Below are 57,671 nucleotides of genomic sequence, written 5' to 3'. Positions count from 1 at the left end.
TTTATGACTGCATAGTCATACGTAGGGGTTTAGCACTGCTAAACCCTTACGATGGATGTGGTTTTGCCCGTACATATATTTTGTATTTTCTGTCAATGGGTAAGCCCTAAATTATTATAAATTTATAAAACACTACATCCTGATTATTTTGGTCACAGCTACGGCAATAAAGTGGGAAGAAAATCTACACCACTTTTTGCCTCCCCTATGAGTAAAATATGCCTTTTTACTAAGTCCTATTAGAAGAGAGTTGCTCAAATGTTGCTCCTCACGATCCCGCAAACGACAGCAGAGCGTTATATGTTCGCTTAAAAAAAAATTGTAAATTTATTTAACGAGAGAAAAAGTGGTTCCGATGTGAGATAATTAAGGATAGAAATTAAGCATTTTTCATAATGGGAATATGTGCAATTTTTTTAAAAGCTGTTGTATTTTCATTATAAAAAAATAATCTTTATATAAATAATGGTATCAGATAAAGGTTCCCAAAAAAATTTTTTTCGAGTAACATTTGAAAAAAATTTGAGCGATCGCCATCATCGTCTCATAATTACCATCCAAGCCACACCAATCAGTAAACCCGCAGCGTGAGCGAAATAACCCGTACCAATGGGATTCACACCACCAGGAATATTTAAACTACCAATACCGTAAAATAACTGTTGTATAAACCACCAAAAAACATAGAAAAAAGCCGGTAGTTCCACAGGTATATATATAATTACCAGCGGTAGAATTGAGTCAATTTTTACTTTAGGAAATTTATAAATATACGCCCCCAAAACAGACGCGATCGCACCATTTGCACCAATTAAAGGTACTGCTAATCCGGGTTGGGCAAAAACTTGGACTATCCCTGTTAAAAACCCGCAAAATAGATAAAATAATAAAAAACGTCCGCTACCAATAATTTTCTCTAAAGTATTGCCAAAAACCCACAAAAAGATTAAATTACCCGTAATTTGGCTGTAGCTACCATGAATAAACATTCCGGAAAAAACTGATAACAAACGCCAAAACACAATTAACCAAGCTGCTGGATTCCCCGCGATCGCACTACTAAATGCCTGACTAATTTGTTCAGGAATCAAACCCCAATTATTTACAAAATTAGCCAATTCACCACTAAATTCTAGCTTGATTTCCCATACAAACAAGGCAATATTTATCCCAATTAAAAACCAAACTACTAACGGCTTTTTATTAGTTAAAAGAAAAATTTTATCGCCAATAGGTATCATAAATAAGTGAATCGAATTTTGTATTTGAACAACGGATGTATTTGTTTTCGATTTTAGATTGAAATAGTTATAAGTTACGAATTAAAAGTTAATCAACCTTTAACTGATAACTGTTTCCTGATACTGATATGGCAAGATTGAAATCAGAACATACCGAATTAAACAAGATAAACCAAATGTTGGGAAATACACTTGTTGGAAGATATCAAATAATTAGTAATTTGGGAGGTGGAGGATTTGGCGAAACCTTTATAGCTTACGATACTCATTTACCTGGTTCTCCTAAATGTGTAGTCAAAAAACTCAAGCCTCAAGCAACTGACCCCGCTACATTACAAACGGCAAGACGTTTATTTGATACAGAAGCTAAAGTTTTATATAAGTTAGGTAGACACGAACATATTCCCCAGCTTTTGGCTTATTTTGAGGAAAACCAAGAATTTTATTTGGTACAGGAATATATTAACGGTCACGATTTAAGCGAAGAAATAAAACCTGGAGAACCGATAAGTCAAGAACAAGTTATTTCCCTTCTACAAGAAATACTAGAAATTTTAGAATTTGTCCATCAGCAAAAGGTAATTCATCGGGATATTAATCCACGAAATATTCTTAGACATGAGAATGGCAAGTTGGTTTTAATTGATTTTGGTGCAGTCAAACAAATTACTACTCAAATTGTTTCGAGTGGGAATCAAACTAAATTCACCGTAGCTATTGGTACTCCTGGATACATCCCCAGCGAACAAGCTCAAGGGGAACCAAGATTCAGTAGCGATATTTATGCTTTAGGGATAACAAGTATTAGCGCACTTACAGGGTTATCGATTGAAGAACTGGAAAAAGATGACGATACAAATGAAATTATTTGGCAAAAATACGCTCAAGTAAATCCGGAGTTTGCGGAAATTATTGATAAAATGGTGCGTTACGATTTTCGACAGCGCTATAGTTCAGCGACTCAAGCATTGCAGGCTTTAAAAAATCTAAATCAGCCATCCGGAACAATGGTGTTGAATATTGCACCATTACCTGCAAATCCTAACCCACGAAAAAAGATAAAAGTCAAGAAATTAGTTATTAAAGCTTTTATCGCGATGCTATTAACTGGTATTGGGGCAACTGTATCGATATTTATTATTAATAGTATTAATTCTGCTAACGCTGGTGACTTATACAAAAAAGCTAACACATTTTATGAATTACAGCGCTATCAAGATGCACTTACTAGCTATAAAAAAGCAATAGAAATTCAGCCGGAATACGCTAAAGCATGGAACGGACAAGCTAAAACACTGTATGAATTGAAGTCGTATCAAGAAGCACTATCAGCATACGATAAAGCAATTCAAATTCAGCCAAATTACCAAGAATCTTGGAGTGGTAGAGGTTTTGCTTTGAATAAATTGCAGCGATATCAAGAAGCAATTAACTCTTTTGACAAAGCTTTGAAATTACAGTCAGAAGCCCCCGAAGTTTGGAATGCGAAAGGAGAGGCTTTAAGTAATTTGAAAAGATATGATGAAGCAATAAAATCCTATGATAAATCAATAGAATTACAGCCAGAGTCCGAACCAGCTTGGAATAATAAAGCGTGGGCGCTATATAATTTAAAACGTTATCAAGATGCCCTTTCTACCTACGAAAAAGTTATCCAGTTAAAGCCTGATAACGAACGAGCTTGGTACAATAGCGGCAATGCTTTAGTTAATTTGAATCGGAATAACGATGCTTTTAAAGCTTATTCTAATGCAGTACAGTATAAACCAAATTTTTACCAAGCTTGGTTATCAAGAGGTAATATTCTGATCAATTTGCGGCGTTACCCTGAAGCTATTGAATCTTTTAAAGAAGTATTAAAATATCAATCTAACAACTTTGATGCGCTATATTCTCAAGGTTGGGCATTGCATCAAATTCAACGTTATGAAGAAGCTGTTGCAGCTTACGATAAAGCTATTGCGGTACGGCAAAATGATTTTAAAATTTGGTACAATCGCGGTAATTCGCTTTACAAATTACAAAAATATCAGGAAGCAATATTATCTTACAATCGCGCAATTCGCTACAAAAAAGACCATGCCGAAAGTTGGTATAGTAAAGGTAATGCCTTAGTTAATTTAGAGAAATATCCAGAAGCATTAATAGCTTATGACACTGCGATTAAATATAATCCAGATTATCGCGAAGCAATTGAAGCTAATAACAAGTTGCGGGAAATATTAGAAAACAAAGAAAAAGAGAAGAATCAAGAGAAACAGAAAGAGGAAAGTTCGGGATTTTGGAATTTTTGGAGGGGATAATTTTAATCAATTTTCAATTAAGTAAGCGACCTTAAAAAATCAAGTGACCCTGGTGAGTATAATTCGTAATTTATGGGGCATTAATTACGAATTACGAATTATACTCACGCTCCGCGAACGCAATACTTTGGGATTGCTGAGTCCCAAGGGGGGGACACGCTGCGCGTTCAGCTTACTGACCCGTTAGGGTAACGCCTCTCGTGAGCAATGACACAAATAATTTTGCATACCCACTTATATCTACCCCAACTATTGCCAGCATTATCCCCATGTCGTTCTAAAACTGCAAAAATTTAGATGATGCTTCGCAATCTAGAAATAAGTTTTATGTGGCAACTTTAAATTCTGTGATATCTCATTATTAACTCTTGCTATGGGTACCCACAGCTTTTTTGTCAAAGGGTAACTTCATTTTAATGGATAACTCAATTACAAACTCTGTCCCCTCTCCCGGAGTGGAAATGCAGCTTAATTTACCCCCATGTTTTTCTACCACAATAGAATAGCTAATTGATAATCCCAAGCCCGTACCTTTACCAACGGGTTTTGTAGTAAAAAATGGGTCGAATATTTGATTTAGCACGCCGGAATTTATACCAATACCATTATCAGTGATACTAATAAGAACATTCTGGTCATCCTTAAGTGAAGTGCTAATGCTTATCCTTGGTTTGTCAAAGTTTGAGTTATTTTCCTGCTTCTGGCGTAAAGCATCTATGGCATTACCGATAATGTTGACAAACACTTGATTTAATCCGGAAGCATAGCAGTCAATGAGTGGAAGCTTACTATATTCTTTTATGACTTCAACTTCCGTATATTCCGCCTTTGAGTTGAGTTTATGTTGCAAAATTAAAAGAGTGCTATCAATTCCAGAGTGAATATCTACGGGTTTGATTTCGGCTTCATCCAAGCGAGAGAAGTTCCGCAATGACAGAACAATTTCACGGATACGTTGTGTTCCTGTTTTCATTGAACCGAGCAGTTTTGGCAAATCGTAAATGAGAAAATCGAGTTCGATATCGGCAATTTTTTCTTCAATTTCGGGTATAGACTGAGGATATTTCTTTTGATATAAATTAATTAATTCAATTAATGATTCTACGTATTCGCTTGCTGGGATTAGATTACCGTAAATAAAGCTGATGGGATTATTGATTTCGTGGGCGATACCAGCTACAAGTTGTCCTAAGCCAGACATTTTTTCGGCTTGAATTAGTTGGGTTTGAGTGCGTTGTAGTTCTTGCAAGGTTGATTCTAGCTGAGTTGCTTTTTGGGTTACTTCTTGGGTGCGTTGTTCGACTTTTTGCTCCAAAGTATGGGAATGCTCTTCTAATTTGCTATATAGTTGAGCATTTTCCAAAGAAATAGCAGCTTGGGTTGTGAGCAAATTCAGGATGTTTACACGATTTTGTGTAAATGCACCAATCGTTAAGTTATTTTCTAGATACAGCAAGCCAATTAATTTTCCTTGATTTAAAATCGGCATACACAGCAAGCTTTTGGGTTGTTGGTGGATTAAATATGAGTCGGCGATGAAATCGTTTTGTGCTGTCGCATCATCTAATACAACTGTTTTGAAACTGCGTTTGACATAGTTAACTATTGTGGTGGGGATGTCTTTGCTGTCTTGATATGGTAAATTCAGCAGCGTTACATTTTCATTTACAGTCGCTACTGCTTTGAGCATAAGGTTATTATCTCTAAGCAACACCAAAGCTGCTTTTTTCGCCCCTGCGTTTTCCATCACTATTTGCATTAACTTTGAAATTAATTGTTCTAGTTGAATTTCATTTGATAAGGCTTGTGAGGCTCTAAAAATGCTGGCGAAATCGAGAGATTCGGTTTGAGTGGTGTGAGAACGAGTTGATTGGATAGTTTGATTGAGAACAGAAGATTTATCAACGCTTTGAAACTGGGTTCCACTAAATCCAAGGTGATTGTCCTTGTCTTTTAATATGGGTGCAAGTAATTGGGGATAGCGTTTTTCTAAGTCGTCGTTTTTGGCTTTGGCTCCCCAACGGGCGTAGCAATAGTATGCTTCTTGCATATGCAGGGCTGCAAATTTTTCTTTACTCCACTCAACAAAGAATTTAGCTGCAAGTTCGTTAGCCAAAGCTTCTTCTTGAATGTATTCGTTAGCTTTGGCTCCGGAGATAGCCTTGTCGTATAGCTCAATCGCTTCTGCTTTTTGCCCTAAAACTCGTGCTTTTTCTGCTTCTACCAAATCAACCTTATGTTGGTGATTCATGGGGGCATAATCCGCCCATTGTTGTTGTAACAACACTTGATTTTTTTCCACTCTTTGGAGTATCTCTGCTGTCTTGGGAGATTGCGAACTCAAAGTGGCTAGAGCAGTCAAAGAATCATAGAAATAAAACGCGGGTTCACAAACAGTTCCAGCAGCAGCCATTAAATAGTTTCTGAATTCAACTGCATGGTTTTGAGCAGATTCAATTTCTCCATTGAGGTAACAAAGCATCAACTTATATAAGTAGAAGAAAGATAAACCATACAAGTCATGGGTAGCTTTGAGCAGTGATAGAAGTTCTGACTCTTGGAGGGCTAAGGCTTCACCAGACAACCCAGTAAAATGCTCTACACCTCCGAGTAAATTTAAAATTGATTGCCAATAAATTCGACAGTAATTTGCTACTGTCAATTGATTCAATTGCATCAACCCATTACAATACTCTCTAGTGTCTCGTTCTAGAGTTGCAAGGGGCTGACCGCACCAAAAAGAACTGAAACAGAAATTTTGGGCACTATACCCAGCCATCTCCTGGTTTCCGACTTCCAGGGCATTTGTATAGTTCTCTTGCAGGAGAGGCAGCATTTTTTTGATGTGAGATTTGCGGTGCAAGATAAATAACCCCGCCGCGTTCATTACCTGTGGCTTGACAGTTTTAGCATTTAGTTGGGAGACAACCTGGAGCGCCAACTGACCAAACTGTACTCCTGTATTCACATCTTGCTTCATATTACAAGTAATGCTGCCATAGCAGGCATAAGCAAAGGCTGAAGCGGACGTGTTCCCATATTGAATAGACAGCTTGACTGATAAAGAAATCAGCAATGGAAACAGTAGAGGATCGCAAATGTAAGCGACTGGTATGATGCTATTGGCAATCTGAACAATGGCGATTTTTTCTCCATTCGTCATCTGAGACAGATGAACCAAATCTTCAATTTTTCTGTTTCCAATCAGTTGGCTAATCTCAGCAATTTCTTGTTGAATATCGTTCTGTGAGGGTGTTTTTGGAAAGGTGACACCCAACTGTTGTAAAAATTGTTGAGCAATGGTGATGGCTGAGGTCAGTTGATTTTGGGAGACATTAGATTGAATTCTAATTCGATATACATTTACCTGTTCTAGCTTTGAATGTGCCTGTTCGGTGACAATATTAATTAATTCCTCCATTTGCTCAAAGTCACCAATCAGCATTGCCAATTCAGCGGCTAATTCATACAGAGCAAGAGTAATTTCATATTGCCTTTGCCAAGCATTTTCTCTCAACAAAGATAATCCGATGCTGGCATAGGAGCGCCCCGCTTGATATGCATTGGTACTTTTTGCTTTGCGACAAGCAATGAGATTGAGTTGGGCTAATTCATCCCGTTCTTTTTGTTCGGTAATGAAAGTAGTTCCATGATTTAATTGGTTGACTAGTTCAAAAATGCTATCTTCTCTTGCTTCAGGAGAAATCTGTTGCAGCAGCAGTTGTCCAATGTAGTAATGAGTTGTTTGTTTTTGGTTGTCAGGAATCAATGAATGAGCCGCTTGTTGAACTCTGTCATGCAAAAATTTATAGTTTACAATTTTCTCACTCTGCAATTCCCGAACCTGTGTTTCCTTGTCAAGATAAAACTTGTAAACTTCACTAGTCGGTAGAATCAAGCCTTCTTGTAAAGAGTTCCACAAAGCCTGGGCAGTTTCAGTTTCCGACTTTTGACAAACTATCGCCAATGTTGTCAAATCAAATTGATTGCCAATACAAGCCGCTAGTTTCAAAACATCCTGCGTTTCTTTAGGGAATTTCTGTAACTGCAACGTCATAAATTCAACAACATCATCAGTAAGTGTTAATTCCCTTACCTTGGCAATATCGCATTCCCATACTCCTGCGCCCTCATGTCCCTCCTCACTAAGGCAGGATTGAGTTATGTTAAACTTTATCAACCCATCTTCATGCAGTGCTTTCAAAAATTGCGTACTAAAAAATGGATTACCCTTAGTTTTTTGATAAACCAATTGCGTCAGCGGTTTTGCTACGAGGAGCGAGGAATTAAGGGTATCGGCAATCAGTTGATTTAAGCTTTTTGTACTCAGTGATGCTAATGTAATTGTGTTAATTATAGTTTTTGCCTTGGCAATTTCTTCCAAAGTTAACATTAAAGGATGAGTCACAGAAACTTCGTTATTCCGGTAAGCACCAATTAATAACAAGTATGCGCTTTCTGACTCGCTCATCAAAAATTGCATCAATTTCAAAGATGCCGAATCAGCCCACTGTAAGTCATCTAAAAATATTACTAAAGGATGGTCTTTGGTAGTAAATACTTGAATAAATTTTTGAAATAATAAATTAAATCGATTTTTGGTAGCAATACCCGATAATTCTATTACAGGAGGCTGTTCGCCGATAATTTGTTCGAGTTCGGGAATAACTTCAACAATAACCTGTCCGTTATCACCTAAAGCTCGTAAAATTTTGTGTTTAAAATTTGATAATTGAATATCACTTTCACTCAACAATTGTCCCATTAAATCCCGAAATGCTTGCACAAAAGCATAATAGGGAATATTACGGTTAAACTGGTCAAATTTTCCTTTAATAAAATAACCGCGTTGCTTAACAATCGGTTTATGAATTTCGTTAACTACAGCAGTTTTACCGATACCAGAAAAACCAGCTACCAGTATTAATTCCGCTTTCGGAATGTTTTCCTCGTTACTAAGTGCCTGGTGATGTCTATAATCCGTCTCTGAACGATAATCAGTGCCAGCAACCCGCTCAAATGCTGTTAATAATGTTTGAACTTCTACTTCTCGTCCATAAAGTTTGTCAGGAATAACAAATCTGTCACATATATCTCTTTTAGCAATTTTAAAATATTCTATTTTACCCGTATCCTTGAGTTGTTTTAAACAAATTTCTAAATCATACTTTAATCCCAATGCGCTTTGATATCTATCTTCAGCATTCTTCGCCATTAATTTCATGACAATATCAGAAATGACCTGGCTATATGCACTATTAATTGAAGGAGGCGTTTTTGCAATATGACAATGCACCAACTCCATCGGGTCGTCAGAGATAAATGGTAATTGTCCGGTGAGCAATTCATAAAATGTTACTCCTAAAGAATAAAAATCGCTGCGGTAGTCAATTCCTCGATTCATTCTTCCAGTTTGTTCGGGGGAAATATAACCGAGGGTTCCTTCTAAAACATTAGGATTTTTGATTTCTTGGATTTCTTTGGAAAGTAATGAAGCGATACTAAGGTCAATAAGTTTAATTTGTTTTGTTTCTGGATTAATCAGGATATTCTCGGGTTTTATATCTTTGTGTATGATGCGGTTTTGGTAGAAATAATGAAGAATATCGGTAATTGGCAACACAATTGATAATAAATCTAGTAGAGAGGCAATATGCCCCGTCTTCATATATTCACGCAGCGAAATCCCCCCAAAATCTTCCATTATTAAAGCATAGCTATTACGGTAAGGTTCAAGAGCGTAAGGATGAACAATTCCAGAAAAATCTAAGTTTTTAGCAATGGTGTACTGATTGCGAAATTGCAAAAGTTCACTGAAACTGGGATAATCTTGCTGCAACAGTTTAACCACCACCGGACGTGGCTTTTCCCCGGACATCTCTTGAAAAGCTCGATATACCACCGTCCTGGAACCACGATAAAGTTGCTCTACTATACGGTACCCAGGAAGAGCAATGGTTAAATCTGCGACTGACATATTGATTAACCTTTATTTTAAAGTTGACCTCTATTAATCAATATGCCCAGTTTATAAGAGGAAATAACAATTTTAAAAATAATAAATATTTCAGTAATTACACTCCATTCATAGAAATATATATTTATAGGACTTACGTATTGACAAAAATAGATAAATATGAGTAGTAAGTAGTACAAGCACTGCTTAAATTATCTAAAACATATTCACGAATCACTTGTGTGAATAGGTTTCTTTGCAATTCATACCAATTAGAAATAATTTTTTCAGAACGCATCTTTTCTAAACGAACAAATGCGTGAAGCGAGCCTGCGGATATGTGTTTTGATTGCATTGTGCTGTCGAAGGTTTACTGATTTCTCTAATTGTCCGATACCTATTGATAAACGACATCTGTGTTTGTATACACTATTTTACCACTCTGTCAATGCGTAAGTCCTAATTTATTGATTCGTAGGGACTTTTAGCCGCACATCAGCATACGCTTGCTATAAATGCAGCAAACAAAAAAAGAATCAAGAATGATAAAATTTTAATTAGAAATGATAGAATTTTTGAAAATACTAAACAGAGTTATTGACAATATCCATTCAGCAGTTCTTTAGCAAGGATTTTAGAAAAGTAAGCTAATGGCATACATCTCGTTACCTGATTCTAACCCTGGAATACTTGGTCTTTTAAGTACATATCCTGAAACTGGGCAAATTTTGTTAGCTCTTACTCAGCAAATTTTACGCGGTAAGTCTTCTTTATCTTCCGCTGAGCGGGAACTGATCGCGGCGATCGTGTCTCGCGCTAATGAATGCATGTTTTGTGCCCAGGCTCATGCATCAGCTGCTTGCAATCTCTTACCCAAAGACCAAGATTCAATTGTCGAAGAAGTAATAACTAAGCAAAACTTATCTGTTTTGTCAGAAAAAATGCAAGCTTTTATCGAGTTAGCTTTAGCTGTACAAAAAGGTGGGCAATTCGTCGATCAATCCCATATAGATCGTGTGCGTGAACTTGGTGCAGACGATAAAACAATTCATGACATCGTACTGATTGCAGCTGCTTTTTGTATGTTTAATCGGTACGTTGATGGTCTTGGAACATGGACTCCAGAGAATGCGGACATATACAAAAGTATTGGTCAGAAAATCACTATTGATGATTACCTGACTGTCCCAACTCTTACAGAATAAGTAAATTTACTGAAAATCATAGGGTACAAACCCCTAGATTTTCTTTATTGACAGATCCTTATTTAAGGCTTGTCGCATCATTTTGATTGCTGGGAACTCTTCAACTTGATGAATATCTCCTCCTAGTAAATGAAGAATATCTTTTCTTAGCGTGCTTTTAGCCTGGTAGCCGAAGAAAGTTGGATATTGCCAAAAGTAGAGGACCAAATCTTGTGCTACATTCTGTCCCCGGTTACAAAATGTAGCATATTCTTGGAAATGGTGGGTATAGTTATGGTCGGATAATGCTTTTTTAATCGCTATACTAGCTTGTTTCGCCTCAACCATTCCTAAAGAAACCCCAAAACTAAAAATTGGGTCGCAAAAACGATGAGCATCTCCAACACAAAGCCAACCATTACCCACAAATGGATCGACAGAGTAGGAGTAATTAGAAATTGTCCGTACTGTTCCATAGGAAAGATTTTCAACCCGTCTTTTGAGATCCGGGTTAATATTTTCCAATCCCCACTCTAAAACTTCTTGTTTACCGCCATGTTCGGTCATTTTAGAGTCAGGAACAACAATACCAACGCTGACGGTATCTTCGGAAATGGGAATAAACCAAGCCCAATGATACAGTTGAGCATAAAACAAAAATGTATTATCTCCCATTGCACCCGGATCGCGGATGGCATCTTTAAATTGGGTAAAAACAGCTACTTGTTTTTTAAAGGTGTCGTAATTGCGACGTTCTCCTGCAACTTTTTGACGGGAAAAAAATGTTGATTGTCCGCTAGCATCGGCAACAACTTTAGCACGAATTTTGATTGTTTTTTCTTCACCTTTGGGGATATATTTAACTCCAACAACTTGATCTCCTTCTTTTAATACTTCCTTTACGGTGCCATAACGATGTTCAACACCGCATTCAATCGCTTTATTAAGAAGCATCTGATCGAATTCTTCTCTTCGTACCTGCCAAGTTGGACGTAAAACTGGAACAAAAAACTCGCTTTTGGCATCTCTACCGATAACTTTAACTCCTTCCTTTGGAATAAATTGGCGTTGAGACATTTCTGACTCTAATCCTAATTCAGCCAAAATTTTTCCTACCATACCAGTTAAAGACTCTCCAATATGATATCGAGGAAAGGATTCTTTTTCAATTGCCAATACAGACACACCTGAAGAAGCAAGATAAGCAGCTAGAGTAGAACCCGATACACCACATCCAACTATGACAACATCAAAACATTCTTCTGAGGTTGTACAGTCAACTCTATTTAACATAGTATTCGTATCCTTTTTTATGAATTTTTGGGATTTAATCTCTTTGCTTTTACAAGCAGATTATTTGTATGAGATGGTTTAATTGGAACCTGGTTAATTAGCTATGTTGAACAGAACATATGATTGAATATTGAGCGGGTAATTGCATAATTTTGTCATTAGATTTGGCATTAGTGGCAATGAATGTTTCTCCCGATTCCAGAAAAGAGAAATCTGATGAAGGAAATAAGCTTTGGAGGTTTTCTAAACTCACTGCACCCGGTTTTATGTTAGATTCTAATACCTTCGCTAATCCTAATGGTATTTCCTGATTTTGAATCTTTTGTTGGAGCAAATTATGAGCTTGAGAAGAAAGTTCGACTATATACAAAATTCCTTTATCTCCTAGTAAAACTTTTAGTTGTTCTGCTACGGTAGAGCGTTGCTGAGGTTCAATTTGATGCAAAACACCCCGCACATAAATATTTGCATCGCCAAAACGCTTGTGAATTTCCTGTATTTTTTCTAAATTATCTAAAACTTCGTAAGTAATAAGTAATCCTGCATCTTGTGCTTGTTTACGTGCTAATTCTACCGCTGTTTTACTAATTTCTAATCCAATTACTTGATTAAAATGCTGGGTAAAAAATTGAGTTTGCGTACCATCTCCGCAACCAAAATCAATTAACGGTAAATGAGAATCTTTCAAAAAAGGCTGGAAACGTTCATAATCAAGTTTCACACCCGATAGATATGGAACATTCCATAAAACTTCAGAAGAGTCATGAATATTGCTCCAATATTTATCCCAATTTGCATTATAATCTGTTCGCATATTAACTACTCCTTTTTCTGGTGTAAAATTACTAATTTTTTTGATCTGTCTTTACGTCAGTGTTAATGATAATTTCAGGACGATAAAAAGCAATCATGTTTAAGAAAATTCTCAATTAAAAAAAGCAATTCTTGAGGTTGTTCGCTAGGCGGAAAATGACCGCACCGTGCTAACCAATCCAACTTAACATTAGGCATTTTTTCTGATAGCTTGATTACGTCTACTTTAGGAATAATTTGGTCTTCTTCACCAGCAACAATCAACGTCGGTACTTTTATATCTTCAAAACAAGATTGCATAAATTCAAATCCTCCTTCATTTAAAAAACTTTGATATGCAGGACGAGAAAGAACTCCATCAATTAATAGGCGCAAAGATTTAGTAAGTTTAGGAGAACGATAATATGCAGCCTCCATAAATTTTTGAGGAGATTCGGACAAATCCATCAAATATTCCCACCATGTAGTTGGGTTTTGAATAAAACCAAATCCTGTAATTACCAAAGCCTTAACCAACTGTGGTTTTAAACGACTGATTTCTGCACCAATTATGGCTCCGGCTGAACTACCTACTAAAACCCACGGCTGGGGTATTTCTTGAGTTTCCAATAAAGTTAAAACAGCTTGAATATTGTCGGCATAATTTGGACTATCGTTATCTATAGATGACAAACCAAATCCTAATAAATCAATTGCGATCGCAGTTTGCTCGCCGTTTAAAATCTGTAGTATATTTCCCCAGCTACTAGAAGGGTTGCCTACTCCGGGTAAAAACACGTAGCTGTAATCAGTGTTGCCCGTTACCTGAAGATAATGTAACTCTCCTTGCTGTTGTGGTAAATCTAATTTGTGACGTGTAATCCCGGTGGATTCTAACATCTTTAGAGAGTCTGTCAAAGATTTGATGTAAGGGTCTTTTGGACTTTCTATTGATGATTCGGTATTTGTTTGTTGCCTTAAATCTACCATCTGAGCAATGGCAGCAACAGATTGAAAATTATCTGGAGTCACAGCATCATCAGGTACTCTTACACCAAAGGTATCTTCGATTTTTGCAATTAAAGAAACCATTGCTAAAGAATCTAAAATACCAATAGCTAGCAAAGGAGTATCTATATCTAAACCACTATCTTCACTTTCTAAAATTTCTTTATTGATAAAGGTAATCAATTCTGCTTGAACTTCGGTGTAATTAACTGTTGTGCTTGTCATGTTGTTTAACCAAAATAAAGGTGCTGATGATAATTGAATAAATAGAGTTAGGTAAGTCGGCGTGAATGAAACTAACTATGGAACGAAATGTAAAAATCCTAAAACAATTGGGATTGCGTCGTCGTGCCTCCTCGCAATGACAGAAGACAATTATATTTTATTCACGCCGAGCTACTTATCGCAAAAATAATGATTCTAGATTCTTCCTTTAAGCGAATTAAAAACAAATATGACATATAATTTTAGCTATTATATTTTCCTACTGATTCGAGCAATTTTCTTCTATCAATTTTTCCATTACGATTCATAGGTAAACATTCCAAAAAGTAAACTTGATCGACAATCATATAACGAGGTAATCTTGAAGAACAATATTGTTTAATGTTTATCAAAGATAAAGCATTGTTTTTGGCAACTAGAAATGCCAATAAACGGGCTGCCATTCCTTGATTTGCTACAACAACAGCAGCTTCAACGATATCGATATGAGAAAGCAGAGCAGCCTCTATTTCTCCTAATTCAATACGATAACCCCTTACCTTGATTAAAGAATCAATACGACCTATAAGTAGGTAATTTCCATCATCTTGCTTCCTAACAATATCACCTGTGGCGTATGTTCTATTATGCTGTAGTGCTTGTCCCCAATAACCTAACATGACTGTAGGTCCAGATACCATTAACTCCCCTTCTTCTCCGGCAACAATTGCCTTTCCACAACTATTCACTCCCCACAGTTGATTACCGCAACAAGCTTTACCAATTGGAATAGATGCTGTTTGTTCTTCTGATATATTTTCTACCTCAAAATATGTACAAACATTAGTTTCTGTCGGTCCGTATAAATTGAGTAAACGAATTGCTTGCCAATGTTGTCGTAACTGCCTCAAATATTTGATCGGAAAAACTTCACCTGCAAAAAGTACTACTCTCAAATAATGTTCTTGCACTTTTAATAAATCGCCGTGCAGTATCATCAAGATTAAAACGGAAGGAACAGAGTACCAAACGGTGATTTTTTCCTGAACTAAGAAATTAATTAATCGCTGAGGAATATAAGCAATTCCTTCTGGAATTAGACATACACAAGCCCCTTTCAAAAAAGGTACATAAATATCTAATACGGACAAATCAAAATGAAAAGGAGCATGATTGGAAAATCTATCTGTGGATTGGGCATCGATTTCTTCCGCAGCCCATTTTATAAAAGCTAAAGCATTTTGGTGACTCAGACACACTCCTTTTGGTTTACCCGTAGAGCCTGAAGTGTAAAGGATATAAGCTAACTCCCCATCGTCTTGAGGTAAGCCTTTTATAGGCTGTTCGGAAAAACAAAATATATCTTGCCAAAACTCATCGATATTTAAACACTTAATATCTGCTAAATCATCTTTTAGTTGTTCGGCGCGAGAATCACCGATCGCAATTGCGCTGAGTTGACAATCTCGTACAATAGTAGCAGCTCGCAATACTGGACTCAATGGATCTATAGGTACGTAAGCAGCACCCAATCTTAGAATTCCTTGCATTAATGCGATCGCCACAGCAGATTTATCTAACCAAATTCCGACTCTACTTCCTTGTTTAACACCAAGTTGGGCTAAAGCGTGACTCAAACGATTTGCCAAAGCATCCAATTCGCCATAAGTAAGATTTTGTTCTGGCGATCGCACTGCCAGAGCTTGTGGTTGTTTACGAGCAGATTCAATTACCAAATCTGATAGATTCATAAACCTAATCTCCTAGCAATCAAATCACGTTGGATTTCTGAAGTTCCTGAAAACAAAGTTGTAGGAATAGAATCTTGCAACATCTGCTCCATACCTGTTTCGGTTAAATAGCCTATACCACCGTGGATTTGTATTGCATCTAAACTAGATTGAATTGCCGCTTCACTTACTGCTAATTTAGCCAAGGATACATCTATAACAGCATCCTCGCCTTTATCCATCAAGCAACAAGCCCGATAAACCAACAAACGAGCTGCTTCTAGTCTAAGTTTCATATCAACTATCCGGTGAGAGACAGCCTGGTTTTTACCAATCGATTTACGGAACTGTTTTCGCGTTGAGGCATGAGCAATAGTTTTCTCTAACTGGCGTTCCATCATGCCTATATAAGTCGCAAATAAACAACTCCTTTCCCACTGCATAGATTGAGCAAAAATAGTAGTCCCTTTTCCTTCTTCTCCAATTAGATGCATAGAAGGAATTCGGCAGTTATCAAAGGTCACAGGACTAATTAAGGATGTGTGCAATCCCATTTTTTTGAAAGCTTCACCGATGTTTACTCCCGGTGTATTTCTTTCCACGACAAAGGCACTAATGCCCATGTGTCCATGAGCGGGATTAGTGGTTGCATAAACAACGAAAACGTCGGCAATTGGGGCATTGGACACATAGCTTTTAGTTCCATTGATAATATATTCATCGCCCTTACGAATTGCTAAAGTTTGAAGATGGGAAATGTCCGAGCCTGCTTCTGTTTCTGTCATGGCATTTGCGCCAACGAATCTTCCAGAACACAAAGAAGGAAGAAAAGCTTGTTTGAGTTCTTCACTGCCATACTCATAAATTGGCATCACACAAGCACATAAATGAGCTGCGACTGAGAAAACAAATCCCCTGTCTTCGCATACTTTGCCTAAAGCTTCTTCAACTCTAGCTGTAGTTAATGCATCCAGTCCCATGCCTCCATATTCTGTAGAGACACATAAACCTAATAAACCCATTTCCCCGCATTTTCGCCACTGACTGCGAGGAAAAAAGCTTTGATGAACTGCTTCAGAAGATAATTTTTTGAGATTACGTTTGGCAAACTTTAACGTATGCTCATATAGTTCTTGCTGCTTTGGATTCCAATTAAAGTTCATGCATTTTGACCATCATCTAAAAGGATGTTTATAAAGTATTAAACTATCAACTAAGCATATGCAATTTTAATCTTTAGCAGAATGGAATACACAAAACCTATTAAGTATCAATCTTCGACAAAAGCGAATGTAACTATTTGTAACTCATAATGCAACAATCTGTTTAGCAGCTAAAACAGTTATGAAATAACATATAGCAATCCGGAAATACTTTGTCAACACTCAGAATAATTGACACATAGAGTACAAGTACAAAGATTTTTATTGCGTACAAGTCAACTTAATAATTTATTTAATAGAACTTCGTTCTTATTAGATGTATCTAAAATTAGACCGAAATAAAATATAATTAAAACAGGATTTAAAAAATTAGGAATCTGATTCGTATTCCTTATAGTATTAATTTGATTTAGCTATATTACTTGTGATAGCAGTCACATCTTTATCTTTTTTAGAAAAATGTACTTATTGTCTGAATTATCCACACTGTTGTCTTGTTTGATGTAACAGTATTTACGGCTATTAAGTAAGTTGGCACTAATAAATCTAGCTATGTAACGAAAAGTAAAAACCTCAAAGCCCTTGCGTTAGCGCAGCTTACCCGGTAGGGCATATGCTACTCTTCGAGAAGCTTTCAGCAACGTCGTGCCTCCTTCCCGTATTGGGAACACTAAGCCCTTCGGGCATACTTCGTGAACGTGAACGCAATGACAAATTACATTTATATTTATTTACACTCGTGAGTTATATAAACCTTCCCTACTCCCCCCAACCCTATTTCCTCCCCAGAAGAAATGTTTAATTTATTTTGTACAAGTACTTAAGTTTCTTAAATATTTAAATTAAATTAAATTAAATAATCAATTACCAATACACAGAAATTGATAATTGATTATTGTTCATTAATCATTGGTCATTGACTACTGAATATTTATTTCGTGTAAATAAGGTTCCATTTGTAAATCTTTGATTTTAGTCATAGTTTTACTACGAATAAATGAGTCCGTTTTTCCGATCGCATTGAGTTCTGAATCAGCAGCTTTATCTAATCGAGCTACAAAACGTTTTTTGCTATTATATTCAGCTAATTTAAATTGAGCTTTAGTGTAAGCGGATGCATCTTTAGGAATCTTTTGTAGAAAATTAATTGCATCATCAAACTTACCTAATTCTGCTTGGTTATAAGCTTGTTGTAAAAGGTAAGTCGATCTTACAAGCTGCTTTTGCTCGTATTCAGCTAGCTTTTGCTGTACCAACTCACGACCAGAAGCTTCTCTAGGAATTTGACGGAGGAAATGCAAAGCACTATGAAAGTCTTTTTCTGCGGCTTTTTGATAAGCTTTGGCAAGATATTCGTCTTTTTGCGCTTCAACATAAACCCGCGCTTGCGTAGTTAATTTATCTGTTTTTGTCTGCCAATATTCAATATTAGGAATATCCGCTGTACTGCGAAGTACATCCGTCCAGCGACTTTGTGCAAAAGCTATTTTAGCAGCTTCGTATTTTTGAGCAGCAACTTGCCATTGTTCTTGCCATTCACCAATTGTAGCTTGAGCCTCCGGATAAACATTACTATCTGAAGGAATCGATTTGGCCAGTGCGATCGCACCTTGTAAATCACCCGATTCATATTCTTGCTTTGCTTGAGATAAAGCATCATTTTCTGAATATGCTGGTGAATGATTCACTATAGAATAAGCTCCAAATCCTATAATCATAGAATTAGCAGCCAACCCAACTTTCATTCCCGTTAATAAAGGAGATGAATCTCTATTTTTAGATACTTTATGACTTTTTAAATAACCGTCATTTTGAGGATAATCGGAAAAAACAGTATATTCTGCATCAATAACTTGAGAACCAGCATCCAAAGGTATTTGCTGGAGGATTTCCAGTACATCTGCTGCGGTTTGAAAACGTTCTTGGCAGTCGTAACGAATCATTTTACTAATAATAGCAGCAACATAATCGCTAACTGCGGTATCTCGACTGCGCCATAATGTTTCATTACTTGATGGATGTTTCTTCAACTGTAGCGGTGTTAACCCTGTTAAAGCCTGAATAGCAATCATCCCTAAAGCATAAATATCGCTATTTGGCTGGGTTTTCCCAATAAATTGCTCTGGTGGTATATAACCCAAAGAAGTAACGGGAATTGAATAAATAGGTAATACTTCATCCGCACCAAAATCAACTGGTTGGATCGAACCAAAATCAATTAGTACTAATTTGCCATCTCTGGTACGTCTAATTAAATTTTCTGGCTTAACATCGCAATGAATTACACCTTGAGAATGAACGTATTGCAAGACATTTAAGACATCTGCTAAAAACCGAACAACTGCGTTCTCACTCCAGAAAAAGTCTGGATTTTTATTTACAGGTAATTCCGTACTCAGCGAATGTCCTTCAATAAATTCCTGTACCAAATAAAAACGTTCGTTTTCTTCAAAACAAGAAATTAACTGAGGAATTTGCTTGTGGTGTCCCAAATGCTTGAGAGTACGAGTCTCAGTCAGAAAACGTAACCTCAAATCTTGCAAGTAGCTCGGTTGCGAACTTGTAACCTTGAGTTGTTTAACAACACGCTTGGGATTATGTGGATGTTCGATATCCACTGATATGTATGTTTGTCCAAATACACCTGCACCTAAGCTCTGAACAATTTGGTAACGCTCTTGCAGTACCTTTCCAATCATGTAGTTAGTCATGAGATGGTTACTTAGTCACTCCATTATTTAGGTTTTCGGACAATCCCTTCATTTTCCGGAATTCCTTATGAATAAATAACTTGAGGGCATTTTTTAGTTTATTTAAGCATGAAAAGCGTACTGATTTATACGTATCCATTTACATTCTCTTTATCTAAAACCCTTATCACGCACTGAGTACAAAATATTCACACTGTTTTTGAGTATAAGCATTATTTTTTACCAATGCTCTATGTCCGTAGAGGTATCTTTTGTGATAAGTATTTTACGCGACAGAGGTAAATTATTGCAAAATAAATTAAACATTTCCTCTGGGGAGGGAATAGGGAAGGTTTATAAGCTGATGTGCAGCTAAATTAGATAATGCGAAAATTTGAAAAGGTTGTAGTGCGGTAGCGCAGCGTGTCCGTAAGGACATGCATCTTGCTCGCTAGTACTATACAAATTAAATGCGTAGCAGCTTATAACTCACGAGTAATTATATAAATAATTTTGCGTCAGTACTTATGAGAGACTGTTTGATTAAGAGAATTCATCCACTTATGGTTAAATTCAATTAAGACAAATCAAGAATTGAACGTGAAAAAATACTTTTTTGGAACGATCGCACTAATTACAGCCCAAATAATTGCTAATCCCGCTCATGCATCTGAAGTAAAAGTTACACCTGTAGGCAGTCACAATGGCGAATTTTGTGCCTTTGACCGCGCTTTAATATTTGAAGATCCAAATGGAACACGTTTAGTTTACGATGCAGGCAGAACCGTTGCTGGTGGAGAAGACCCACGACTTAGGAAAATTGATGCAGTATTAATCAGTCACGTTCATGGAGATCATTTAGGCGATCGCCATATATCTTCAGTAAATGCGGGTGAATGTGGCAAACCGTCGGCAGAAGTTAGCGTAACTCCTGTGTCTAACAGCGTGAATATAGCTGTGGCAAAAAAGGCTAAAATCGTTGTCGGTAGCGAGATGAGCAGTTTTCTGGCAAACAAGGTAGAAGCGTCGGGTGGCGATCGCAATTCAGTGCAGCTTGTCCGTTTCGGTGCTTCAATTGATGTCGGCGGGGTTAAAATTACTACCGTACCTGCGGTTCACTCCAATGGATTGAGCGGTGATTTTATCGAAGGTGAATTAGGAGAAAACTTAAAAGCTGCTGGTTTGACTGCTTACGTGGGTCCACCGACTGGGTATGTACTTACATTTACTAATGGTTTAGTAGTTTATTTATCGGGGGATACTGGCGTTACCGCAGAACAAAGAACTGTAGTGCGCGACCAGTATAAGGCTAAATTGGTGGTGATTAACATCGGAGATACCTACACCACAGGACCGCAAGAAGCAGCTTATGTAGTTAATAAATTAATCAAACCCAAAGCGGTTATAGCCTCACACGCTAACGAAGCAGCGACGCGATCGGGAAAGGTGATTCCTAACACTAAGACTGACAAATTTATTCAAGCAACTAATGCACCCGTGTACGTTCCTCTTAGCGGAAAAACAATGGAGTTTGACGGAGCGGGAAAATGTGTTGCTGGCTGTCAAAATTAGCAAAGTCGCCGTAGGTTATAGGGCTTATATTAGACTTTGCTCAAATTTGCGAACAATTAAATATAAGGCTTTAATACTAATTTCTATTCAAAGATGGTGCGTTAAGCTGAAGTTATAACGCACCTTACCATCTCATGACTCAAACATTAAACAAAACAATAACATTTGAAGAGTTTATCGAATGGAAGCCTGAAAATAAATTATATGAACTGCACAACGGGATAATTGTTGAAGTGGCACAACCAATTGGTAAACATGAAAATGTTGTAGGATTTTTAATTGAAAAAATTTTAGTTGAGTATGTTCGTTTAAAATTACCTTATTTCATTGCTTCTAAAGTACTGGTAAAACCTGATGGTAAAGAATCTGCTTATTTACCCGATGTGTTGCTACTAAATAAGCAAAATTTAAAGAATGAGCCTTTGTACGAGCAAAAGTCTACTATTTCTCAAAGTGAACCAATACCGTTAGTCATAGAAGTTGTAAGCACAAATTGGAGTGATGATTATGCTTTAAAATTTGATGAATACGAAACTATAGGTATACCAGAATATTTAATTGTTGATTACTTAGGGCTAGGTGGTAGACAATTTATTGGTAATCCCAAACAACCTACTATTACTGTCTGTCAATTAGAAGATGGTGAGTACAAAAGCAGTTTATATAAAGATGATGAGGTAGTTAAATTAAAATCTTTTCCAGATTTAAAATTGACTGCCGAAGAAATTTTTAAATCTGCTTATATCGAAAATTAAGTAAATCATTATTCCATCTCTTCAACAACTTCCTTCCTATCCGAATTACAAGCTAGAATAAACTAAGTTTAGCTAAGTCTAAAAATGCGAATTACTAATATCTATGAAGCTAAAACTAATCTTTCTAAATTAATCGAAGCTGTTTTAGCAGGGGAAGACGTAATTATTGCTGAAGCTTGTAGGTTGGGTTAGGTTCACGAGTAGGTAAGTTTAGAGCGAATAATTTATATTTGAACCGTAACCCAACATTCTTCTTCTTAATATTTTTCATCATCACGATGTTGGGTTACGACACGATCAAAAAATTCTCGTTACAAGCTAAATTCTTAAACGTGTCTAACCCAACCTACTAACTGGATTATAATCGCCCAAGCAATCTGCGAAAAAATGAAAATTATTACCTACGATAAGACATTTGATGTTTATCAGGTAGAGTTTATTAGAATTTAATTTAAACCCCACCCTAACCCTCCCCTTGTTAAGGAGAGGGAAAAATAAAATTCACGTAAAATTAACCCACGCAGGTGGGTTTTGCCTGTGTAGAAGCGGTTTCAACCGCCGGATAAATGATTATTTCTCATACCCCATTCCCAATCCCCTACTCCTCCATCTCCTCAACCACTTCCTTACGATCCGTCAACGGTTTAACAACCTTCGCGATCGCCTCCGATATAAACGCTTTGACAAACTCATCCCGACGATTTAACTTAAACTGCTGCTGAACAACTTCCGTCATTCCTCCATCACCCCAATCTTGATCGTGACGGAAATATTCAATAAAGCTTTTACCCGCAATTCTAGTTAAATAAGCTGCCGTTACTCCTTGAATTGCTCTACCTATAATAAAGGTAGCAACGTTTAACTGTAGCGCTGTGGAAACTAACTGTAAAGCACCTTTAACTATACCCAAACTCGCCAAAGTTTTCGCTAAGGAAAGCGCTAATTCCCTTCCCCTTTCCATATTTAACTCACAACCGTAAATCCGCCCAATTTCTACTACCATTTGAGCGTTTACCGCAGCAGTTGCCAGTAAATCTACCATCGGTAAAGGTGTTACCGAAACTACTCCCGCACCAATCCATTGAAAACGATCTACAATTTTGTTGGCTTGCCGACGACGTTGAGTATCAATGAGTTTTCTGGCTTCTTCTCCCAATCTTATTGATTGTAAAAGAATATTATCTGCCACTAAATCTTCACCTTCTGCCCGTAAAATTGCTGCCATCCGTCGTAACAGCGGTATAATTTCTGGCTCGGAACGGAAAATATCGCCGTTTTCCAACTCTACCTCCTGCGGATTAGCGGCGATCGCAACAACATCATTTGTAGCAATAAAGCCGCGCACTCGCTGCCGCAGTTTGGCTAAAATAACTTGAGTATCTTCTTCGGCATACAAATCGGTTTTATTTAACACCAGCAGCGATCGTTTACCAATTTCCGCTAATGCCTTTAAAGGTTCGTATTCCGAGCGTCGTAAATCGTTATCGACTACAAATAATAATAAATCGGCGCTCGTGGCTAATTCCCTAGCTAACTGTTCCCTTTCCGTACCCGCAATCCCAGCTTCCAAAATTCCCGGTGTATCGGTAATCAAAATTCTGCGCTCCATCCCCTTGAGACGCAAACAATAAGTTTCCCCTGCTGTGGTAGTTCCCATCGGAGCATCAACTTTACCTACCATGCGCCCCATCACGGCATTTACTAACGAAGTTTTCCCCGCGCTTCCGGTACCGAATACCACTACCTGAATTTCACCGCGTGATAAATTTGCTTCAATTTCGCGGGATTTACTGAGTAAAGCTTGGCGAGAAACTTCATCTTGAATTTGAGCAACCTGCTGACGCACAGCAGATAAAGTCGTAGAAGCAGTCTCGGTTTTCTTTTCAGGAAGTTTAATTGTTGGACGGTTACGATTGCTACGTCGCTGTTCGCCAGATTGGATTTTTAAAGCATAGTAAACAAAGGCTGCAATTAAAGCAGCAACTAGAAGAACCAGCAAAAACAGTAGTAAATTACCCAATAATGGGGAATAAGACAATTGCCAGTAAAGTCGAGATAGCGAGTCTATCAACCACAAGCTAAGCCCGAGGATGACAATTAAACCGACAATTAACGTAATTAAGCGTGATAAAGGTATTTGGCGCATTGGGCAATGGGAATTGGTAATTGGGAATTGTTACCTGTTCCCTATTAATAGAAGATTTTCAATCCAAAATCCATAATCCTGCAACTCCTAACCTTTGACCTGTATTAATGATTCTTTTTATCTAATATAAACATGAAGGCACTTTTTGATAATCAGGAGATACAAGGCTATGGGATTATTTGATGAAGTTCTTAATGCGGTTAACAGCCCCGATCGCCAAGGCAGTATGGATCAAATCGGTGGTATTCTCAATACCGTGCAGCAGTTGAGCGGCAATGCCGGTACTGACTCGAACACGATGCAGTCTGCTATGGGAATTGTCGGAAATTTCGTCCGCTCTTCTTTACAAGAAAAGCGAGTTACTCAAGGCGAACAACAAACACAATCTATAGTAGACCAATTTAGCGGTACTTCTCCCAATTCTCAAGCTGTAAATTCTCTTTTCTCTGGGGCTATGCAACAGCAGGTGGCTCAAGCCATCTCACAACGTACTGGGTTGGATGCAAATATGGCTCTACAAATGTTACCTGTGTTGGTTCCTTTAGTATTGAAGTTTTTGCAGTCGGGTGCTAGTTCTCAAAATCCTCAATCTGGTGGAAATTCGGTTCTTAATAGTTTCCTCGATGCTGACGGGGATGGTGATGTAGACATTTCCGATGCGATGGGATTAGCTAGCCGTTTTATGAGACGGTAGATTCAATTATCAATTATCAGTTATCAAAAATAATTGGTAATTGGTAATTGATAAAGTTAATAATTATACATTCAGCTTCCCTTTTAATTTGTCTTTTTATCCCCTCGTTTCAGCGTTCCCAGTCTCTACATAAATCGAAAAATCATCCTTGCAGAAGATTGACTATAAGCGCATTTGAGTATACTTGAATTAAAACTATTTATAAATAAAAAATGTTTTTATAAATTGTTTTTTGTAAATCATTTACGAAAAGTTTGTAGTATAATTCGATTAAAGAATTTTAAAATAAAAACATTTTATTTAATCTTGATGAAAAAAAATCGGAGAAATTGATGTTAAATTGTGAGAAGATCGCAACTTAGCAGAAATCTATCTAGACATCTGTTATAAATTGACGGGAATAAAGCGAATGGGTGCAGAAATTGTTCTTCAGAGTTTTTTTAAAGCTTTAACTAATAAGGTGGGCAAAGCGTCTTGTAACTTGATTGAGGTAATGAATAATTGCCGCGCTATTTTAACAGAATCCGTACCATTCTTAATCGCCTGTACGGTTTTTTTAAGCGCTATTAGTTTACACAGTCCGATGCTGGTATTTTGCTTGCTTTTGGGCAGTTTAATTGCAGTAGTAATACAGCAAATTTCGTGGAGGTTTAATTTACCAAAGCGTCAATTAATCGGACTGCAAATAATCGCGATCGCAATTATTTTAACTGCATTTTGGTTAGATTATTTTGCAGCACCCGCCCAAGCGCAATTTTTCGGAAAAGCTGAAGACTTTTTCCAGAATACTTTAACTCAAGGTTCCACGGATTCGGGTACTAGAACTGCTGTTAGTTTAGTATTTAACGTGTTACGAGCGCTTTTCCTACTTTACATTGCGATTTCTTTAATTAGTGTAGTGAATGCAGTTCGTAAAGATGAAGATTGGCAAAGTATTATTAGAACTCCTTTATTAGTCGTGGTTGCTGTCACAATTGCCGATGTATTAACTGGTTTTATTATTGGCAAGTAAATCAAGTATCAATGAAGTATTAATAATTGATAATTGAAAAATGGATAAAGAATTTAGACCAGTAAATCAAATTTTAGGAACTCAACCTTCTTTAGGACCACTTCCAGCAGACCAAATATTTCCTTGGATGGTAATTGTTTTGGCTGCTTATTTTATTGTTAATGGAATTTTCGGAGGTCTTTTTAAAGATGATTTCCAAAAGTGGTTGTGGACAGTTTTGATTGCTGGTTGGGGAATGGCTACTTGGTGGATATTAACGGGTGGTAGAAGTTGGCGGTTTTTAAGCAAGTTTATTGGTGTTCCTACCTGGACGAGGGGAATTGCACGCTATCAAAGCTTTTTAGAAGTAACCCATGAAGCCAAAAATCGGCAAGAAAAGCGTCGCAAACGTCGCAGGTAGTACGGTTCGATTAACTCCTTTTGAGGATGCTTTACATCTAGCAACGATGTTAAGGATATCTCTCGATGGTCGGGATGTTGGTGCTTATGTTTTAAATAAACCTAATCAGAAAGATAGTTTTTGTTTCGTTTTTGGTTTCGATTGTCGGGGGATTCACACGACTTTAAGACCCGAACAAATTGATACTATTTGCAATAATATTGAAGCTGGGTTAAAAGATATACCTTTTGGTGAAAAACTGACGTTTCATTTGGGTTCCTTTACTTCGGAAAATAAACGACAGCAGGAATTGGCAAGTTTAATTAAACAAGCTGCTTCACCGAATATTAAATATTTATTGATGGCTGAACGTGCTAGGGTCAAAGAATTAACTCAAAGCGGTATTCGCAAGCCGAAATTTTTACGAATTTACGTTACTTATACGGTTGAACCCGATAGTACAAATACCGATGATTGGATCGAAAGGCTGTTAGCTAAAGGTGAAAAGTGGTGGTTGAAATTTAAGGGAGATTTAACTGCGACCCAGCATCAACGCATTGAAACTGTGGTTAAAAGCGCTTATAAACAAGGTTTTCGTCGTTGGGAACAGATTTTATCTAATAAAATGGGGTTGGATATTAAGCCCATGAATGCAACCCAACTTTGGGGTGATATTTGGAGACGGTTTAACGATACTCAACCGATCAATATTCCTCAACTGGTTACTTTGGATGACAGGGGATTGCATGAAGAGGTTTATTCGGATTTAGCCAGTACCAAGTTGTTAATTGACAACCTCCACAGTACAACTTTGTTGATGGAAAAAAATGTCCCCTGTGCCGATCGCAGTTGGGTTAACGTTAATAATCGATACGTTGGTTTGTTGACTTTTCTGGAAAAACCCGGAGGTTGGCAAAATAAATCATCGCAGTTACGCTACCTTTGGGAATTGATTGCGAGGGAAACTGTTGTTGATACGGAGATATTTTGTCAACTTAGTGCGGCGAATCCAGCTTTTGTGAAAACCACTCTGCAAAGGGTTTTGAAGCAATCTAACATGACGGCAAGGTTAGCTGAAGAGAAGAGTAAAACCATCGATGTCGGCGCTCAAATGAAGTTGAGGAAGTCGGTAGCAGCGCAAGAACAGATATATGAGGGTGCTGTACCAATTTACACAAGTATCGCCATCTTAGTACATCGCGACAGCGTAGAAAAGTTGGATGAAGCGACAAGATATATTGAAAATTGTTTTCAACGTCCAGCACAAGTTATTCGAGAAACTGAATACGCTTGGAAAATTTGGCTGCAAACTTTACCGATTGTCTGGGAAGGTTTATTAGCGAAACCTTTTAACCGTCGTCAGCTTTATTTAACTAACGAGGTACCTGGTTTGATTCCTTTGGTGAAGACTAGGGAAGGTGACGGGAAAGGTTTTGAGTTAATTGCGGAAGAAGGGGGAACTCCGATACAGTTAGATTTATTTAATCAGCATAAAAATTTAGCTTTATTCGCAACAACTCGTGCTGGTAAATCGGTATTAGTTTCGGGAATTTTAACTCAAGCTTTAGCGCATAATATTCCTGTAGTAGCTTTAGATTTTCCCAAACCCGACGGTACTTCCACCTTCACCGATTACACGGAATTCATGGAAGATTGGGGAGCTTATTTCGATATTTCTAAACAATCGAACAATCTGTTTGAACAGCCAGATTTGCGAGCTTTGAGTTATGAACAGCAGAAAGATCGATTTAACGATTATGTTGGTTTTTTAGAATCAGCCTTGATGACGATGATTTTGGGTTCATCAGGGGAAAGTCAGCTATTAACTCAAACAGTGCGATCGGTAATTAACTTAGCGCTGAATGCATTTTTCAACGACGAAGGGATTAGGAAGAGGTATGAGAATGCGATCGCACATGGTTTTGGATCTACAGCTTGGCAAAAAACGCCCACCTTGAAAGATTTTCTCACATTTTGTTCACCAGAACATTTAAATTTGGAAACCCAAGGTAGAAGAGTCGAAGATGCTTTGAGTCAGATAGATTTACGGTTGAGATTTTGGTTATCGAGTCGTGTGGGACAAGCAATATCCGCACCATCGAGTTTTCCCACTGATGCACAACTTTTAGTATTTGCCCTGAGAAACTTATCAGATAGCGAAGATGCTGCGGTATTATCTTTAAGTGCCTATTCGGCAGCATTAAGAAGAGCTTTGAGTAGTCCAGCATCGATATTTTTCATCGATGAAGCGCCGATTTTGTTTGAATTTGACCAAATTGCTGATTTAGTAGGAAGAATTTGCGCGAATGGTGCAAAGGCTGGGATTAGAGTTATTCTATCAGCCCAAGACCCAGATACGATCGCCAAATCCAAAGCAGCATCAAAGATTTTACAAAACTTGACAACCAGATTAATCGGAAGAATTCAGCCAGTTGCAGTTGATAGTTTTGAAAGTATTTTAAAATATCCTCGTGACATAATTAGTCGTAATGCATCAGAAAGTTTCTTCCCTCGTAAAGAAGGAATTTACAGTCAATGGTTGTTAGACGACAACGGAATTTATAGTTTTTGCCGGTACTATCCCGGTTACGAACAATTAGCAGTAGTTGCGAACAATCCCAATGAACAAACAGCGAGAAATCAATTTATGGAAACTTATGAAGATAAATATGAAGCAATTTCCGCATTTGCTCGTCAATTAGTAGCTTCTTTGAGGAACCAATGAAAAAAACAATCTTTTTTACAGTTTTACTTACATTAATAACAATGCCAGCAATCGCTCAACTAGGCAACGTTTGGGGTGATTTTCAAAATTACGCTATAGATTTACAAAATTATTTAAAAGATAATATATCAGATACATTACAACCAGTGGAATCAGAGACTCAAACGGCAATTAGCAGCTTTAATGGAGAATTAAATATTCCCAATCCCGTTGCTGTGAGGAAAAGTTTAAACGACGATATCACAGTTTATTCGCTGTCAGATAATTTTGAGAATAATCCAGCGGTCAACGCTAAATTAGTTGGAAATGAAGTTGATCGAAAACTTACTCGTGGTGTTGCGGTAGGGGTTTTAGGTGAAGAAGCGCAAATACGTTCGAGAATCAAACTGGAAAATATTGATAAATCCATCGATGGGACTTCACAAATAGCCAGAGATGCACGAGAAAGTTCTAGCAATCTATTAGATAATGTTACAGAATTGGGTAGTAGTCTTAACCCAGCATCATCCTTACTCAATCAAAATCAATCAGAATTAATTAAATTGCAATCACAAAGCATTCAAATACAAAGCGAACAATCAAAAATGATTGGAGAAAATCTAGCTCAAACAATACAGTTACATCAAACCTTGCAATATTCTAACTTGAATTTAGCCAATATATCTCAAGAAATCGAAGAATCAAATCGTGCTAGAAGAGTTAATGCATCCGCAGAAGCAGCAAGACTTTTAAGAACCACTTCTCAAGTTGATTTGATAGGGAGGAAGAAATAGTTAGGAGTTAGGAGTTAGGAGTTAGGAGTTAAGAGTAAAAGAAGATTTAACTCGTTTCTAGGCTCAGCCTAGAAATGCATATCTTAGAGGCTCTGCCTCCAGTGTAACCGAAAGCGGAGCCTTCTTTAAATGCATTACAAGGTAGAACCTTGTAACGAGGGTCAAAAATCCAAAATCTAAAATCCAAAATCCCAAGATGCTAATAGCACAAATCGGTATCAACGAAATTATCAAAGATGGTGCAACTACAGTCCAAAGTATTGCTGAAGGTTGGGATAAACAATGGGTAGATTTGTTGCAAAATAATACTAATGATAATCTATATGGAGCGCTAACTAATTTAGGTGTGTTTTTCGCGGTTGGAACTCTACTAATATTTATGACGCAATGGTTAAAAGATACTATAAACAACGATTATTCTCGCCCCATATCGGGTTTAATTTGGCCTTTTGTAGTAGTATTATTTTTAACTAATACTGGCAATGGAACCGTATTATCAAATTTAACTTTGGGAGTACGAAATTTTCTTAATGGGATTAATCAACAAGTAGTAGAATCAGCCGATATCAACCAAACTTACCAGCAAGCAATTAATATGAGCGTTGCTGAAGATGTGGTGGGAGCTTTTTTACGTCCTTGTCAATCTTTAAATGGGGAACAACAAAGACAGTGTTTTACTAAAGCTACAGAAAAAATTGATACCTTATGGCAAGAATATAGAAACTTATATGGAAATAAACCTTGGATAAATCGATTAGAAAATCAAGTAAATCAAATTACTTTAGGAACTGGTGTTTTATCGGAGCAAGCATTTAATTCCTTAATTGGTTCCAGCGTCCAAGTAACTATCAAAAACTTTTTAATTTCCCTACAGTCAGCGTTTCAAAACTTGATAGAAGCCACAATGTTACTCATAGCAGCTTTAGGACCTTTAGCGGTAGGAGGTTCTTTATTACCAGTAGCAGGTAAACCTGTTTTTGCGTGGTTGACCGGATTTTTCTCTCTGGGAATTGCCAAAATTTCTTTCAATATTATTGCCATATTAACAGCAGCAGTAATTGTTAACGGTCCCGGTCAAAACTCTAATACAAATCCTGACTTGATGTGGTTTATAATCTTTCTGGGAATATTAGCCCCAATTCTATCTTTAATAACAGCCGCAGCAGGAGGTTTTGCAGTATTTAACGCTATTAGTAATACCGCTTCTTGGGTTAAAGAAAGAGTTTAAGATAAGTTAGGAGTGAGGAGTTATGAGTTATGAGTTAAGAATTAGGAGTTATAAGTTAAAAATTTACTCAATTTAAATTTATCATTTATTCAAATTTATGAAAAATCCTGTAGTATTTACATCTAGCTACCACCAGGGAGCGAGACCCAGAGACTAATTTCTTCTCCATCAAAATTAATGTGGTGGGGTACTAAAAATAAATATTTGTTCCCAAACTCCTAACTCTCAATCCAAAATCTAAAATCTAAAATCCAAAATTCCGCTCATGGTGCGTTTGCTAGAAAAACGAAAACGAAAGGGAAATCTATTAGTAACCTTTACTGTTGCTAGTTTTGGTTTACATTTATTAACTTTACTTTTATTAATCATTCAGGGCTTGACTATTCGTCAATTAAGTGTACAGAAACCTCCGACTTTTGTACAATTAATTGACGGAAAACCTGTAAATAATAGGGACGAATTGCAGCAAAAACCCGAAGCAATTAGCGAATTCGTGAGTAAAACGATGATATCAATGTTTAACTGGTCGGGGAAATTACCCGCACAAAACATAAATCAAGCCACTAACCCCAAAAAAGACTTAGGAATATCAATTAAAACACCCCAAGGTGGAAGTAAAAAAGTTACTACAAGTAGTTGGATATCTAGCTTTGCTTTTTCAGAAGATTTCCGCAAAGGTTTTTTAGGTACGGTAGCAGAATTGACTCCACCAGAAGTTTTTTCGAGCAATTCTAGCCAAGCAATATTAGCAGAGTTAAATATTACTAGAACTTATCCTCCGCAACAAATTGAACCGGGTAAATGGAGGATAGGAATAGTAGCAAATTTGGTTCAAAAACGTGGAGATGAAAAACAAATAGTTACACCATTTAATAAAGATATTTTCGTACAAGCAATAGATAGCTTTGATTACCCTATTACAGATAATCTTACCGATCTACAACAAGCAATTTATGCAACTCGCAGCGATAAATTAGAAATTTACGAAATTCGCGAATTATGCTTAACCGATCGCTATGACAATCTAGCTACAGACGGATTCAATCGCTGTCAAAATCGGCGATAATCCTATGGTTTTAATAATTACAGTCGATTTTATTTGAGTGAAGTACAGGACATATCGTTATAAGGGAGCAGGGATTACAAACTGCTGTAATTTTTGCTTTTAGTATCGAAAACATTTTTTAATTTTTATATTCCCAATTCCCAATTTTCAATGCAAACCTTTAATACAGATAAAAATCAAACTAATATCGTCCCCTTGTTCGCGATCGGAACATTAAGCTTGCATTTATTCACTTTGCTTTTACTAATGTTTCACGGCAGAATGTTACAGCAAGTTAAGCGTCAATCTGTACCCCAAATTTTGGTACAGTTAGCAGATGGACGAGTTATCACCGCTGATGCTAAAAATAATTTAGAACGCGATCGCCAAACAATTCGCCGTTTTATCGGTGAAAGCATGACTTTGATGTTAACTTGGTCGCAAAAACAATCATCAACGGTAGTTTGGAATGTTACTTCGGAATTATTAAGAAATGATTTTAAACGTGAATTTACTGAAAGATTTAATAACTTTGAATTAGAAAGTCCTGAAGAAAACGTTTTGGTCATTCAAAAGATTTCTCAACCGGAGGTTATTTCCGAAGGTAAATGGAAAGTTGAAATTTTTGCTAATCGTCTAATTTTCAGTCGTGGAGATAATTTAGGAAAGTCAATTCCCTTTAACAAACAAATTTTAGTTGAAGTTACAGATGAGGTAAATTCTCTACCCAACATCCCAACTCCTTTAAATCTAGCAGCTTACCGACTCGGAGAAGCCAGAATGCAAATTTATAATATCTGTGACATTGAAGATAAAAGTTGTTCCGATCAAAAAATTTAAAAATATTTAAAAATATCGTAATTTTTAATTTACCTGAATCTTAATTAAAGTTGAAATTTTAATTAATTTTATTACCAATTCCCAATTACCAATTCCCTATCATGATTAAATCAACATCATCCCCAAATAGCGACGGACTGACCGAATGGGAAATGCGGATGGCAAAACTGGTTGGTTTAGATGAATCCACTCCCGCAGAAATAGAAATGGAACCATCAACAGATGTAATCCAACCAGATGAACCCACAAGCGTTACTCCACAGCCACTTTCCGCAAATCCCTTCGCAAAAGCCGGTTTAGTCGGTGCTGCAACTTTAACTGTAGTTATGTTTGCTGGTGGATTTTTATCTAAAATCATGAGTAACGACAATTCAAAACCCACACAAAATGCGATCGTCAGACCAACCACACCGCAACCCGAAACCAAACCCCGTCAGCAACAATTAGAAGAACAAGTCGAAGGGTTGAAAACCAAACTTGCACTTTCTGAGCAACTCGAAGCGGTAAAAACTGCACAGCAAAAATTGAGAATGGTTAAACCTATACCATCAGCACCCCGTATTGCAGCCAACCCGACTCCCGAAATTCAACCGCAAACCATCCCCCGTGACGCATCCATGTCTATGATTCGTCGCAGACCTCAAACACCGGCGGTACGCATTGTTGAAGTACCTAAAATAGTCACAGTTGACCGCATTGTTAAAGTACCGCAAATATCTCAACAACCGCGATCGCCAAAAGTATTCCAACCAGTAGCAAAAAGAACCAACCCAAAGCCATTATCAGTATTACCACCAGCACCCCCAGCACTCATCCCGACCCCGCAGCCATTAGTAGAAATAGTCCCACCACAACCCAACCCCCTACAAGAATGGACAAGATTAGCAAAATTAGGTAGTTACGGACAGGTTTCTCTCAACGAAAAACAGACTGTTAGCAATCGGACATCTCCTCAAGTCGAAGTTGCTAGAGATGTTAAGGACAAAGAAACCCCAACCAAGCCGATTAGAGAAACACGAACCGCGATCACACAACCAGTCAGAAGAAATCCGAAAACAGTCTTAGTTGGGAGCAGCGCGAGAGCAACATTAACTACAGCAATCTACGGTGAAACTACCAAGTCAGATCGAGGAGATAGCGAAAACAATAATGTTTATGTAATGAGTTTGAAGCAACCTTTGAAAGCCGCAGATGGTACAGTAGCGCTACCTATAGGAAGCCAAATATTAACCAAAATTAACTCTATTTCTGAAAATGGCTTAATGCAGTTAGAAATAGTCAAAATTATGATGCGAGAAAACGGTCAACTCGCGCAAAAAAGCGTATCCCAAAACGTACTGATGATTCGCGGCAAAAGTGGTAAACCGTTAATAGCTAAGCAATATAGTGGCAGTAATTCATCTATGGCTCTGATGGATGCGGGATTATTTGCTTTAGGGGGACTTGGGAAAGCCGCAGAATTAATCAATCGTACCGAATCCGAAGTAGTTACCGGCGAGAATGGCACCATAGCCGTTACTAATGTCAACCGTAATCCAGACATGGCTGCCGGTATATTAGAAGGCGGAATGAAAACCGTAATTCCGCAAATTACCCGCCGCAATCAACGTGCTATGTCTGAAATGTCCCGTAAAACAAACATTTGGTTTCTACCTCCAGGTAAAGAAGTTGAAATATTTGTGAATCAAGAAACGGAATTATAAAAAGTTAGGAGTTAAGAGTTAAGAGTTAGGAGTTAGTGGAACGACTTGCTCACCAACCAGTTAGGAGTTAGGAGTTAAAAATTTAGAATTATTTTCCCCCCATCCCCCCATCCCCTTGTCCCCCCATCCCTTCATCCCTTCATGAAAAAACCTTTCAATTTCCCCATAACTTCCTTAATCTTCTCCGCAACCAGCATATTAATGGCAAGTAGTGTTTTCGCAAATAACGCCGTTTTACGTTCAATATTTTCCTGTCAAGCTCAAGGTTTGGGAGGTGCAATTCCTAATATTAAAGTTTGGTACGAACAAGGTACAAATTTAAGCTTTATTCCCGCAGGAGAAACCATAAAAAAAGTTTGGTTGGATGACCCATCACAAGTTACTCTAGATTTTGATGGTCCGATGTGCGTGCAATTCGGTGGAGACGCTGACACCGGAGATTGCGAAGATTCCGCAGCCAATGTAATTCACCTGAGAAGAATCGAAAAACTTGATATTCCCGGACTTCCTAATACCGACAATACACTTTTAACGGTAATTACAGAAGGTAATGGTAAAAAAAGACTCTATGCATTCCGAATACTTTATCAACAAGGAACTCCCGAATACAACACATTAGCAGTGTTTTCAGACCCTCCAAATTCCGGTGAAACCCCATGTGTAAGGGAGAATAGTTAGGAACTAGGAGTTACTAGTTCCTAGCCTCTGGCTGGGAACCCATGCTGAGAGGCTCCGCCTCCAATTTATACTTGAGGCAGAGCCTCTAATCAATGCATTACAAGGCAGAGCCTTGTAACGAGAATAACTCCTAACTAGTTCCTAGCCTCTGGCTGGGAACCCATGCTGAGAGGCTCCGCCTCCAATTTATACTTGAGGCAGAGCCTTTAATCAATGCATTACAAGGCAGAGCCTTGTAACGAGAATAGCTCCTAACTTTTCCTCCCCAAAGCCCAAAGCCCAAAGCTCAATCCCAACAAAACCCAACACAACCAATCGCCCCAACGCACATATAAAGTTTGTGTTTTTCGCCGATAAATGGTTTCCGCGTGAGTTTCATAAGTATTATGTCCCGATATCCACAATGTTTGACCGTGAGGATTGACAAATGCTGAATATCCGGTATTCGTAGCTCGCACTGCCCATCTATCGTTTTCTATGGCTCGCATGATATCCTGGGTGTGATGCTGAAATTGCATTGCTGCACTGTAAGGGTCGTTGTTAGAAGCCGTAAGAATAAACTCCCCACCTGTTGCGGTTTGATTGCGAAACTGTTCCGCAAAAGCTGAACCGTAACATATACTAACGATCGCATTACCAAAAGGTGTTTTAATAATCTGGTTTGATTTTCCCGGTATTTGTTTTGCTTTTATCGGAGATAATCGATTGATAATACCGCCTAAAATATTTTCAAAAGGAATATATTCTCCCAAAGGTACCAGCTTTTCTTTATCGTAATGGCTGTAAATTTCACCAATACCAGTAAAAGTAAATAAACTATTGGTATATCTACCTTCTCCCTGACGTTTATAACCTCCAACCCAAGCCAAAACGCCTTTTTCCCGCACTGCTGTAATGAAGGGACTGCGGATTATTTCATCTTCAAAAAACGGTAATGCACCTTCTGGAGTTAAAACTGCTTGCACACCTTGACTTACTAAATTCAAATAACCCTCGGTATAATTTTTGAGAATGCGCTGATTGGCTTGGGGCTTAAACTTAATTCGATTCGGGATATTTCCCTGGACAATTCCCACTTTTAAAGCGGTTTCCGACGGTTGTGACAAAGGACGAGAATACAAACCGAAACCAATTAAATGTAGAGAAATAAATAATATGATCGCAATGACTCCCAATCGCTGAGAAGTCTTGTTTGTGTGATATTTTTCTTGATGATCTTGAGCAGAAAAGCGAGCAATTAAAGCGAATGCTATTAACCCGTTGACTGCAACTATTGCCGCTGTTACCGCTGTGGGTCCCGAAATTTGACCCAAATGTAAAATTACTAGATTATGCGGTGACTGCGTGTAAGAAAGCGAAGTCCACCATAAAGGTCCCGCACTCCAAACTCTTTCTAAAGCACACCAAATAGCTGTACCAATAAGGACGCGAGTCAAACTATTTTGAGTTGAAAATATGCTCATTAACTTAGCCCAAAGCATAACTAATATACCTCCCCAAAAGGAGATGAAAAGCCAAGCAAATAATGCGATCGCAATACTTCCCAACCACGGGACACCCAACCAAGTTAAAGGATGAAGTCCGGTAATCCAATACAAAGCTGTTCCGTGATAACCCAGACCCCATAAGAGAGAGGGGGGGAGGGGGAGAGGGGGAGAGGGGGGGAAGGTTTTTTTTGGAGTTACAACTATTAGCCATAGAGGAATTAATGCAAACCACGCTAAAAACCAAGCTCCAACAGGAGCAACGGTTAAACCCATTGCAATCCCACTTATTAAAGCGATTATCGGTTTTGAGTTGCGAGTTACGAATTTGGTAAAAATTTTAGATTTCATCAGTAATTACACGAAGCCCCCCTTTTATAAGGGGGGTTGGGGGGATTTTACGTTATTAATGGTTAAGAAATCACCAAACGGTATTTATTCTTCTGTTTCTACAGCCTCATCTACTGCTTCTAGAACATCTCCATCTGATGCATCCTCACCAATTTCAGCAATAACTGTATCTCCATCTGGTACATCCTCACCAATTTCAGTAAGAACTGTATCTCCATCTGGTACATCCTCACCAATTTCAGTAAGAACTGTATCTTCATCCGATAATTCTTCTGATTCTTCACCATTATCAGCGGGAACTACTGCGACTCCGTTAATAAAGTCTTCGTCATCAAGACGCTGTACCCGTACTCCAGTTGCAGAACGTGATTGAACGGAAATGGCTTTTACTGCCTGCCGGATAATGATACCGCGACTCGTCACCATCATGATTTCGTTGTCTTCACTAACAATGCGTAAAGTTGCTAGATGGTCTTGAGTTTTACGGTTTTTGAACTTTGTTGCCATTAAGCCTTGTCCGGCACGGTTTTGCAAGCGGAATTGTCCAACTGGTACCCGTTTACCATATCCTCCCGTAGTAATAACCAACACCCAAAGTCCGGAACTACTGTTATCCGCGACTTCTATAACTTCAGCATTCTCTACATCTTCGGTTTCAATTGCTTCAGTTTCAGTTTCAACTTCAATTGCTTCAGTTTCAACTTCAGTTGCTTCAACTTCAATTGCTTCAGTTTCAGCTTCGGCTGGTACTATGTTGTTAAGAATGTCAGATGGAAGAATATCCATTCCGACCAATTCGTCACCACCTTTACGCAACTTCATGGCTCTTACTCCACGAGTGGCTCTACCCAAAGGACGTAATTGTGAGTGAGTGCAGCGGAAATGAATTGCCATACCCATCCGAGAACCGATAATTACGCTATCTTCAGCTTTCGCACGACGTACCCAGCGCAATTCGTCACCTTCTTCCAAGGAAATCGCAATCAAACCGTTAGCACGAATATGACTAAACGCAGCTAAAGCAGTTTTCTTGATGTAGCCACCTTTAGTAAGCATTACCAAATATTCATCTTGGGTAAATTCACTTACGGGTACGATTGAGGTAATTTTTTCTTCTCTAGGAATCGGCAGCATTTGTACAATAGGCGTACCCCTGCTGGTGCGGGAACCCAAGGGTAATTGATAAGCCCTCAAGCAGTAAACTACACCGCGTTCGCTAAAGAATAAAATGCTATCATGGTCGCAGCAAGTTAAGAAATGCTCGATGTTGTCATCATCTTTTACCTTCGCTCCTGCTTTTCCTCTAGTAGCGCGGCTTTGCGCTTCAAAGGTATTAACCGGCATTCGCTTGAGATAACCTTGCTCGGTCAATAAAATTATCGCCTTTTCATTGGCAATTAAGTCTATATCATCTAAATCCCCTTCCTTATGGGTAATTACCGTGCGGCGGGGTGTAGCGTGTTTTTCTCTTAACTGCTTAACTTCGGTTTCAATAATTTCTAATATTCGCTCTCTGCGAGCCAGAATATCTTGTAAATCAGTTATTTGAACCTGCAAAGAATCATGCTCTAAACGAATTTTATCAGCTTCTAAAGCCGTCAATCGTCGCAACTGCATTTGCAAAATTGCATCAGCCTGCGCTTCTGACAACCCATAGGTACTAATTAATTCTCCCTTTGCTGTCGGTGCATCCGCAGCATGACGAATCAAGGCAATAATCTCGTCCAAACTGGACTGAGCGATTAATAAACCTTGTAAAATATGGTCTCTTTCCTCCGCTTTCCGCAATTCATAGCGCGTGCGTCTGGTAATTGATTCGATGCGGAAATCGATGAAAACTTGTAAAAACCGCTTCAATGTCAGTAGAATGGGTTCTCCATTCACTAACGCAAGCATATTCGCGCCAAAATTTGCTTGCAGTGGCGTTAACTTGTATAAATTATTTAAAACCACGCGGGGATAAGCATCGCGCTTGAGTTCGATTACGATTCGCATTCCATCGCGATCGCTTTCATCGCGAATATCAGAAATACCATCAATGCGCTTATCGTTAACCAGTTCGGCAATTTTTTCAATTAATGCCGCCTTATTAGTTTGATAAGGCAACTCAGTGATAATTATCGCTTCTTTATCCGGTCTTCCCCGCTGCTGGAGAGTCTCAATACTAGCTACCCCGCGCATGGTAATTGAACCGCGCCCGGTAGTGTAAGCCTCCTTAATCCCTGAAGTACCGAGGATTTCAGCACCAGTCGGGAAATCGGGGCCCTGGATATATTTATTTAAGTCAAGATCGGTAAGTTCCGGATCGTGAATCAGCGCCACTAACCCATCAATCAACTCTCCCAAATTATGCGGCGGAATATTAGTCGCCATCCCCACCGCAATCCCAGAAGAACCATTTAAGAGTAACTGCGGTAGTCTTGCCGGTAAAACTGTAGGTTCTTGCTGCGAACCGTCGAAGTTATCGGCAAAATCAACAGTTTCCGATTCGATATCTTGCAGTAAAGCGTCAGTAGTCAAAGATTGCAGGCGGCATTCAGTGTAACGCATAGCCGCCGGAGGGTCGTTATCAACACTTCCGAAATTACCATGCCCTGAAATTAAAGGCGACCTCATCGAAAAACTTTGCGCCATCCGCACCAAAGCATCGTAAACAGCCGTATCGCCGTGGGGGTGGTACTTACCTAATACCTCCCCTACAACACGGGCGCATTTACGAAAGGGGCGGTCTGCCGTCAACCCCAATTCGTGCATAGCGTAGAGAATGCGACGATGCACAGGTTTCAGACCATCCCTGGCATCTGGCAAAGCGCGACCGACAATCACGCTCATCGCATATTCCAGATAAGACCTGGACATCTCGTTTCTCAGATCCGTCGGGATTATCCGCTCCTGAGAGTAGGTCATAACCTATAAAACTCCAAAAATCGCAAATTTTAGGGCTTAAATTAGAAAATAAGCCAAATTATTCCAAATGATGCTTGAATAATCGCCATTATTTGGTACAATTTTAGCACATTTTGCGTTTTTTTGCAGAGGGTAAGAAGAGATGAAATGGCTTTAAATCGTTTGCTTATACCCAGATGCCACTTAACATTGCTTCAGCCGCTATAATCAACTCTTCAGATCCTAGCTGCTTTGTAGGAATCATATTTGCAATACCCATACTCACGGTGAGATTTTCATTAAATTGAATTACATGGGGCATATTCAATTTTTGAAATTCACTTTGTATTAACTGAGCAATAGAAAATACCCTATCAATATCAGTATCAGATAAAATAACGGCAAACTGATTTTCTCTGTAATGTCCGACAAAACAAGCTGTATTCTTGGTAAAGTTATTTATTGTGAGGGCAACTCTAATCAAGAATTCATGGTTTTTTCGACCTGCATCAAAATTGTCTATTTGGCATAAAATTAAAGATATTGTTTGTTTTTCCTGCTCGCTACGTTGCCATTCTCGCAATAGATATTCATCAAAGCGATCGCGGTTGGCAATGTTTGTTAAAGCGTCTATACTTGCTTGGCGAGCCAGTTCGATCTCCAAAAGTTTACGCTGAGTAATATTACAGACTGTTAGAATAACCCGACTTTTCCGACTTTTATCTCTGACTTATCCGACTGACAAATGCGTAACATTTTTATGACAATGTATGCATAAATCAAAAACAGGTTTACAAATTTTTCAATTTCAATTTTTTTGTCAAAACATTTTAATTATTACTTTTAAATAAACACAAATAAGAAGGAGTATTTGATTATGCAATCCAGATATAAAGCTTCTACAAAACTAAAAAAATACAGAGTTAATGTTGGTTTTTGGACTCCGAGTAGAATCATTTTTAGTACTGTATATGGGATTTTATTCTTAGTGAGTGGAGCTTACACTATCAGTTTCGTTGCATCTTTTATTCCACAATCAAATACATTTGCCACATCACTTCCGTGGATTGAGAGTGAATCTGAATGCAATTATACTAATAAAAATCATAATAGTAGGGTATGGCTTGATGGTCAATGCTGGGATTACGAGCATAATAAGGATTTTTGAAATTTGATTTTTAAGTTTATAAAAAAAATCGGAAAATATACAGGAAGTCAATTTGAGAATTTAAGATAAATTGGTTTACCTTATATCAAAAATAGAGACACTTCATTACTTCAGGGAAAGTAGCATCTTGTGGCATCTCCTTTAAGTGTAGTGGTTGTAATGACTGTAAGAATATACTAGATAATTACCGCTTTTGCCAGAATAATTTTACTGTAGCTGCTATGTGTTAGGGAAATAGTTTGATAGAGCATTACTCATCTCCAAGAAAAGTAGGTTCTTGATAAGAGGACTTTCTTAAAGAGGAAAGAAGAAACAAGGGGACAAATAATTCTTAACTCCTAACTCCCAACTATTCTCAATACCCAATTTGCAAAAAGTCTTAAAAAACCTGCTCTAACTTCTTAAAATCGCGCTCTACCTCGTTAATCAAAGACTTATTATTAGGGTCAGTCTTCAAAGCCTTTTTCAGGTAAATTCTCGCTTTCAGTAACTGTTTATCAACAATTAAAGCCCGTCCCCAAAGCTGATATGATATTGCTAACCACTGGCGAACCTCAGCATCCGCAGGCAAACGTTCCATCAAAGCTTCCGCTAACGCAATAGCTTGGGGAAAACGTCTTTCCTTTAAAAATTGCTGTAGCTGTTCGTAAGTTTTCCACTTCAAACGTCGCTCAATTTCTGCAATATGAGGTGGCTCTGGTACTTGTTGAGATGGCGATCGCAATGGTTGTGAATGCGATCGCTGCGGTGTCTCCTCTACCCGATTTGATTCTTTTTGTGGCGTTTCGACCGCTTGTGGCACATTTTGATACGAACTTTGCTCTTGAGGCGGAATAAATTGCAACAAAAATTTGTATGCCTCAGTTAAGGCAATAAACTTTTCCTTGGCCCTTTCATCATTCGGGTTAATATCGGGATGATATTGCTGCGCCAGACGGCGATAAGACGATTTGATGTCGGGAAAAGAAGCTCCCGACCTTAAACCCAATAAACGGTAGCAATCTAAAAGATCCATTTCGAGCTATCCGGAGCGCACTTTTAACAGCGATCGGCTTACTTTAGATTTAAGAATAAAGTAAAGTAAGTGATTGATTATAGTATGTTTACAGCGATAAGCTGAAGCTACTAATGATAAAGACTAAACTTCTAATTTAAAGTTCGTAACGTACATAATCAAAGTGAGGAGTTAGGAGTTAGGAGTTAGGAGTATTTATTCTTGTCCCCCATTTCCTTGTCCCCCCATCTCCCCATCTCCTCTTCCAAACTAAACTGGTCGATCTTCAATCACTTTGTCAATCAAACCGTATTCTTTAGCTTCTTCAGCGGACATAAAAAAGTCACGATCCATGTCTTTTTCAATTTTTTCGATTGGTTTACCAGTATTAGCAGCATAAATGCCGTTTAGCTGGTGACGAATCCGCAGAATTTCTCTGGCTTCAATTTCGATGTCAGTTGCTTGTCCGCGAGCGCCACCGGAAGGTTGGTGAATCATAATCCGCGAGTGAGGTAACGCCAATCGCTTACCCTTGGTTCCACCAGCAAGTAGGAACGAACCCATCGAAGCAGCTAAACCCACGCAAATTGTCACGACATCTGATTTGATGTGCTGCATTGTGTCAAAAATCATCAATCCAGAAGTGACCATACCACCTGGTGAATTGATGTACAAATAAATATCTTTACCTGGATCTTCCGAATCCAGATACAGCATCACCGCTACAATTTGGTTAGCGAGTTCATCATCAATATCTCGCGGCAGAAAAATAATCCGCTCGCGATAAAGACGATTGTAAATATCAATCCACTGTGTATATTGTTCCCCCGGCATCCGGTAGGGAACCTTTGGTACGCCAATAGGCATAATTCTAAAACTCCGTTTTATAGTTGACTAGTACTCCGTCAAAGGAACTTTGCCAGTTTATGGACATAGCATAAAGTTCTTTTTTTACCCCGTTCCTCTGTTCCTGTATTTGCCCTTACCCGGTTTTTATTTGATCGAGTACTAGAGCAGGAATAAAGCCGAAATTAGTAATTTAACCGAGGTTACTTTGATTAAAGGATACTTGCGGCTACAGGATGGGCGAGTTCTTCTTTCTCAAACACGCGGTCGATCAAGCCGTATTCCACAGCATTTTGAGGTGTCAGGTAGAACAAGCGGTCCATATCCTTTTCAATTCTTTCGGTAGTTTGCCCGGTATTGAGGGAAAGAATATCTAACATTGTCCGCTTATTTGCCAAAACTTCTTTAGCTCGGATTTGAATATCGGTTGCTTGACCTTGAGCGTAGCTTTTTGGCTGGTGCAGAATAATAGTGGAATGAGGTAAGCTGGCGCGACAACCTTTAGAACCTGCACTTAAAAGCATTGCAGCCATTCCCATTGCCGAACCAATACAAATTGTGTGAATGGGAGGCTTAATATATTTAATCGTATCGTAGATCGCAAAAGCTTCGGTTTCAAAGCCCACGGGGTCGCCACCGTAACTAGAAGTTCCGGTAGAATTGATATAAATTTTAATTGGTTTTTCTGGGTCATCTGACTGTAAATAAAGCAGTTCGGCAATAATAAGTTCCGTAACCGCAGGCACCAGAGGCATCCCAAGATACACAATGCGTTCCTTCAATAGTAAAGAAGGTAAATCCGGCGGTGGTGTGCGAGTATAATTATCTCCGCCGTAATAAGGCGCTTGCACAGCCTTGATGGGGGAATTTTCCATTTTTCAACTGTTGCCTAAATTCATGCTGTTAACTGTAGTACATCCTAGCGCGATGCAAGGGACTATGGAGGTGTGGATTTCTCGCTTTTTATGGGATTTTGGATTTTAGATTTTAGATGTTGGATTAATCCAATGATTTAATCGAGGGAAATTTTCTTGTTCTCAGTTACCCGTCAATCGCTTTTCGTATCGATTTATCAATAATTAAGTTTCAATTATCGGGGAATTATAGCCGGTCTCATAAGATACGCTATAAAGTGAGCCGGAATACAATTAATCGCATGAAAAAATCAAATATGAATCAAGGTTACAAATTGCCTTTAATTTAGTTTTTCACCAAGTAAGATTATGAATATGATTTAAGATATTGAACTCATGCAGAAGTTTTCCGTAGCGAATCGACTGCATCCTGGAGTTATTTATACATAATGTATATCCCGTGAAAGGAACCGCAACCAATTATGAAAGTTAGCTTGTTGCCCGAACTAAACGATCGCAATTTAGATGCCAATCAATCAAGCTCTCAACGTCAGTTGGCAGTTTCTCTAGCCGCTCAGGTAGAAAACCTTGATCGCAATGTTCCCCTTAACTTATGCTTGATTTTAGACCATAGCGGTTCCATGAACGGTCGTCCTTTGGAAACTGTCAAAAAAGCCGCAAACCGCATTGTCGATCGACTTAAAAATGGCGATCGCCTAAGTATTGTCGTTTTCGATCACCGCGCTAAGGTACTCGTTCCCAATCAGATCATTGAAGATAGAGAAGGTATAAAACAAAAAATCAACCGTCTCAGTGCTGATGGCGGCACTTCGATTGATGAAGGTTTGCGTTTGGGAATTGAGGAATTGGCAAAGGGTAAAAAGGAAGCAATTTCTCAAGCTTTTTTATTAACTGATGGTGAAAACGAACACGGTGATAATAATCGCTGTCTCAAATTTGCTCAATTAGCTGTGGATTACAGCTTAACCCTGAATTCCTTGGGCTTTGGAGATAATTGGAACCAAGATGTTCTCGAACAAATCGCCGATGCTGGTGGTGGTAGTTTGTCTCATATCGAACAACCAGAGGAAGCAGAACATAAGTTTAATCAATTGTTTAACCGCATTCAAACTGTTGGTTTAACCAATGCTTATCTGCTATTTTCCTTAATGCCTAAGATCCGCTTAGCAGAACTCAAGCCCGTCGCTCAAGTATTTCCTGATACTATCGAGCTACCAGTGCAGCAAGAAACAGACGGACGTTTTGCCGTGCGTTTGGGTGACATCATGAAGGATAGTCAAAGAACAGTTTTAGCAAATATTTATTTAGGACAGCTACCTGAAGGTCATTATACTATTGCTCAATTACAAGTTCGTTACGACGACCCAGCAAGCAATATGACGGGGTTACTTTCAGATACTATCCCTGTGGAAATTAACGTAGCTAAAGCATACCAACCTGCAATCAGTCCAAAAGTTCAGCCCCATATCTTAGCATTAGCCAAGTATCGGCAAACCCAGCTTGCAGAAGCCAAATTGCAAGAAGGCGATCGCGCTGGTGCAGCTACTATGTTGCAAACCGCAGCGAAAACAGCTTTGCAAATGGGAGATAAGGGTGCAGCAACAGTTTTACAAACGAATGCGACCCGCTTGCAGTCGGGAGAAGAACTCTCAGAAGCAGACCGGAAAAAGACCAGAATCGTTTCTAAAACTACATTACAAGATACCTAGAAAACAGCAGGGGAGATGGGGAGATAATTCGTAATTAATTATTAAATCCTCACTCCTTACTCGGATTCTTTTTACGTATTGCTACACACGCCTAAAGTATTTTTTATATAGATAAAAATATTATTTTCATAAAATAATTGACATTTCCCTGTATATATTTGTTATGGTTGTGAAATCCTATAAGCAAAAGCATTATTAGCTATTTTTTTAACAAGTTAAACTTTTTGTTTATAAACAGCCAAATATCATAATTTTAGCTGTTTTTATACGAATCGAACTGTTCCTATTGTATTTCATGCTCAAAAGTCACTCTACTGTCACATTTGGATGGCAATATAATAGTTAAGCTATCTACCTACATAAATCTAGTTTTAACCCGATCAATATGAAAAATAATTTAACAGCACATCTTTCATCTTTTAATCCTGGGACTTAGCAAAAAGGCATATTTTCTTGTAGGGGAGGTGGTTGGGGGGTATAGATTTTCTTCCCCCATTATTGCCGTTGCTGTGACACTTTGACTAATTTTTAACGTAATAATGAGGTTTAAGTGTCACGCACCAACCTTCCGCTTATGACAATTGCGTAAGTCCTGAATCGCTATTTCTTATTTACATAGAACATAATAGACATTTATCTAATTTGTCAAACAAATATGTATTCACAACTAGTAGTAATTTGTACTAAAGATCTAACTCATCTCAAATATGGCAGCTTAAGCAAATGGTCGCTGTATGGTAATTTTATAGTTAAATACGAATGGCGTTGTCCGGAAAAGGATACCCATCGTCAGCAAGAAATAGACTTTGAAAACTTACCCTTAGAAACGCAAATTCTGATCGCGAAAAAAGCTATTAAAAGCCCTTTACTTAAGACACTTGATGATGAGAAACAATTAATGTTGGTTCATCTTGCTGTAGTTAACAATTAAGAATAAGACTTAAGTAAACCCAATATTATAAAATGTAAAATATAATATTATTTGCTTAGGAAAGTAAATTTGATATTCTTTTAAAAATAAGATTAAACCCGGTTTTGCGATCAAAACTGGGTTTCTTGATTTTCATTGATTATTCGTGAAATACTGCTAAACGGCAACTTCCTAAAATAATTGTGAAACGAAAACTAGTTTTTGTTATTCCCCTGCTCGCATTAACTTTGATCGCGGGTTGTCAACTTCTATTGACACAACCAGTTAGTCTTCATTTAACAATGGGTAATCCTAGCAATGCAGCAGAAAACCCCGATAACTATCTGATGATCAAACCCCAGTATGCTTTATCATACAGTCGGGAACGAGGTACACCAAACTGGGTAGCTTGGCAACTCAATCAAAGTTGGTTGGGTAATATTGAACGTCAAGATGACTTTCGTCCCGATGATTCTTTACCACCAAACTGGTATCGCGTTAAACCCAGCGATTATACGGGTAGTGGCTATGATCGAGGACATATGGTTCCTTCCGCTGACAGGACTAAAACCGTAGAAGATAATTTAGCGACTTTCTTCATGACCAACATTGTCCCGCAAACTCCAGAGAACAACCGGGGTGCTTGGAGAGAATTAGAAGAATATTGTCGGTATCTGGTAAAACAAGGTAAAGAACTTTATATTATTGCTGGTGTCGATGGAAGTTCTCAAAGAATTGGTAGAAATAAAGAAGTTACCGCACCCGCATCAACTTGGAAAGTAATTGTAGTTTTGGATAAACCGGGACAAGGGATAGGAGGAATATCCGATAAAACCAGAGTTATTGCGGTAAACGTTACCAATCGTAAAAATACCAGCGATGATTGGAAAAAATATTTAGTCTCAGTTGATGAACTTGAAACCAAAACAGGTTATGACTTTCTCGATCGAGTTCCACAATCCGTTCAGCAGATTATTGAAAGTCGAGTTGATCGGTAATTGATAATTGTTAAGTTTCCACAGCTTTTGTTGACAAACCAACCCAATCCCCAGATTTTAGCTGACCGACGATGTAAACATCGATCTCAACTTCACCTATTTTATAAACTTGGATATTGTCTAAATTCTGCTTCAAGGTTTCTAAAAGAGTTTGATATTTTTTTGCTGTTTCCCTTTCATCGTCGTCGTACCAGTCTTTTTCATCTGTAGCTCGCTGAAAAAAGTTGTCTATCTCTACTACTTTGACAGGAGATTCGAGGGAATGATTAGTTTTTTGGAGTAAGTTATGGGTGTTGAGTTCTTTTGATTCTTGATTCGACCATGTAAAAATATCGAAGGGATAATCAGATTCGCTCATCCATACTAAATTTTGAGAAAGCGATTTTAATTTTTTGGGAATATCAAATTCGTTATTATCCATAATTAAATGACTGCTAATTATTAACTTTAGAATAAACATAGGGAATAGGGAATAGTTAACTATTAAAAGCTGAAACCATCAACTCATAACTCCTAACTCCTATCTCTTAAAACTTACTTTTTCTTTGCTTTCCAAGTTCCACCATAAATGTAAAATGGGTTATCTCGACTAACTTTTTCCCAACATTGCGGACAGACAAAAACCCAATCGCCATCTTCCAGATACTTGACTCTGTACAATATTAATGCAGATTGACTGCATAGGGAGCAAAGTTTACTACGTAAGGTACGCACCATTTATCAATTATCACTTGCCAAAAGACGAGAACTATAATAATTACGATAATAGTATACAGTTTTACAAAAAATAATCGATGCAGTTAAACCACATCGATCGCATGAATGAAATTTACACATACCCTTGATTATGCAAATGCAGAAGCTTGGGGTTTTGCAAAAATCATTCTACCAGCAGAAGTCTGCAATGAACTAGTAACTATAACTCGCAATTCACCACCGACAAAAGAACTTCCTTCTTCAACGACTACCATTGTACCGTCGTCTAAATAGCCGATACCTTGACTGGGTTCTTTACCTTCTTTAAGTATTTTCAAGTCGATATAATCACCCGGTAAATAATTTGGTCGTACCGCATTTACCAAATCGTTAACGTTTAAAACAGCTACTTTCTGTACGCTAGCGACTTTTGATAAGTTGTAATCGTTGGTTAAAAGAGTCGCGTTGATTTCTTGAGCAAACTTGACTAATTTCGCGTCTACTGTAGAAATATCGTCATAATCAACTGAATTAATTACAATACGTTCGGGATAAGCCGTTTGAATTCGGTTGAGAATTTCTAATCCCCGTCTTCCCCGTACCCGCTTTTGATCTTTACTAGCATCAGCGACTTGCTGTAGCTCTAATAAGATAAATTGCGGTACGAGAAGTTGTCCTTCTAGAAAGCCGGTGTCTAGAAGCGTTTCAATCCGACCATCAATAATGCAGCTAGTATCTAAAACTTTGGTAGCAGCAGGCTTTAAAGTCCCTTCAGCCACCATTGTTTCTAATGTATTAGGGTTAATTAATCTTAACAAACCGCGTCCGTGAGTATCTGCTAAATTCATGCCAGTATAGGCAAGAGTGATGCTACCCATAACAGCGACTAATGGCTTGATAAAGCTAAAATCATCGGGAATCGGTAATAAGAATAGGGGAGCCAACATTAAGTTAGCCACTAAAAGTCCAATTACTAAACCAATTGAACGTGTCAAAATAACTTCAAGTGGCAAATCTCGGACTTGTGATTCCAAGCGACGATATCCGGTTTGAACTCGAAGTCCAACAGCACCACCAATAATGGCTGTAAAAGCCGCAAACACAAAGCGTAAAGCTTCTAGATTAGTTACACTGTCTAATGTCCCCTTGGGTAATAAATCGATGCTGTAATAGCCTATCCCCGTTGCTGCTAGGACGAATGAGAAAATGATAATAGCGTCAAACATAATTGTGTTGTTTTCCTGCAACTGCATTACCTGACTAGATCAAGTAATTTTTATATAACTGGGTTAAAAATCTTAAAAATATTTGCAGTTATCCTACAGGTTCGGGATAAAGCATTATGCCATCATTATAACCAAATATTTTCAGCTTTTTTGTTCCGATCTTTTTGCGATAAAATCATCCAAAAATGTAAAATTTTCGTGATTTTTTCCTATTTTTTATTAATTCGTAATCTAAATTAAACTGTTTTTCATAATGTCCGATAAACTTATTACTTCAATGACTTCGCGATTTCCAAGTGCTGCCTATATACACATTCCTTTTTGTAGACGACGCTGCTTTTACTGTGATTTTCCCATATATGTGGTAGGAAACACCATGAGGGGTGAAACATCCGGCTCAATTTCTCATTATGTTGAAGTTTTGTGTCAGGAAATAGCTACAATCCCTACTGATAGTAAACCTTTAGAAACAATTTTTTTTGGTGGTGGTACTCCTTCATTACTTTCTACCCAACAATTACAAACAATATTAGAAGTTTTAGAAGGGAAATTTGGTATTGACAGTACGGCAGAAATCTCAATGGAAATTGATCCCGGTACTTTTGACTTATCTCATTTGCAAGGATACGCATCATCAGGTGTAAATCGCATAAGTTTGGGGGTACAAGCTTTCCAATCACAATTATTACAATATGCTGGACGCTATCACACCGTTTCGGATATCTCTACTGCTGTTGATGTAATTTATCAAGCAGCGATCGCCAATTTCAGCATAGACTTAATATCTGGTTTACCGCATCAAACTTTAGAAATATGGCAAGAATCTTTACAGGAAGCAATTAAAATTGCCCCCACGCATATATCTATCTATGACCTAACAATTGAGCCTGGTACAGCTTTCGGACGTTATTACAAACCTGGCGATCGCCCTTTACCCAACGATGAAACAACGGTAAAAATGTACCGTATGGCACAGGAAATTTTAACCAATGCAGGTTATGAACATTATGAAATTTCTAACTACGCAAAACCTGGATATCAATGTCGTCACAACCGAGTTTACTGGGAAAATCGTTCTTATTACGGTTTCGGAATGGGTGCAGCTAGTAATGTGATGGGTAAACGCTTTACTCGTCCGCGCAAAACTAAAGAATATTACGCTTGGGTGGATGGTGGAAGTATAATCGATTGCGAAGTCACAGCGTCCCATGAAGTTTTATTAGAAACCTTAATGTTGGGGTTACGTTTAGCAGAAGGAGTAAATTTGCAAATATTAACAGCACAATTTGGTGAAAATAAAGTTGAAGAGATTTTACAAGTATTGCAACCTTATTTAGAGAAAGGTTGGGTACAAATCTTAGATGGAAGGTTACGATTACAAGATCCCGATGGGTTTTTATTCTCTAATGTAGTGTTAGCAGAATTATTTGAAAAGCTATAGAAACTATTCCTAATTGCCAAACTTGAATGGAACTCTTAATCAAAAATCTTAGCACCACAGCAATATATATTTGTCAACTATTAGCCCTGTTTGTGATTTCCATCGGTCTGTTAAAAGGTTTAATCATCTTTTTGCGAACTGCTTTATCTCTTTCCAGTTCTGCACAAACATTTCAACAAAGCCGGTTGCAAATGGGTTATTCTTTTTCCTTGGGATTAAACTTCTTGATCGGTGGTTCTATTCTCAGAACTACCATCACACCTAACTGGGAAGATATTGGACGATTAGCTGCAATTATTGTGATTCGCACAGTTTTAAACTACTTGTTATTAAAAACCATCCAAACATCGATTCCGGGAAATGATTCGTCAGAATCAACTCAAACTTAAAGGTTCTTCAGTACTTGGTATGCTATTAAAATAGTCGTTTTTAGGCAGTAGGCAGTAGGCAGTAGGGAGAAAATAGGGTAAAATTCGGGATAATTCAACATATAGGAGATAAAAACTTGATCGCGTAAGCATTTTAGCAGTTTTTACTCATATTTTGGCATACTAACAACTGAAGAACCAACTTAAATATTACAAAAGATAAATCCGGCTGGGACTGTAAGTCCCAGTCTCATAGCAAAAGTCCATTAAAATGAACTAAAAATAGTCTGAAGCTACGATATGATTTGTTTACTAATATTTATCAATTAAGCGATTAAGTTAAAAAAATTATAATTCTTAACTCCTAACTCCTAACTCCTAACTCTTCAAGGCACAATCAATACCGGACAAGGAGACAGATTAATCACGCGACTGGTAACGCTATCGTGGGAACCTTCATCGGTTAACCCTAACCCGCGACAGCCCATAACGATCAAATTTGCTTTGATTTCATCAGCCACATCGCAAATTATAAAAGCCGGTTTACCTTGTTTCTCTAAGATTTGGGCTTCGATCCCTTGAGCAGAGAAGTAAGCTTGAGCATCTTTGAGTAATTGTTCGACCTTTTTTGCTGACTTCATCGCATCATCGCTTTGCGATTCTTCGGGGGTAGCTTCTTCAACTACGCTCAGCAATATCAGGCTGCTTTGGTACTTTTGCACCACCTCGGCAACTACTTCCGCTGCTTCCCGTGCTTCCCGACTTTGGTCTACTGGAAAAAGAACAGTTTTGAACATGGATTCACCTAGTACCCGTAAATCTGTAAAATCTTGATAGTCCTATTTCAATCACATTAGCAAAAAGGCGATCGCCATTTAATTATGTCCAAGAAAAGTTTAGCTAATTTGTCCAAAAGTGAGTTACAAGGTAAACGCGCTTTGGTGCGTGTTGATTTCAACGTTCCTTTAGATGATGCGGGCAATATTACGGATGATACCCGCATCCGGGCTGCTCTACCCACAATTCAAGATTTGATTAGCAAGGAAGCCAAAGTGATTCTAGCTAGCCATTTTGGCAGACCCAAGGGTGAGGTTAAGGATAAGCTGCGGTTAACTCCAGTTGCAAAACGTCTTTCGGAGTTATTGGGTAAAGAAGTTGTCAAGTGCGATGACTGTATTGGTGATGAAGTTACAAGCAAGGTCGGGAAATTGCAAAACGGGGACGTACTTTTATTAGAAAACGTCCGCTTCCACAGTGAAGAAGAGAAAAATGACCCCGAATTTGCCAAGCAATTAGCTGCAAATGCTGATTTATATGTAAATGACGCTTTTGGTACTGCACACCGCGCTCATGCTTCGACTGAAGGTGTAACTCACTATCTGAGTCCTTCTATTGCTGGATATTTGATTGAGAAGGAATTGGAGTACTTACAAAACGCGATCGAAAATCCTCGTCCTCCTTTAGCGGCTATTATCGGTGGTTCTAAGGTTTCCAGTAAAATCGGCGTGATCGAAACTTTACTCGATAAATGCGATAAGTTAATCATCGGTGGGGGAATGATTTTTACGTTCTACAAAGCTCGTGGTTTGAATGTTGGTAAGTCTTTGGTCGAAGAAGACAAGATAGAGTTAGCAAGAACTTTGGAAGCGAAAGCTAAAGAAAAAGGTGTGGAATTTTTGTTACCTACAGATGTAGTTGTAGCAGATAATTTTGCTCCTGACGCAAATTCTCAAATTGTCAGCATCGAAAATATTCCTGATGGTTGGATGGGTTTGGATATTGGTCCTGATTCTATTAAGAAGTTCCAAGAAGCGCTTGCAGATTGTAAATCAGTGATTTGGAATGGTCCGATGGGTGTGTTTGAATTCGATAAATTCGCCGTTGGAACTGAAGCTGTGGCCCGCGCTTTAGCAAATCTGAGCAAGCAAGGTGCTACTACGATTATCGGTGGTGGTGATTCGGTTGCAGCAGTGGAAAAAGTTGGTTTAGCCGATCAAATGAGCCATATTTCTACTGGTGGTGGTGCTAGTTTGGAATTGCTTGAAGGTAAGACTTTACCGGGAATTGCTGCGTTGAATGATGCGTAGTTACTAAGTTGGTGTTTGGAACGTTCGATTGATGGATCGATCTTTACTTTATCTAGTTTAGAAAACCAAGAATTGGGGGATTCTCCCCCAAACCCCCGATTGGGAGGACGGTTGCGTCCCCCAAACCCCCTCCAAAAGGGTGATCTATTTTTTGTTGTGAAATTCTATATTCTCCCTGCTCCCTGCTCCCTGCTCCCTGCTCCCTCAAGTTTAAGCTTTAGTGGATGATGGTTTGAGAAATAGCCATGCTACAAAAAATGTTGCTGCGGTAAATAGTTGAGTTAAATCTAGTGCTGATAAGTAACCATCTGAAAATGAAGCAATACTTCTATCTGTAATCCCAAATAACCAAGATGATACGCCAAATATCCAAACGCCATTTTTGAGATTTTCAATGAATCCTTTTGCTTCTGGCGATTTATGCTTGTTCATAATTTCCTATGTTGAAAAAAATAGCCAGGAGTAAACATAAGTGTCCCCATACTGTTTTACGATTCTTAACCTTGTGACTATATGTTAATAATTATTTCTATTGCTTGACAGATGACGTTTGGTACAAGATACAAATCTAGTTTACTGAATGTTGATTATAAGTGAGTCGGCTAAGTGGTTTTGTGCCAATTTTGACTAAATGGTTTATAAAAGTTTAATTTTCTTAAAATAATTTTATTGTCTAATATTTGCAGCTATACCAGAATCTTGTTTAGGGGTAAAATTAATCGGTGGGGTATTCAAAATTCTGGGAGACGTAGCAGCAATACGCCCTGTCTCTACATTGATCTCATGGTTGATTTGGTTGGTAGATACAAAATAATATTCAATTATTTATTCAATTATTAATAACAAATGGCAATAGCAATCGATTTTGGCACTAGTAATACCGTCATTGCTCGCTGGAACCCGGTAACTCAACAGCCGGAGACTTTAAAAATACCAGAATTATCTATTCAACAAGGTTTAAATCCACCGCTGATTCCTAGTTTGCTGTATGTGGAAAATGCTTTAACTGCTCAAGTTTTAATTGGACAACAAGTTCGCGATCGCGGTGTGGATCTCAAGGGTGATTCGCGATTTTTTCGTGGCTTCAAACGCGGAATTGGTGCGGATATTCAAGGTTTTTTACCGGAATTAGATGGACGTAATATTACTTTTGAACAAGTAGGGGAATGGTACTTACAAAAAGTAATTGAACAATTATCTTCGGTTGAAGGTGGTTTGGATTCTTTAGTATTAACCGTTCCCGTGGATAGTTTTGAAGCTTATCGTCACTGGTTGGGAAAGGTTTGCGAAGCGCTTCCTGTGGAACAGGTGCGGATGCTGGATGAACCCACAGCAGCTGCTTTGGGATACGGTTTAACTGAAGAAGATTTATTATTAGTTGTTGATTTTGGTGGGGGGACTTTAGATTTATCGTTGGTGCGTTTGGATAAAAGCGTACAGCAAGATAAGAAGCCTTTGGGTTTTTTACTCAAGTTTGGTAATAGATCTTTAGCTGAATCTAAACAAAAGGTAAAAACTGCTCGTGTTCTTGCAAAAGCCGGTCAAAATTTGGGTGGTACGGATATTGATAATTGGTTAACTGATTATTTCGCGAAAACTCAAGGTTTACCAGTAAGTCCCTTGATAACGAGACTTGCAGAAAAGTTAAAAATCCAGCTTTCTACCCGAAATCAAGCCAGCGAAGTTTATTTTAACGACGAAACATTTGAAAGTTACGAATTGGAATTAAACCGCGATACTTTTGAAAGTATTTTGCAAGAGCATTCGTTTTTTGCAATGCTCGATGAGTTGATGTCACAATTATTGCAGCAAGCCCGTCGTCAGGGAATAGAAGTTACGGATATTAATGCAGTATTGTTAGTTGGGGGTACTTCTCAAATCCCAGCGGTGCAGACATGGATCAAAAATTACTTTGATTCCGAAAAAATTCGCAGCGAACAGGCTTTTGAAGCGATCGCTCACGGAGCATTACAATTAGCTCAAGGTGTGGAAATCAAGGATTTTCTGTATCACAGCTACGGAATTCGCTATTGGAATCGTCGCCAAAATTGCCACAATTGGCATCCTATCATTAAAGAAGGGCAGCCTTATCCGATGAGTAAGCCAGTGGAGTTATATTTGGGTGCTTCCTTAGAAAATCAACCCAGCATAGAATTAATTATCGGAGAATTGGGAGCGCAAAGCGGCGGAACCGAAGTTTATTTTGATGGGGACAGATTAATTACCCGTCGTATGGAAAGCAGCGAAGTTACGGTAAAACCCCTCAACGATCGCGATGGAGCTAAAAACATTGCCAATCTTACACCACCGGGATTTCCCGGAAGCGATCGAGTCAAGGTATTTTTAGAAGTTGATGATAAAAGGTTTTTAAGAATTACCGTTGAAGATTTATTAACTAATGAAACTGTTTTAGAAAATCAGATTGTAGCGCAGTTGAGTTAATTTGGGTATGGGGGATTGGTAATTACCATACAATAAATAATGTAGAGATGTAGCATTGCTACGTCTTTCCCGATTAAAAATTATCATTTTAGTCATGCAAAGTACAGAAACTACAATAAATCTTCGTCTGTGGACTGTCAAGGAATACCATCGGATGGCAGAAGCTGGTATTTTTGATGAAGACGAACGAGTTGAGCTTTTAGAAGGAAAAATTATTTGGATGAGTGCTATAGGAACAGCCCATCGTTCTGCTGTAGGAAGAACAGACTATTTGCTGAAAAACCTGTTAAAAAATCGGGCTTGGGTATCAATTCAAGATCCAATACAGTTAGATGATTACTCAGAACCAGAACCAGATATTGCAGTTGTAAAAATTGACTCATTAGACTACGCAGACCATCATCCTACACCTAATGAAGTTTATTTAGTTATCGAAGTTGCTGATACTACCTTTAAAAAAGATTGCGAAACAAAAGGGAAAGCTTATGCAGCAGCAGGGATTGTTGATTACTGGGTTTTAGATGTGATTAACCGTCAGCTTCATGTATTTAGAGAAGCTTCGGAAAATGGTTATCAAAGTGAAGTTGTGTTAGGGGAAAATGAGAGTATTTCACCTTTGCAATTTCTCGATTTGAGTATTAATATTTTGGAAATGCTACCGCCAGTAGTGGCAAAATAGAGAATATTATTAGACAATCACTCAAACTTGTACTCTAATTCTTCTAATCCCCATCTCGCCAAGTTTCTAACTCTTTTATCTTCATCTTTCAGCGTAATTACTGATGGTTCGAGTATTTCAGGATCTAATAAAATTCGCAATTTTAATATAACAATAAAATAACCTCACCCTGTCCTTGCGGACATCCCTCTCCTTGTCAAGGAGGGGGAAAATATTTATCATTTTTCATCCCTCTCCTTAATAAATAGATAGAAAGAAGGGTTAAATTGAATAAAAAAGTGGAAAAGATTTAGCATCTTTAGGTTTCACATAAACTCTTTGCTGCGGTTCCAAATTCAATTCATCAAATCGATCGCGTGTCAAATGAGCGCTTACAACTTGTCCATCATCTAAGGTTAATTCTACTTGAATTTCCCAGCCCAAATGTATCAATCGACTTATTCTTGCTGGAACTGTGGTTCCGTTGGGGGAAGTTTCGACAATTACATCTTGGGGACGCAAAAACATTTCTGATTGTGGAGAATCGAAGCCGTTACTTTGGAATATCCGCGAGGTACTTGGTAACACATTTACTGGACCGATAAAACTCATGACAAATGCTGTCGCGGGATGGTCGTAAATTTGTGCTGGTGTACCAATCTGTTCTACCTGACCTTTATTCATTACCACAATTTCGTCGGAGACTTCCATCGCTTCTTCTTGGTCGTGGGTAACAAATACGGTGGTAACGTGGACTTCATCGTGCAATCTTCGCAACCAAGCGCGTAAATCTTTGCGAACTCTCGCATCGAGCGCTCCGAAAGGTTCATCTAACAGTAATACCTTCGGTTCTACCGCTAAAGCTCGCGCTAAAGCAACTCTTTGTCTTTGTCCCCCAGAAAGTTGGGATGGATATCTGTCTCCAAGTCCGCTTAATTGAACTAAATCTAATAACTCATTCACCCGTGCTTTAATTTTCGTCTTTGGTGCTTTACGAATCTCTAAGCCAAAAGCAATATTTTTCCGTACCGTCATATGCTTAAACAAAGCGTAATGCTGAAATACAAAGCCGATATTGCGCTCTTGTACACTTTGATATGTGGCATCCTTGCCAGTTAACAAAATTTTACCGCTATCTGGCATTTCCAAACCCGCGATTAGTCGCAATAGAGTAGACTTTCCCGAACCAGAAGGTCCTAACAAAGCCACCAGCGAGCCGCTTTTGATTTCCACACTGACGTTATCAACGGCTTTAAAACTGCCAAACTGCTTGCACGCGCTTTCAACTACTATGCCCACCGTTCAAAATCCTCTGCAACTAATCTACGGTTTGTCGGTAGAGTTACCGTGTTTTATATATATCATAGTATTGGGGATTTTAGATTTTAGATTTTGGATTGTAGGGTGTGTTACTAGGG

43 protein-coding genes and 1 pseudogene are annotated in these 57,671 nt (G+C 38.2%); 23 read left to right on the top strand and 21 right to left on the bottom strand.

What is annotated here, in order from left to right; genetic code table 11:
- Positions 1 to 536 precede the first annotated feature (536 nt).
- Positions 537 to 1,241: a rhomboid family intramembrane serine protease gene (locus VB797_RS17270; protein WP_323238950.1), complete on the bottom strand. Its 705-nt coding sequence runs from the start codon at positions 1,239 to 1,241 to the stop codon at positions 537 to 539.
- A gap of 176 nt (positions 1,242 to 1,417) precedes the next feature.
- Here VB797_RS17270 and VB797_RS17265 point away from each other — a divergent pair, with 176 nt between their 5' ends.
- A complete protein-coding gene (locus tag VB797_RS17265; protein WP_323238955.1) occupies positions 1,418 to 3,544 on the top strand; it encodes a tetratricopeptide repeat protein in 2,127 nt (708 codons plus the stop codon).
- A 361-nt stretch (positions 3,545 to 3,905) separates the two neighbouring features.
- Here the strand turns inward: VB797_RS17265 and VB797_RS17260 are convergent, their stop codons facing one another.
- Complete coding sequence (locus VB797_RS17260) at positions 3,906 to 9,521, bottom strand: AAA family ATPase (protein ID WP_323238949.1); 5,616 nt, start codon at positions 9,519 to 9,521, stop codon at positions 3,906 to 3,908.
- A 133-nt stretch (positions 9,522 to 9,654) separates the two neighbouring features.
- A pseudogene (locus tag VB797_RS17255) lies at positions 9,655 to 9,868 on the bottom strand (hypothetical protein); the annotation flags it as partial.
- 282 nt (positions 9,869 to 10,150) lie between these two features.
- On the opposite strand from VB797_RS17255, the gene VB797_RS17250 reads away from it, so the two are divergent.
- Positions 10,151 to 10,705 carry a peroxidase-related enzyme gene (locus VB797_RS17250; RefSeq protein WP_323238948.1) on the top strand — a complete coding sequence of 185 codons (555 nt, stop codon included), beginning with the start codon at positions 10,151 to 10,153 and terminating at the stop codon, positions 10,703 to 10,705.
- 33 nt (positions 10,706 to 10,738) lie between these two features.
- On the opposite strand, the gene VB797_RS17245 is transcribed toward VB797_RS17250, so the two are convergent.
- The 6 genes from VB797_RS17245 to VB797_RS17220 all read right to left on the bottom strand — a co-directional run bounded on the left by VB797_RS17245 (position 10,739) and on the right by VB797_RS17220 (position 19,585).
- Positions 10,739 to 11,977, bottom strand: coding sequence for an NAD(P)/FAD-dependent oxidoreductase (locus VB797_RS17245; RefSeq protein WP_323238947.1), 1,239 nt, complete (start codon positions 11,975 to 11,977; stop codon positions 10,739 to 10,741).
- Positions 11,978 to 12,074: 97 nt separating this feature from the next.
- On the bottom strand, positions 12,075 to 12,791 hold the full coding sequence (locus VB797_RS17240; RefSeq protein WP_323238946.1) for a class I SAM-dependent methyltransferase: 717 nt from the start codon (positions 12,789 to 12,791) through the stop codon (positions 12,075 to 12,077).
- A 74-nt stretch (positions 12,792 to 12,865) separates the two neighbouring features.
- Positions 12,866 to 14,002, bottom strand: a complete 1,137-nt coding sequence (locus VB797_RS17235) for an alpha/beta fold hydrolase (RefSeq protein ID WP_323238945.1) — start codon at positions 14,000 to 14,002, stop codon at positions 12,866 to 12,868.
- Positions 14,003 to 14,244: 242 nt separating this feature from the next.
- A complete protein-coding gene (locus tag VB797_RS17230; protein ID WP_323238944.1) occupies positions 14,245 to 15,732 on the bottom strand; it encodes an amino acid adenylation domain-containing protein in 1,488 nt (495 codons plus the stop codon).
- Complete coding sequence (locus VB797_RS17225) at positions 15,729 to 16,874, bottom strand: acyl-CoA dehydrogenase family protein (RefSeq protein WP_323238943.1); 1,146 nt, start codon at positions 16,872 to 16,874, stop codon at positions 15,729 to 15,731. Before VB797_RS17225 ends, VB797_RS17230 begins: the two co-directional genes overlap by 4 nt.
- A 920-nt stretch (positions 16,875 to 17,794) precedes the next feature.
- Positions 17,795 to 19,585: a serine/threonine-protein kinase gene (locus VB797_RS17220; RefSeq protein WP_323238942.1), complete on the bottom strand. Its 1,791-nt coding sequence runs from the start codon at positions 19,583 to 19,585 to the stop codon at positions 17,795 to 17,797.
- A 579-nt stretch (positions 19,586 to 20,164) separates the two neighbouring features.
- On the opposite strand from VB797_RS17220, the gene VB797_RS17215 reads away from it, so the two are divergent.
- The 3 genes from VB797_RS17215 (at position 20,165) to VB797_RS35005 (ending at position 22,083) form a co-directional block, all read left to right on the top strand.
- On the top strand, positions 20,165 to 21,136 hold the full coding sequence (locus VB797_RS17215; protein WP_323238941.1) for an MBL fold metallo-hydrolase: 972 nt from the start codon (positions 20,165 to 20,167) through the stop codon (positions 21,134 to 21,136).
- A gap of 134 nt (positions 21,137 to 21,270) precedes the next feature.
- Entirely contained in the window at positions 21,271 to 21,891 is a 621-nt protein-coding gene (locus VB797_RS17210; protein WP_323238940.1) for a Uma2 family endonuclease, read from the top strand.
- Positions 21,892 to 21,975: 84 nt separating this feature from the next.
- Positions 21,976 to 22,083 (top strand): type II toxin-antitoxin system Phd/YefM family antitoxin, encoded by a 108-nt coding sequence (locus VB797_RS35005; protein WP_416350880.1) that lies wholly within the window; start codon positions 21,976 to 21,978, stop codon positions 22,081 to 22,083.
- A gap of 406 nt (positions 22,084 to 22,489) precedes the next feature.
- Here the strand turns inward: VB797_RS35005 and VB797_RS17205 are convergent, their stop codons facing one another.
- Positions 22,490 to 24,028, bottom strand: coding sequence for a GTP-binding protein (locus VB797_RS17205; protein WP_323238954.1), 1,539 nt, complete (start codon positions 24,026 to 24,028; stop codon positions 22,490 to 22,492).
- Between the two features lie 178 nt (positions 24,029 to 24,206).
- Between VB797_RS17205 and VB797_RS17200 the strand changes: the two genes are divergently transcribed.
- The 10 genes from VB797_RS17200 to VB797_RS17155 all read left to right on the top strand — a co-directional run bounded on the left by VB797_RS17200 (position 24,207) and on the right by VB797_RS17155 (position 35,114).
- Positions 24,207 to 24,731 (top strand): DUF937 domain-containing protein, encoded by a 525-nt coding sequence (locus VB797_RS17200; RefSeq protein ID WP_323238939.1) that lies wholly within the window; start codon positions 24,207 to 24,209, stop codon positions 24,729 to 24,731.
- A 493-nt stretch (positions 24,732 to 25,224) separates the two neighbouring features.
- Positions 25,225 to 25,743, top strand: a complete 519-nt coding sequence (locus VB797_RS17195) for a hypothetical protein (protein WP_323238953.1) — start codon at positions 25,225 to 25,227, stop codon at positions 25,741 to 25,743.
- 40 nt (positions 25,744 to 25,783) lie between these two features.
- Complete coding sequence (locus VB797_RS17190; protein ID WP_323238938.1) at positions 25,784 to 26,143, top strand: hypothetical protein; 360 nt, start codon at positions 25,784 to 25,786, stop codon at positions 26,141 to 26,143.
- Positions 26,097 to 28,847 carry a hypothetical protein gene (locus VB797_RS17185; RefSeq protein ID WP_323238936.1) on the top strand — a complete coding sequence of 917 codons (2,751 nt, stop codon included), beginning with the start codon at positions 26,097 to 26,099 and terminating at the stop codon, positions 28,845 to 28,847. Before VB797_RS17190 ends, VB797_RS17185 begins: the two co-directional genes overlap by 47 nt.
- A complete protein-coding gene (locus VB797_RS17180; protein ID WP_323238935.1) occupies positions 28,844 to 29,620 on the top strand; it encodes a hypothetical protein in 777 nt (258 codons plus the stop codon). The genes VB797_RS17185 and VB797_RS17180 overlap by 4 nt, the downstream gene beginning before the upstream one ends.
- Positions 29,621 to 29,816: 196 nt before the next feature.
- Complete coding sequence (locus VB797_RS17175) at positions 29,817 to 30,848, top strand: hypothetical protein (protein WP_323238934.1); 1,032 nt, start codon at positions 29,817 to 29,819, stop codon at positions 30,846 to 30,848.
- A 265-nt stretch (positions 30,849 to 31,113) separates the two neighbouring features.
- Positions 31,114 to 31,914 carry a hypothetical protein gene (locus VB797_RS17170; protein WP_323238933.1) on the top strand — a complete coding sequence of 267 codons (801 nt, stop codon included), beginning with the start codon at positions 31,114 to 31,116 and terminating at the stop codon, positions 31,912 to 31,914.
- 150 nt (positions 31,915 to 32,064) lie between these two features.
- Positions 32,065 to 32,733 carry a hypothetical protein gene (locus tag VB797_RS17165; protein WP_323238932.1) on the top strand — a complete coding sequence of 223 codons (669 nt, stop codon included), beginning with the start codon at positions 32,065 to 32,067 and terminating at the stop codon, positions 32,731 to 32,733.
- Between the two features lie 101 nt (positions 32,734 to 32,834).
- The gene (locus VB797_RS17160) at positions 32,835 to 34,436 is read left to right on the top strand and encodes a TrbI/VirB10 family protein (protein ID WP_323238931.1); all 1,602 of its coding nucleotides are present in this window, start codon (positions 32,835 to 32,837) and stop codon (positions 34,434 to 34,436) included.
- Between the two features lie 141 nt (positions 34,437 to 34,577).
- A complete protein-coding gene (locus VB797_RS17155) occupies positions 34,578 to 35,114 on the top strand; it encodes a hypothetical protein (protein WP_323238930.1) in 537 nt (178 codons plus the stop codon).
- Between the two features lie 251 nt (positions 35,115 to 35,365).
- Here VB797_RS17155 and lnt read toward each other — a convergent pair whose 3' ends face one another.
- The 6 genes from lnt to VB797_RS17125 form a co-directional block, all read right to left on the bottom strand.
- Positions 35,366 to 36,949: an apolipoprotein N-acyltransferase gene (lnt, locus tag VB797_RS17150; protein ID WP_323238929.1), complete on the bottom strand. Its 1,584-nt coding sequence runs from the start codon at positions 36,947 to 36,949 to the stop codon at positions 35,366 to 35,368.
- An 84-nt stretch (positions 36,950 to 37,033) separates the two neighbouring features.
- Positions 37,034 to 39,856 carry a DNA topoisomerase (ATP-hydrolyzing) subunit A gene (gyrA, locus tag VB797_RS17145; RefSeq protein WP_323238928.1) on the bottom strand — a complete coding sequence of 941 codons (2,823 nt, stop codon included), beginning with the start codon at positions 39,854 to 39,856 and terminating at the stop codon, positions 37,034 to 37,036.
- A 166-nt stretch (positions 39,857 to 40,022) separates the two neighbouring features.
- The gene (locus VB797_RS17140) at positions 40,023 to 40,499 is read right to left on the bottom strand and encodes a GGDEF domain-containing protein (protein WP_323238927.1); all 477 of its coding nucleotides are present in this window, start codon (positions 40,497 to 40,499) and stop codon (positions 40,023 to 40,025) included.
- An 883-nt stretch (positions 40,500 to 41,382) separates the two neighbouring features.
- The gene (locus VB797_RS17135) at positions 41,383 to 42,018 is read right to left on the bottom strand and encodes a J domain-containing protein (RefSeq protein ID WP_323238926.1); all 636 of its coding nucleotides are present in this window, start codon (positions 42,016 to 42,018) and stop codon (positions 41,383 to 41,385) included.
- Between the two features lie 249 nt (positions 42,019 to 42,267).
- Positions 42,268 to 42,864, bottom strand: coding sequence for an ATP-dependent Clp protease proteolytic subunit (locus VB797_RS17130; RefSeq protein ID WP_323238925.1), 597 nt, complete (start codon positions 42,862 to 42,864; stop codon positions 42,268 to 42,270).
- Positions 42,865 to 43,055: 191 nt separating this feature from the next.
- A complete protein-coding gene (locus VB797_RS17125; protein ID WP_323238924.1) occupies positions 43,056 to 43,718 on the bottom strand; it encodes an ATP-dependent Clp protease proteolytic subunit in 663 nt (220 codons plus the stop codon).
- A 461-nt stretch (positions 43,719 to 44,179) separates the two neighbouring features.
- Here VB797_RS17125 and VB797_RS17120 point away from each other — a divergent pair, with 461 nt between their 5' ends.
- From VB797_RS17120 to VB797_RS17110, 3 genes are all read left to right on the top strand, one after another.
- Positions 44,180 to 45,427 carry a VWA domain-containing protein gene (locus tag VB797_RS17120; protein WP_323238923.1) on the top strand — a complete coding sequence of 416 codons (1,248 nt, stop codon included), beginning with the start codon at positions 44,180 to 44,182 and terminating at the stop codon, positions 45,425 to 45,427.
- 655 nt (positions 45,428 to 46,082) lie between these two features.
- Positions 46,083 to 46,358, top strand: coding sequence for a hypothetical protein (locus VB797_RS17115; RefSeq protein WP_323238922.1), 276 nt, complete (start codon positions 46,083 to 46,085; stop codon positions 46,356 to 46,358).
- Between the two features lie 182 nt (positions 46,359 to 46,540).
- Positions 46,541 to 47,335, top strand: a complete 795-nt coding sequence (locus tag VB797_RS17110) for a DNA/RNA non-specific endonuclease (protein ID WP_323238921.1) — start codon at positions 46,541 to 46,543, stop codon at positions 47,333 to 47,335.
- A 10-nt stretch (positions 47,336 to 47,345) separates the two neighbouring features.
- On the opposite strand, the gene VB797_RS17105 is transcribed toward VB797_RS17110, so the two are convergent.
- Positions 47,346 to 47,756: a nuclease A inhibitor family protein gene (locus VB797_RS17105; protein ID WP_323238920.1), complete on the bottom strand. Its 411-nt coding sequence runs from the start codon at positions 47,754 to 47,756 to the stop codon at positions 47,346 to 47,348.
- Positions 47,757 to 48,180: 424 nt separating this feature from the next.
- Entirely contained in the window at positions 48,181 to 49,257 is a 1,077-nt protein-coding gene (locus tag VB797_RS17100; RefSeq protein ID WP_323238919.1) for a PIN/TRAM domain-containing protein, read from the bottom strand.
- A 277-nt stretch (positions 49,258 to 49,534) separates the two neighbouring features.
- Here VB797_RS17100 and hemW point away from each other — a divergent pair, with 277 nt between their 5' ends.
- Positions 49,535 to 50,698 (top strand): radical SAM family heme chaperone HemW, encoded by a 1,164-nt coding sequence (gene hemW / locus VB797_RS17095; RefSeq protein ID WP_323238918.1) that lies wholly within the window; start codon positions 49,535 to 49,537, stop codon positions 50,696 to 50,698.
- A 26-nt stretch (positions 50,699 to 50,724) separates the two neighbouring features.
- Positions 50,725 to 51,087, top strand: a complete 363-nt coding sequence (locus VB797_RS17090) for a DUF1622 domain-containing protein (protein ID WP_323238917.1) — start codon at positions 50,725 to 50,727, stop codon at positions 51,085 to 51,087.
- A gap of 365 nt (positions 51,088 to 51,452) precedes the next feature.
- Here the strand turns inward: VB797_RS17090 and VB797_RS17085 are convergent, their stop codons facing one another.
- The gene (locus VB797_RS17085) at positions 51,453 to 51,863 is read right to left on the bottom strand and encodes a universal stress protein (RefSeq protein WP_323238916.1); all 411 of its coding nucleotides are present in this window, start codon (positions 51,861 to 51,863) and stop codon (positions 51,453 to 51,455) included.
- A gap of 84 nt (positions 51,864 to 51,947) precedes the next feature.
- Here VB797_RS17085 and VB797_RS17080 point away from each other — a divergent pair, with 84 nt between their 5' ends.
- Positions 51,948 to 53,153: a phosphoglycerate kinase gene (locus tag VB797_RS17080; protein WP_323238915.1), complete on the top strand. Its 1,206-nt coding sequence runs from the start codon at positions 51,948 to 51,950 to the stop codon at positions 53,151 to 53,153.
- A gap of 210 nt (positions 53,154 to 53,363) precedes the next feature.
- On the opposite strand, the gene VB797_RS17075 is transcribed toward VB797_RS17080, so the two are convergent.
- Positions 53,364 to 53,585 carry a hypothetical protein gene (locus VB797_RS17075; protein WP_323238914.1) on the bottom strand — a complete coding sequence of 74 codons (222 nt, stop codon included), beginning with the start codon at positions 53,583 to 53,585 and terminating at the stop codon, positions 53,364 to 53,366.
- Between the two features lie 414 nt (positions 53,586 to 53,999).
- Between VB797_RS17075 and VB797_RS17070 the strand changes: the two genes are divergently transcribed.
- Positions 54,000 to 55,595, top strand: a complete 1,596-nt coding sequence (locus VB797_RS17070; protein WP_323238913.1) for an Hsp70 family protein — start codon at positions 54,000 to 54,002, stop codon at positions 55,593 to 55,595.
- Between the two features lie 94 nt (positions 55,596 to 55,689).
- Positions 55,690 to 56,274, top strand: coding sequence for a Uma2 family endonuclease (locus tag VB797_RS17065; RefSeq protein WP_323238912.1), 585 nt, complete (start codon positions 55,690 to 55,692; stop codon positions 56,272 to 56,274).
- Positions 56,275 to 56,535: 261 nt separating this feature from the next.
- Here VB797_RS17065 and VB797_RS17060 read toward each other — a convergent pair whose 3' ends face one another.
- Positions 56,536 to 57,552 carry a sulfate/molybdate ABC transporter ATP-binding protein gene (locus VB797_RS17060; protein ID WP_323238911.1) on the bottom strand — a complete coding sequence of 339 codons (1,017 nt, stop codon included), beginning with the start codon at positions 57,550 to 57,552 and terminating at the stop codon, positions 56,536 to 56,538.
- Positions 57,553 to 57,671 lie beyond the last annotated feature (119 nt).

Origin of the sequence: Rivularia sp. UHCC 0363 (assembly GCF_034931125.1) — a bacterium.
Lineage (GTDB): Bacteria > Cyanobacteriota > Cyanobacteriia > Cyanobacteriales > Nostocaceae > Rivularia.
Note: the sequence above shows the minus strand (reverse complement) of the source record. Positions and strands in the feature narration are given on the sequence as shown.

Coding starts and splice junctions, on each gene's coding strand:
- hemW (WP_323238918.1), top strand. CDS start 49,535: ATGACTTCGCGATTTCCAAGTGCTGCCTATATACACATTCCTTTTTGT.
- VB797_RS17135 (WP_323238926.1), bottom strand. CDS start 42,018: ATGGATCTTTTAGATTGCTACCGTTTATTGGGTTTAAGGTCGGGAGCT.
- VB797_RS17090 (WP_323238917.1), top strand. CDS start 50,725: ATGGAACTCTTAATCAAAAATCTTAGCACCACAGCAATATATATTTGT.
- VB797_RS17075 (WP_323238914.1), bottom strand. CDS start 53,585: ATGAACAAGCATAAATCGCCAGAAGCAAAAGGATTCATTGAAAATCTC.
- VB797_RS17065 (WP_323238912.1), top strand. CDS start 55,690: ATGCAAAGTACAGAAACTACAATAAATCTTCGTCTGTGGACTGTCAAG.
- VB797_RS17175 (WP_323238934.1), top strand. CDS start 29,817: ATGCTAATAGCACAAATCGGTATCAACGAAATTATCAAAGATGGTGCA.
- VB797_RS17200 (WP_323238939.1), top strand. CDS start 24,207: ATGGGATTATTTGATGAAGTTCTTAATGCGGTTAACAGCCCCGATCGC.
- VB797_RS17120 (WP_323238923.1), top strand. CDS start 44,180: ATGAAAGTTAGCTTGTTGCCCGAACTAAACGATCGCAATTTAGATGCC.
- VB797_RS17210 (WP_323238940.1), top strand. CDS start 21,271: ATGACTCAAACATTAAACAAAACAATAACATTTGAAGAGTTTATCGAA.
- VB797_RS17070 (WP_323238913.1), top strand. CDS start 54,000: ATGGCAATAGCAATCGATTTTGGCACTAGTAATACCGTCATTGCTCGC.
- VB797_RS17235 (WP_323238945.1), bottom strand. CDS start 14,002: ATGACAAGCACAACAGTTAATTACACCGAAGTTCAAGCAGAATTGATT.
- VB797_RS17115 (WP_323238922.1), top strand. CDS start 46,083: ATGTATTCACAACTAGTAGTAATTTGTACTAAAGATCTAACTCATCTC.
- VB797_RS17250 (WP_323238948.1), top strand. CDS start 10,151: ATGGCATACATCTCGTTACCTGATTCTAACCCTGGAATACTTGGTCTT.
- VB797_RS17245 (WP_323238947.1), bottom strand. CDS start 11,977: ATGTTAAATAGAGTTGACTGTACAACCTCAGAAGAATGTTTTGATGTT.
- VB797_RS17230 (WP_323238944.1), bottom strand. CDS start 15,732: ATGAATCTATCAGATTTGGTAATTGAATCTGCTCGTAAACAACCACAA.
- VB797_RS17185 (WP_323238936.1), top strand. CDS start 26,097: ATGAAGCCAAAAATCGGCAAGAAAAGCGTCGCAAACGTCGCAGGTAGT.
- VB797_RS17100 (WP_323238919.1), bottom strand. CDS start 49,257: ATGTTTGACGCTATTATCATTTTCTCATTCGTCCTAGCAGCAACGGGG.
- VB797_RS17265 (WP_323238955.1), top strand. CDS start 1,418: ATGTTGGGAAATACACTTGTTGGAAGATATCAAATAATTAGTAATTTG.
- VB797_RS17165 (WP_323238932.1), top strand. CDS start 32,065: ATGCAAACCTTTAATACAGATAAAAATCAAACTAATATCGTCCCCTTG.
- VB797_RS17220 (WP_323238942.1), bottom strand. CDS start 19,585: ATGACTAACTACATGATTGGAAAGGTACTGCAAGAGCGTTACCAAATT.
- VB797_RS17260 (WP_323238949.1), bottom strand. CDS start 9,521: ATGTCAGTCGCAGATTTAACCATTGCTCTTCCTGGGTACCGTATAGTA.
- VB797_RS17225 (WP_323238943.1), bottom strand. CDS start 16,874: ATGAACTTTAATTGGAATCCAAAGCAGCAAGAACTATATGAGCATACG.
- VB797_RS17085 (WP_323238916.1), bottom strand. CDS start 51,863: ATGTTCAAAACTGTTCTTTTTCCAGTAGACCAAAGTCGGGAAGCACGG.
- VB797_RS17190 (WP_323238938.1), top strand. CDS start 25,784: ATGGATAAAGAATTTAGACCAGTAAATCAAATTTTAGGAACTCAACCT.
- VB797_RS17240 (WP_323238946.1), bottom strand. CDS start 12,791: ATGCGAACAGATTATAATGCAAATTGGGATAAATATTGGAGCAATATT.
- VB797_RS17080 (WP_323238915.1), top strand. CDS start 51,948: ATGTCCAAGAAAAGTTTAGCTAATTTGTCCAAAAGTGAGTTACAAGGT.
- VB797_RS17155 (WP_323238930.1), top strand. CDS start 34,578: ATGAAAAAACCTTTCAATTTCCCCATAACTTCCTTAATCTTCTCCGCA.
- VB797_RS17105 (WP_323238920.1), bottom strand. CDS start 47,756: ATGGATAATAACGAATTTGATATTCCCAAAAAATTAAAATCGCTTTCT.
- VB797_RS35005 (WP_416350880.1), top strand. CDS start 21,976: ATGCGAATTACTAATATCTATGAAGCTAAAACTAATCTTTCTAAATTA.
- lnt (WP_323238929.1), bottom strand. CDS start 36,949: ATGAAATCTAAAATTTTTACCAAATTCGTAACTCGCAACTCAAAACCG.
- VB797_RS17170 (WP_323238933.1), top strand. CDS start 31,114: ATGGTGCGTTTGCTAGAAAAACGAAAACGAAAGGGAAATCTATTAGTA.
- VB797_RS17130 (WP_323238925.1), bottom strand. CDS start 42,864: ATGCCTATTGGCGTACCAAAGGTTCCCTACCGGATGCCGGGGGAACAA.
- VB797_RS17125 (WP_323238924.1), bottom strand. CDS start 43,718: ATGGAAAATTCCCCCATCAAGGCTGTGCAAGCGCCTTATTACGGCGGA.
- VB797_RS17160 (WP_323238931.1), top strand. CDS start 32,835: ATGATTAAATCAACATCATCCCCAAATAGCGACGGACTGACCGAATGG.
- VB797_RS17195 (WP_323238953.1), top strand. CDS start 25,225: ATGAATAATTGCCGCGCTATTTTAACAGAATCCGTACCATTCTTAATC.
- VB797_RS17180 (WP_323238935.1), top strand. CDS start 28,844: ATGAAAAAAACAATCTTTTTTACAGTTTTACTTACATTAATAACAATG.
- gyrA (WP_323238928.1), bottom strand. CDS start 39,856: ATGACCTACTCTCAGGAGCGGATAATCCCGACGGATCTGAGAAACGAG.
- VB797_RS17270 (WP_323238950.1), bottom strand. CDS start 1,241: ATGATACCTATTGGCGATAAAATTTTTCTTTTAACTAATAAAAAGCCG.